At 45.4% G+C, this 42,548-nt stretch carries 29 protein-coding genes (1 of these 29 running past the window's edge); 12 read left to right on the top strand and 17 right to left on the bottom strand.

The window, feature by feature from the left end:
- Nucleotides 1-239: 239 nt before the first annotated feature.
- The 5 genes from ACCI51_RS10175 to ACCI51_RS10155 form a co-directional block, all read right to left on the bottom strand.
- Nucleotides 240-1,229, bottom strand: a complete 990-nt coding sequence (locus ACCI51_RS10175) for a hypothetical protein (protein ID WP_371843491.1) — start codon at nt 1,227-1,229, stop codon at nt 240-242.
- Between the two features lie 98 nt (nt 1,230-1,327).
- A complete protein-coding gene (locus ACCI51_RS10170) occupies nt 1,328-2,029 on the bottom strand; it encodes an OmpA/MotB family protein (RefSeq protein WP_371843490.1) in 702 nt (233 codons plus the stop codon).
- A complete protein-coding gene (locus ACCI51_RS10165; RefSeq protein WP_299587840.1) occupies nt 2,022-3,332 on the bottom strand; it encodes a MotA/TolQ/ExbB proton channel family protein in 1,311 nt (436 codons plus the stop codon). Before ACCI51_RS10165 ends, ACCI51_RS10170 begins: the two co-directional genes overlap by 8 nt.
- 2 nt (nt 3,333-3,334) lie before the next feature.
- Nucleotides 3,335-4,564 carry a hypothetical protein gene (locus ACCI51_RS10160; RefSeq protein WP_371843489.1) on the bottom strand — a complete coding sequence of 410 codons (1,230 nt, stop codon included), beginning with the start codon at nt 4,562-4,564 and terminating at the stop codon, nt 3,335-3,337.
- A 69-nt stretch (nt 4,565-4,633) separates the two neighbouring features.
- Complete coding sequence (locus ACCI51_RS10155) at nt 4,634-5,248, bottom strand: bactofilin family protein (RefSeq protein ID WP_299587835.1); 615 nt, start codon at nt 5,246-5,248, stop codon at nt 4,634-4,636.
- Between the two features lie 717 nt (nt 5,249-5,965).
- Between ACCI51_RS10155 and ACCI51_RS10150 the strand changes: the two genes are divergently transcribed.
- A complete protein-coding gene (locus ACCI51_RS10150) occupies nt 5,966-6,718 on the top strand; it encodes a phytanoyl-CoA dioxygenase family protein (protein WP_371843488.1) in 753 nt (250 codons plus the stop codon).
- Between the two features lie 37 nt (nt 6,719-6,755).
- Here ACCI51_RS10150 and ACCI51_RS10145 read toward each other — a convergent pair whose 3' ends face one another.
- From ACCI51_RS10145 to ACCI51_RS10130, 4 genes are all read right to left on the bottom strand, one after another.
- Complete coding sequence (locus ACCI51_RS10145; RefSeq protein WP_371843487.1) at nt 6,756-7,247, bottom strand: arsinothricin resistance N-acetyltransferase ArsN1 family B; 492 nt, start codon at nt 7,245-7,247, stop codon at nt 6,756-6,758.
- Nucleotides 7,248-7,285: 38 nt separating this feature from the next.
- The gene (locus ACCI51_RS10140; protein WP_371843486.1) at nt 7,286-7,729 is read right to left on the bottom strand and encodes a CopD family protein; all 444 of its coding nucleotides are present in this window, start codon (nt 7,727-7,729) and stop codon (nt 7,286-7,288) included.
- A gap of 337 nt (nt 7,730-8,066) precedes the next feature.
- Nucleotides 8,067-8,360 (bottom strand): hypothetical protein, encoded by a 294-nt coding sequence (locus ACCI51_RS10135; RefSeq protein WP_371843485.1) that lies wholly within the window; start codon nt 8,358-8,360, stop codon nt 8,067-8,069.
- Nucleotides 8,361-8,533: 173 nt separating this feature from the next.
- Complete coding sequence (locus ACCI51_RS10130) at nt 8,534-10,012, bottom strand: ricin-type beta-trefoil lectin domain protein (protein ID WP_371843484.1); 1,479 nt, start codon at nt 10,010-10,012, stop codon at nt 8,534-8,536.
- Between the two features lie 408 nt (nt 10,013-10,420).
- Here ACCI51_RS10130 and ACCI51_RS10125 point away from each other — a divergent pair, with 408 nt between their 5' ends.
- From ACCI51_RS10125 to ACCI51_RS10110, 4 genes are all read left to right on the top strand, one after another.
- On the top strand, nt 10,421-12,604 hold the full coding sequence (locus tag ACCI51_RS10125) for a type I secretion system permease/ATPase (RefSeq protein WP_371843483.1): 2,184 nt from the start codon (nt 10,421-10,423) through the stop codon (nt 12,602-12,604).
- A complete protein-coding gene (locus tag ACCI51_RS10120) occupies nt 12,601-13,971 on the top strand; it encodes an HlyD family type I secretion periplasmic adaptor subunit (protein ID WP_371843482.1) in 1,371 nt (456 codons plus the stop codon). The genes ACCI51_RS10125 and ACCI51_RS10120 overlap by 4 nt, the downstream gene beginning before the upstream one ends.
- A 1,300-nt stretch (nt 13,972-15,271) precedes the next feature.
- Nucleotides 15,272-16,189, top strand: a complete 918-nt coding sequence (locus ACCI51_RS10115) for a hypothetical protein (RefSeq protein WP_371843481.1) — start codon at nt 15,272-15,274, stop codon at nt 16,187-16,189.
- Between the two features lie 33 nt (nt 16,190-16,222).
- A complete protein-coding gene (locus ACCI51_RS10110; protein ID WP_371843480.1) occupies nt 16,223-24,520 on the top strand; it encodes a calcium-binding protein in 8,298 nt (2,765 codons plus the stop codon).
- A 226-nt stretch (nt 24,521-24,746) separates the two neighbouring features.
- Here the strand turns inward: ACCI51_RS10110 and ACCI51_RS10105 are convergent, their stop codons facing one another.
- The 3 genes from ACCI51_RS10105 to ACCI51_RS10095 form a co-directional block, all read right to left on the bottom strand.
- Nucleotides 24,747-25,055 (bottom strand): 2TM domain-containing protein, encoded by a 309-nt coding sequence (locus ACCI51_RS10105; protein ID WP_299587783.1) that lies wholly within the window; start codon nt 25,053-25,055, stop codon nt 24,747-24,749.
- 203 nt (nt 25,056-25,258) lie between these two features.
- A complete protein-coding gene (gene maiA, locus ACCI51_RS10100) occupies nt 25,259-25,888 on the bottom strand; it encodes a maleylacetoacetate isomerase (protein WP_371843479.1) in 630 nt (209 codons plus the stop codon).
- Nucleotides 25,889-25,972: 84 nt separating this feature from the next.
- Nucleotides 25,973-27,103, bottom strand: coding sequence for a homogentisate 1,2-dioxygenase (locus ACCI51_RS10095; protein ID WP_371843478.1), 1,131 nt, complete (start codon nt 27,101-27,103; stop codon nt 25,973-25,975).
- Between the two features lie 273 nt (nt 27,104-27,376).
- On the opposite strand from ACCI51_RS10095, the gene ACCI51_RS10090 reads away from it, so the two are divergent.
- The 3 genes from ACCI51_RS10090 (at nt 27,377) to ACCI51_RS10080 (ending at nt 30,553) form a co-directional block, all read left to right on the top strand.
- Nucleotides 27,377-27,877, top strand: a complete 501-nt coding sequence (locus tag ACCI51_RS10090) for a MarR family winged helix-turn-helix transcriptional regulator (RefSeq protein ID WP_299587777.1) — start codon at nt 27,377-27,379, stop codon at nt 27,875-27,877.
- 24 nt (nt 27,878-27,901) lie between these two features.
- Nucleotides 27,902-29,092, top strand: coding sequence for an amino acid aminotransferase (locus tag ACCI51_RS10085; RefSeq protein WP_371843477.1), 1,191 nt, complete (start codon nt 27,902-27,904; stop codon nt 29,090-29,092).
- Nucleotides 29,093-29,161: 69 nt separating this feature from the next.
- Nucleotides 29,162-30,553, top strand: coding sequence for a class II 3-deoxy-7-phosphoheptulonate synthase (locus ACCI51_RS10080; RefSeq protein WP_371843476.1), 1,392 nt, complete (start codon nt 29,162-29,164; stop codon nt 30,551-30,553).
- Nucleotides 30,554-32,130: 1,577 nt separating this feature from the next.
- Here the strand turns inward: ACCI51_RS10080 and ACCI51_RS10075 are convergent.
- From ACCI51_RS10075 to ACCI51_RS10065, 3 genes are all read right to left on the bottom strand, one after another.
- On the bottom strand, nt 32,131-33,135 hold the full coding sequence (locus tag ACCI51_RS10075) for a hypothetical protein (RefSeq protein WP_371843475.1): 1,005 nt from the start codon (nt 33,133-33,135) through the stop codon (nt 32,131-32,133).
- A 1,035-nt stretch (nt 33,136-34,170) separates the two neighbouring features.
- Nucleotides 34,171-34,779, bottom strand: coding sequence for a hypothetical protein (locus ACCI51_RS10070; RefSeq protein WP_371843474.1), 609 nt, complete (start codon nt 34,777-34,779; stop codon nt 34,171-34,173).
- Nucleotides 34,780-34,795: 16 nt separating this feature from the next.
- On the bottom strand, nt 34,796-36,367 hold the full coding sequence (locus ACCI51_RS10065; RefSeq protein WP_371843473.1) for an FAD-binding oxidoreductase: 1,572 nt from the start codon (nt 36,365-36,367) through the stop codon (nt 34,796-34,798).
- Nucleotides 36,368-38,048: 1,681 nt separating this feature from the next.
- Here ACCI51_RS10065 and ACCI51_RS10060 point away from each other — a divergent pair.
- From ACCI51_RS10060 to ACCI51_RS10045, 4 genes are all read left to right on the top strand, one after another.
- The gene (locus ACCI51_RS10060; protein WP_299587761.1) at nt 38,049-39,026 is read left to right on the top strand and encodes a TIGR00341 family protein; all 978 of its coding nucleotides are present in this window, start codon (nt 38,049-38,051) and stop codon (nt 39,024-39,026) included.
- A gap of 147 nt (nt 39,027-39,173) precedes the next feature.
- Nucleotides 39,174-40,133 (top strand): transcription termination factor Rho, encoded by a 960-nt coding sequence (gene rho, locus ACCI51_RS10055; protein ID WP_371843472.1) that lies wholly within the window; start codon nt 39,174-39,176, stop codon nt 40,131-40,133.
- Between the two features lie 261 nt (nt 40,134-40,394).
- Complete coding sequence (locus ACCI51_RS10050; RefSeq protein WP_299587754.1) at nt 40,395-40,772, top strand: MerR family transcriptional regulator; 378 nt, start codon at nt 40,395-40,397, stop codon at nt 40,770-40,772.
- A 36-nt stretch (nt 40,773-40,808) separates the two neighbouring features.
- Nucleotides 40,809-41,381, top strand: coding sequence for an NAD(P)H-dependent oxidoreductase (locus ACCI51_RS10045; protein ID WP_371843471.1), 573 nt, complete (start codon nt 40,809-40,811; stop codon nt 41,379-41,381).
- A 188-nt stretch (nt 41,382-41,569) separates the two neighbouring features.
- On the opposite strand, the gene ACCI51_RS10040 is transcribed toward ACCI51_RS10045, so the two are convergent.
- Together ACCI51_RS10040 and ACCI51_RS10035 are read right to left on the bottom strand one after the other, a co-directional pair.
- On the bottom strand, nt 41,570-42,031 hold the full coding sequence (locus ACCI51_RS10040; RefSeq protein WP_371843470.1) for a PaaI family thioesterase: 462 nt from the start codon (nt 42,029-42,031) through the stop codon (nt 41,570-41,572).
- Nucleotides 42,032-42,052: 21 nt separating this feature from the next.
- Nucleotides 42,053-42,548, bottom strand: partial view of a DMT family transporter gene (locus ACCI51_RS10035; protein ID WP_371843469.1) — the 3' portion only. It continues 488 nt past the right edge of the window; the window shows 496 of its 984 coding nt (coding positions 489-984); its start codon lies beyond the right edge, outside the window; the stop codon is at nt 42,053-42,055.

Genomic DNA, 42,548 nt, shown 5'->3' with positions numbered 1-42,548 from the left:
CGAATCAATACTCGCCCCAGGAAGGTGTTAAATTACTTGAGCCCACTGGAATTTTTGGTGGGTGAACGTGTGTCACTTATGTTGGCAATCTAGGATGCCGTGATAACTCTTAAAGTTCGGCGGGCGAGTCTAAAGCCCGCCTCTGTTGAGTTGCAACGATTGTAAAGGCCTTAAGGCTATTACAGTGGGCTGCACCTAACATCTGCAGTCTTTATTCCGCTGGGATGTTACGGCGCAATTCAGGGGTTCCTTAGGCCCAACTCCTGCTCAATTTGAGCTTTACGCCATATCGAATAGTTTTGGGGGATTGTTGCCTCTTTAGCGTTATCGGCAATGATCGCCCGCCCCATACTGGGCCAGCATAAAACCGCGAGTACCCTCGGGGAGATTAACTGGAAGACCTTGGGTGGTCCCATTAGGGTTTTTAGCTTCTGTACCAATGGCAGCCAAGCTGCCGGAACTACTTGCTCGGCGATTGCCCAGGATGCTTGTGGTTCGCTGCCTAATTGTTTGGTGAGAGATTCGTAGCGCAGTGTTGCCGCGCGCAGGGCCGCTTGTGGTGGTGCCATTATGACTGCGCGCGCACGTCGTTCGGCACAGAGCAGGCAAATTTCTCTGGGGATTCCACTGCGCTCTGCGAGCTCTGGGTTCAATGCCCAATCGCTAGCTTTTACATGGCACTGGCAAATGGCGCAGGCATATTCAGCCGTGTCAGTGGTGAATAGAGCGCGTACTTTCTGGGGGCGTTCGCCGTTTTTCCAGAATAGTGGGTACTGGTCAAAAATAGAGCTGGAAAAATATCTTGCATAGTTTAGCCAATCAATATCCGTAAGATTTCCAAAGCGGTCTTTGCGCACTAACTCGGCAATATTTAAGCTATACAGGTGGCGTAGGCAATGAGGGCAAGGCTTTAGCGGGTCCTGCGGAAAGGCTTTGCCTGCGGCGCTGTAGTCGCTACTGGCCCAAAGTGAGCCCTGGTAATTACTTGCCACTGGGCATTTTGGTGAGATATGAATTTGCCCGAAAGAGCCTTCTTGTGCTGGCGAAGATTGCTCCAGTCCAAACACAAAGACTGGAATACCCCGATAGCGCCAGCCGCAGGCGAGCTTGTCGAGGTCTGAAGAATCCAGTTGGATACCCGATTGAATAGCCGCGGCCAGGCTGTTTCGGTTTGGTTTGTCGATAGATGATAACGGTTTTTTAGGTCTGCGAATGGGTGACTTGTTCACACTGGTGTGCGGCGGGTGTGAACATGCTGGCACAGCCTTAAGTATAGATTGTGGTACTTGGGGGTTGCGCTTTGGAATCTGTTGGAAGTTGGTGAGCTTCACAACGCCTCCTCAAGAATTTGTAGGATATGGCTTTCCGAATCCCGTACTACCCTGAAAGCGACCCGACGTGAGCGATCCGGATCTTCTATACCGTTGGCATCCACTACGGGGCGGGCGGAAGAGTAGCCAACGGCGGCGACCTTAGCTCGAACGAGCACAGCTTGTGTCGGTGGAAGTAGGGAGTGCGCATATTGCATTACTGCCCGTGAACGCTGCTGTGAAAGACGCAGGTTGTGAAAATAACCTCCTTCTGGAGCAGTTTGATCTCCCCATTCGGAGCTGGTGTGCCCCTCAATCTGGATTGCGGCAATGGAATCCATATAAGGTGTGAGTGCGGTAATGTAGCGGGGTACAAAGGAAGACATAATCGTGCGAGCATTATCACTCAGGGTAAAATTACCTGTGCTGAATAATGCATCACTGTTGTTGAATGAGATAGCAAGGGTTTGCTTATCCAGAGAGGCTCCCCAGCGCTCCAGGTCGTGGGCGAACTCCTGCTGTAGAGTCTGGTAAATGGCCAGTTGGGTATCTCGGTAAGATTCGGCAAGCTCTCGAATTTTGGCGCGCTCATCAATCAAAGAGCGCATCACAAATACGGCGATACAGAGAAACACCATCATCAGGCCGGCCATCATATCGGATAGGCTAATCCACTGACTCTCATTGGATTCGCTGCTGGAGTGAGCGCGATCAAACATGCTCCTCTCCGGTAGCCTGCTTCACTTGAGTGTCAATCCGCTTCATTTGCTGAATCAGCTGGCGGAAATCTCGTGAGAATTCGCCGCTTAAAGTACCCAGAGCATCACCCATCGCGGCCATAACACTCTCCACCTCATTGTGCAGGCGCTGGTCCAGCAGTTCGTACTGTCGTTTGATGCTTACGTCCGCATTCGTCAGATCACGGGTGATCACCTGTGATAGCTCTGTGATCATCTGCTGATGGGTTTTGGCGATTAGTTGTGCGAGCTCAACCATAGAGTCGCGGTGGCTGTTGGCGGTCTCTTGAATGACATTGGAGAATTGATTGGGGTCGATATTAGTTAGAACATCGGCGAGAGCCACCACTTTATTCGTTCTTTGCTCAAAGATCTTGGCCTGGGTTTCACTCAGAGAAATCAGATGTTGAACTTGAGTGCCCAGCTGCTGGTTGGCTCTATCCATACCCAGGGTGAGGGATTCGAATTTTGGTGCTATATCCGGGATCGACTTTTGCAGCACCTCAATCGATGCCTGCTGCTCATTGAGCATAACGGATATCTGCTCTGAGTGTGTGCGCTGTTGTTCTACCAGTGAAGGAATGACGTTAAAAATTTCGGGCAGCTCGGTGATGCGTTGGTGTAGTTGCAGGAGATTTTCCTGGGCATTATTAATCTCGATTAGTAGTGAGGTGGTTTGTTCACGGTAGATTGTGGCTAGTTCCGCATGTTGCTCATGCTGATCTATTAAGGCTTGTAGGGCAGGGGATACGGCTTCCAGTTGTTGAGTAAACTGTTGCAGGCTTGCGCCCATCTGAGTATTCAGGCCTTGGTTAAATTTTTCTACCACAGAATTCAGGGACTGCAGTACTTCCTCACTCACGCTGTGCTGAAATTTTGATAAATCTTGTCGTTGAGCATTAATTGCCAGCAAAATATCATCGGCTGTCGCTTTGGTTGGCAGCTCTTTACTAAATACTTGAAAAATAGTACGCAGTATCAAAGAGAGGAATAAGCCCAGAATGCTGGTCATAAAGGCCGTCTCCAAACCCTGCATAAGCTCAGAGATAGAGGTGTCAATATTGGCGAGATCAAAACCGTAGATGCCAAGGATAATGCCAATAAAGGTGCCGAGTATGCCCAGGCCGGTGAGGAGTGACGGGGTTTCTTTTACAAAGCGTGAAAACTTACCTAGGGGATAGAGGATCAACGCAGCAGCGCCAAGGGCAAGCATAACGATAAGAAAGGTGTCGGTCACCTGCTCTGGAGATAACTTAGTCAACCAGTGGTAGAAGAACTGAGTCATTATTAATCCTTTACAACTTTTTGCATGGTTATTTCGTGATAAAAGGGCCCGCTAGGTATCCGCCCTGTGCTCTGGCTAAGCACTTTCATTTGCGGCAGGGACTTCACCACGTCGGTAACGGTGCGGAATTTTGCTTGCTTATTGCCGTATGGATGAATGTAGGTGCCAACATGCCCCGATGGCTGAATCTCGAATACACCACAATTGATTGGCAGTTGTTCTTGCTTAAACAGCAGAAAATGCATTACGCCGCCATCGCTGAGATAGTTATATAGTGCGTTGGTGATTGATTGTATTTCTTCAGCGGAAAAGAAATTCAGTAGATCCCAAAGCAATATACAGTCTAAATTGTCGGGCAGCGTAGCTTGCCGTAAAGCGGCTTGCACCGCGCCGTCAAACGGCACTTTGCGGCTGCACTGCCAGAGAATGGCAGAATAAAGATCGGAGATGAATAGCTCCCCAACCGAACGTTGGAGTTGTTGCATATTCCGGCCAGCTTTCTGACCAATATCAAAAATCTTGCTCACGGGGGAGCGTGCAACTTGTGCGAGGGCCGTATCGAGGGCGGGAAAGAGAAGCTCTGTTAAGCGAGTTTTCCTAAAGGCAGAGATTGCTCCGGAGGAGCCTCCCGCTCTCACCGTATTTTGAGATTTTGCATTGCCATACTCAAACATCAGCTCGATAAGATCTTTACGCATGCCTTTCCTATGTAAAAGGGAAGAGCGCAGGGAAAAATTCCCCATGGTTTTCATCAGCTTCAGTGATGAGTAGCGATAAGTGGGTAAGGGTTTCTGCAGATCCAGGGGTTCAGTATTAAATGTAAAGCCTGTTAAACGCTTAAAGTCTGCTGGAGCTTTGGGCATTGTGCCGGTATACAACATTGTGAGGAAAATGGTTCCCGGTTTTAAGTGTGGGCGGATTTCCTCGATCAGCCGAGCGATAAGCTCGGGCTCCATAAAATTAAATAGATCCCAGCAGAGTACAATGTCGATCTTTACTCGTTGTGGCTTTTTTGTGAGATGTCCTGATAACTGTACAGCTCTGCTTTGTGTATCGGCGGCATAAATCTCCAATAGGAGGCTGCGTAAATCTTCAATAAAGGTCTGGCAGGATAACTCTAAGAAGGTTTGTGTGGTGCCAAATGACAGGCACCCCAGATCCAAAACTTTACTGCCAGGTTGAATGACCTCATCCACCAGGGCGGCAGTGCCAAACGAGTGATGCTGCAACATATTTTCCACACCAAATAAAACCCCGGCAAAAGCCGGGGCCTAAATTGAGGATTATCTGAAGTTATTAGCTCAGCTTTCCTCAGCTTCCTCTTCGGTCTCCTTGGAGCCGAATAAGTAATCGCTGGTGTCAGATAGGCGCGATGAATCAGTTGCAGAAGTGCTGCTGGAGACGTAGGGAGCGTTATTCTGCGCACGGTTTGCGGGCTTGTCCTCTGTCGCTGGCAGGTCAGGGTGTACCAGGCGATCGGAGAACTCTTTATGGCGCTCCTTCATCTCGGAGTCGGTATCTACCATGTCCATCGAGCCGCGGAACTTACCACCGTCATCCAGCTTGATTCTTGGTGCAATAAGATTTCCATTCACTTGTGCAGTATTGCGAATTTCGATCAGCTCGTCGGCAAGTGCATCGCCATCCAGAGTGCCTTCTACAACAATATTTTTCGCATGAATATTAGCGGTTACTGCACCACCGGTACCTACAGAAAGGTTGTGACCAACCATAATAACGGTGCCGTCGACTGTGCCCTCTACGTGAAGATCTTCGGTGCCAATCAGCTCACCGCGAAAATTGATCCCCTGCCCCAGCACTGATTTTGCGCCTGAATTCGAGAGAGATGATTGCTGTTCACCAGCACTCATGCCTGCTAGAAATGGTGTGGAGTCATTGCTTTTGTCAGTGCTCATTGAAATAAATCTCTTCGTTGTGGAAAAAGTCAGCTCTTGAGTCTGTTGCACCCATGCCCATCGTTGAAGGTATGCTGGTACGTAAGATTATCTTTTAAGTTAAAAATCATCGATAGCCAGGTCACTAGTCTTCTTAGTGCAATGGCTGGCATGGGTCTTCTGAAAAAAATTGAGCACAATTGCGCAAGCCATTTTTCTAACTGGGCCCTTTATATACACTGTCTTGCAGTGCCGCGGGATGAATAGCCCCTTGCAATTTGCGGGCGAGGATAGGGGCCTGTAATCAAATTCCAGGCGCTGAGTAACCTCAATGATAATTGCAATAACGCGGCATCCGAGAAACTTACTACAGCGTGATAGCTGTAAGTAAATATTCACTTTTAAATATGGAGGACATACTGCTAAATTGTCTGCTGATGAGTATAGGGGCCCTATCGGACACATATCATATGAGTTGGGATTTACTACTTTACAGCGCGCTTGCCAGCGTATAAACATCTGACTATCAATCAAGCTGACCTCGACTTGAATGGAGCAAATTTAGCACGCATTGCACGCTAAAAATGTGAACCATGGCACTTTTTTCTTTTTTGGGAGATTTTTACGTAATTTAAGCCTATTTGCCCTATAGCTAAAGGAATGCCGGTAGCGCTTGCGCCTCTCTCTCTGTTAAGCGGAGGGCGTGATCCGGTGGCACTATGCAGAATATGGAGGTAAATGATTTTGAATTTTTCCAAAGCGCCCAACAAGCAGAGAAGCCTGATGGCCAAGTTCTTCTCAGTGGGCTGTGTGAGGTTATTTAAAGTGAGTGAGCTTGAGTGTGGCTATGCCATGATCCGTAATGTTATGTCTGACAATCAATTAGTGGCCCTGCAGACTAATTTAGTAGATTTAACACTTGCTAGTCGAAGAGGTGGTATACGTTCCGCAGAAAAGAAATTTTTGTCCATCGCTTTATTGGCAAAGTCGGGCCCAATTTTAGGCTTGGTACATGCATACTTATCGAAGCCTGCCCAGTTGGTGAGAGCCATTCTATTTGATAAAAGTGAGGAGAATAACTGGTTTGTTCCCTGGTATCAGGATAAGACGGTAGCTGTTTCCTCGCCATTTGATGGCTCTGCGTGGGGACCCTGGAGTTTGAAGGATGGGGTTCACCATGTGCAGCCTCCTTTGCATGTATTAAAGGAAATGATCACTCTAAGGGTGCATCTTGATGATACCGGTATTGACAATGGTTGCCTATGGGTGCTGCCCTATAGTCAACGAGAGGGAGTGATGGGCGCTGAGGCGGTTAGGCAGTTTGTAGCTAAAGGAGGCTCAGTATCGTGTGAGGCAAGAGCAGGAGATGTATTAGTTATGTGCCCTTATATCCTTCACTCCTCGAATAAAGCTCGTTTGCCGGGGCGTCGTCGTGTTATTCATTTGGAATATAGTAGTTTTAAATTGCCCTGCGGGGTCAAGTGGGCTTAAAAAAGGCTGCCTATTTACTTGTTTCAAGTTGGTGGGTTCAAGAATCTAGCTGGGCCTGCCAGTAACCCACGTCGAGCCATTGGCCAAATTTAAATCCAACCTTTTCAAAATGCGCAACCTTCTTCATACCCAATTTCTCATGGAGAGCGACACTTGCAGGGTTGGGTAGTGTGATTCCACCAATTATATTGTGGATATTCCTTTCTTTCAGTTGGGTAAATAGCACAGAATATAGTTCTGTACCCAAGCCTTTCGATTTCATATCGTTCGCAATATAAACCGTTGATTCCACTGAAAATCGATAGGCACTTCTCTCCCTCCATTTTGAAGCGTATGCATAGCCAATGACTTCTCCATGTATTTGTTTCACTAGCCATGGCAGATTGGAATTCCGAATAAATTTTATGCGGTTGATTATTTCATCTTCGCTGACCTCTTGCTCTTCGAAGGTGGCAGAAGTGTTTAAAATAAAATGGTTGTATATCGTAGCTATTGCGTTTGCATCCTTTTGCTCAGCGGGTCTAATCATTGTTTGAATTTCTCAGATAGGTTGTTTATCGTGATTTATTAAAAAAGCCAGCCAGTTCTAAATGAGATGCCCACATAAACAAAAAGAACTGATAACACCGTAACCGGAATAATATGGTAGGCAAGCGACTTAAGGTTATTCTTAGAGAGGTTTGGGATGATTCGAAGTCTTGCATCTATGGCCAGTAGGAAAGTGCAAGCGAGAAAAATAAGTTTGAAGGCGACCAGGCGAGAAACTGGGTGGGAGAAATCAAACCACTGGGACAAGTCTGGCAGTAGGGTGTAAGCGAGATAGAGCCCAGATAGAATCTGAATGATCAGAGCGGGGATGCCTATTTTTTCGTAGTGGCTCTCAAATCGGGAAAGAAATGCGATGTCCTTATCCCGAAAAACATTGGGTAATATTGTGCAAGCCAGTATTAGGTGCCCGCCGGTCCAAACTGTTGCACCAAGCAAGTGAATGAAAAGTACAGCGTTGTACATTCTGCCCCCAGAGAAATTAATTTTGGGGGACTATAGCGTTAAAAATTACGAGTGTCTCTATTCCTTGGGTTCCGTAGGGGGTCAGATCCCATAAGCGCCGCAGCTGATACCGCTGATGGTGAAACTGAGCAAATAGAGGCTACAGATATGGAAAATGGCAAAAGCAAGCGGCGGCACCCCGTAGCTAGCGCATCCAGCCCTTTGCCAATGGCGGCGTGTAGGGCAATGTGCTGTCTTTAGTGGATTCTTTCATTAAGGAGCTCAAAGTTTGGCTCATTACGACATCGCTATATTTGCAGCATGTATATGTGTTCGTTTGGTCAGTTGCTTCAAGGTATCAGCAGGAGGTGTCGCTAGTGGAAATACGGGGGCTCGAGAGTACTGTGCGGTTTGTTAACGTATAAAAACTCGACTGGAACAGCCATGCCCAACGACGAGCTCCGCTTCGGTTACCTTGGTAGCTAGAGAAGCTGTGCTTTACCACTGTATCATCATTGGCATCGTCGGTTGTATCCCCTTGCAGGGCGAGTTTCGGTTGCTCAATAGATTTGGGGGTTTCCTCCACCTCCTCCGCTAGGTGATTCATTAGTACCATCAGCTCCCAGTGCGCTACCGTACTATCGGCGCGCAATAGTATCTGTTGATCGGTGCCAATGTCGCTTGCCCAGAGTGAGGGTGAGCTCTTTTTACAGTGTGAGGTATTTGGGGCTTCCGCGGGTGGTTGTTGAGGCGCTGCAGATAGGCGGTAGGGAAGTACCCTTAAAGGGCATCTTCACAGATGCCCTTTTTTATGGACGGAGAGTTTTAAAAACGGTTTTGTTCCCAGTCAGAAACGGCCTCCAATACAAATTTTTGACTTACATCGTTGCTGTCACACTGGTAAACCTGCAAGTGCTCTCCCTCCTTGGCTAAATTTCCTGGGGCATCCATACAGTAGCCCCAATTCTTGTCGCGATTCTGAATGGTGCCGTCTAGCTGAATTTTCCACTTTTCTGAGTTGCCGCCATCGCAATCCCATAAATGCATTTTATCGCCGTTGTCAGCGCTCCCGGTGTTGTAATCGACACAGTATTTATTATTAGCCTTGGGCCGCAGCTGGCCTTCGGCAGTATAGACAAACTGCTGTTCGTGGCTGGTATCACAGCTACGCATGGTTAGGTTGGAACCATTGCCATAGCCTTGGGATACGGTCATACACAGATCGCTATTCGAGGCGGGGTGAAGGCGCATATAGCCGGGTAAACTGCGTCGAACACCAACAAAAGGAATTGCCTGATTGGTATATTCTGGGGTGTTAGCAACGTTAGAGGGGTCCATACCTATAGCTGTAGCGCCGTGTGCAACTGCGAGGTAAGCATAAGCAAAATCGGTATTGCTAAAGTCGCCAGAGCTGCTCCACAGGTGCATCAACTGCTTGCTACTGGCGGCTTCGTTAGCGGTTATTTGGTGGTGGTCGCCCGCCTTTACATTACCGCAAACTATTCGCCTGGAGCTGTTAGAATCGATTGAATCAATATTTCCAGAAAATTCCTCGGGATCGGCGGTATCAATATCGGGGCACAGGAAAGCATGAAGATTGTAGCCGTCCAGTGCCGACTCCATACGATTGTTGACATTACCGCTCTGGCCACCAGTAAATACTACCAATACTTTTTTATTCTTGGAGTGCAGTTCACTCAATGTCGGCCAGCCGATATTTTTCAGCGTGTTGCGGTAGTCTGTGGAGGGGGAGCTTGCCTGTAAGTGCGTGATGAGTTCCTGATAACTGAATTGCAGATCCCCCAGCTCCTGCTGAATATATTGGTCCAGCAGATAGATCTCATCCGCATGCCAGGCACTCAGCCAATTGCTATTGGGCTTCATATCAATATAAAGCATCAACGGCGCACTAAGTTCGTTGTTCGCGAGCCAGGATTTGATGTCGTCTAGGCAGTGAACCAATCGATCCTCGTTGCCATTACTCCCACACATATGATTACCGATATCATTCTGACCGTGAGCGACATAGGGCCCGTAGCTGCTTCCCTGCCAGGGGCCGTGGTCGACAACATCCAGTTCCAGTGAGCGAAACCCCTTATCCAGCCAGTCTGTGAGGCGATCACTGGCCTCCAGGCGCACGTAGCTGTTGTGGGGCTGGAGGTAGTAGAGCTGGTCTATGCGGTGGTGGCTGTCGGCATGGCTGGCTTGAAATACCGTGTCTGTACTTGCAGATAGACAGATACTGTACAGAGTTACAAATGATAAAGTAAGGTGGATAAGGGAGTTCTTGAATATGTAAGTCATATGTATCAAAGGGCTTAAGTGGGTGAGTCTTGGTTTCAAGTAATAAAGTTGATAATTTATATTTTAAGTATGAAAACGCCGTTACATTTATTTTTAATAGGGTGAGTGGGTAGAGAGCTTTCATGTAAGCGTCAACATACATCTTTTCCGCTGGGTGTTTTTAAGTGCAATCTGAATAAAGTGACTTTTGTGTCAATGTGAATAGTTGTGCATGTCAGGGTTAATATTTTCGGAGTGGCTGCGCATTTTCAGATAAAAATCTATTATTTTCATTATGATTTTTATAGTTTGTGAAGTCTGTAGAAGATTCAAGGTTATCTTTTGGCTCGATTTGTTTTTTTATTGAAAGGTCGAATTTTCTTGTGTAGGTTTGTGCCGCAGTTGTAGACCAAGCGGTAGTTGTAATAGATGGGTTTTTCTCAGTCCAAAAGGAGTGTGGACACAGGTCTGTCTGCCTTCCTATTGGTGGCACGTTTCCACCAAGTACCCGCCGATGCTGATCAGTTACGCCATGAGTTTTGCTCTGGTGAAACATCCTTTTCTGAAGCAGAGATTCTTCGGGCGGCAAAGTATCTTAAATTTAAGGCGCACGCCTTCAAGACTTCATGGGAGAAGCTTTCTAGTCTTGCCTTGCCTGCTATTGTGTCGTTGAAAGATGGTACTTTTGCTGTATTAGCCGGCGTTCAAGAAGGCAAAATTCTTATTCATTTTGGGCGCGGCGGCCAGCCTGAGGAGTTGGAGAAAGAGGCTTTTCTCTCTTTGTGGGACGACCGTGTTATTTTGCTTGCAAAACGATCATTGTTACCGGGGAGTAAAGGAAAATTTGATATTAGCTGGTTTATTCCGGCAATCCTAAAGTATAAGCACTTACTGAGAGATATAATAGTTGCCTCCTTCTTTATCCAGCTTTTTGCTTTGATTACGCCTCTTTTCTTCCAGGTAATGATCGATAAGGTGCTTGTACATAAGGGGGTGACAACACTGGATGTGCTGGCCTTTGGCTTGATTGTCATATCCGTATTTGATGTGTTACTGAATGGCTTGCGTAACTATATATTTACTCATACAACTAACCGAGTAGACGTCACACTTGGGGCAAAGTTGTATCATCACTTGACTCGACTGCCGATTGCTTATTTCTTGGTTCGACAGGTGGGTAATACGGTTGCCCGGGTACGCGAACTGGACACAATTCGTAATTTTATTACGAGTTCTGCACTAACTTTGGTGATCGATCTATTTTTTACCATCGTTTTCTTTGCTGTTATGTATTTCTACAGCCCCACATTGACATGGATAGTATTGGGTTCTATTCCATTTTATGTGGCGCTCTCTGTCTACATTACCCCAATTCTACGAAACCGTTTGGATGAAAAGTTTAAGCGGGGCGCTGAAAACCAGGCATTCTTAACCGAGTCAATAGCCAGTATTGAAACGGTTAAGGCAATGGCGGTAGAGCCGCAGATGCAGAAGCGCTGGGAAGAGAATCTTGCGGCCTATGTTGCTGCATCTTTCAAAGCAAGCAATCTTGGGAATATCTCCGGTCAAGTTGCACAGCTCATCAATAAGATTGTAACCGTGTTGATTCTATGGGTTGGCGCCACTCTGGTGATGAGCAATGAGCTCAGCATTGGGCAGCTGATCGCTTTTAATATGATTGCTGGGCGAGTAAGTGGCCCTATTCTCAAGTTGGTTCAACTTTGGCAGGATTTTCAGCAGGCTGGGATATCCATTGAGCGGCTAGGAGATATTCTCAATACCCCAACGGAGCCGGGCCACAATCCAAATCGAACAACACTACCAAAAGTTAATGGTCAGGTCACATTTGACAATATTTCTTTTCGTTATGCACCGGGTCAGCCACAAATACTTCGTCAGCTTTCTTTGGAGGTAAGGGCGGGGGAGGTTGTTGGTATTGTCGGACGTTCGGGGTCTGGTAAAAGTACGCTCACTAAGCTTGTGCAGCGTTTGTATGTTCCGGAGAGCGGTCGTGTGCTTGTGGATGGTATTGATTTAGCACAGATGGAGCCATCTTGGCTGCGCAGGCAGGTGGGTGTGGTTTTACAGGAAAACCGACTGTTCAACCGGTCCGTAAAAGAAAATATTGCTCTAGTTGACCCGAGTTTATCAATGGAAAGGGTCGTCCAGGCCGCAAAGTTGGCTGGTGCACACGATTTTATTGTGGAGTTACCAGAAGGTTATGACACCCCGGTGGGGGAGCAGGGTGCCTCTCTCTCTGGCGGACAAAGGCAGCGAATTGCGATTGCGCGTGCGCTGATTACCAATCCCAGGATCTTAATTTTTGATGAAGCTACCAGTGCTTTAGATTATGAGTCTGAACGTATTATTCAAGAAAATATGCGGCATATATGTAAGAATCGCACGGTCTTTATCATCGCCCATCGCCTTTCTACCGTTCGCCATGCAGATAGGATTATTGTCGTGGAAAAAGGAGATATTGTTGAAAGTGGATCTCATGACGAACTAATTGAGAAAGAGGGGTATTACGCTCGTTTGCATAGCTATCAAAACCATACCCCCAAGCTTAAGGCGGTGCCGCAAACTGGGCAACTGGAGGAGGGACACCTATGAAATGGTTGCCTGCATCCCCAGTTAAAGAGGCGATTTTAAGTGATAAGGAAATCCATAGCTTTCGTCCTGCGGCGATTGAGGTCGAGCAAACGCCCCCTCCGCCTTTGGGGCGTGCAATTATGTGGTCCATTGTCTTGCTGTTTGTTATCGCGATCCTTTGGGCCTGCTTTGGTCGCATTGATATTGTGGCCACGGCTCAGGGCAAGGTGATTCCCAGTGAAAGAGTAAAGACTATCCAGCCGCTGGAAACGGCCGCGGTAGCGGCCATTCATGTAAAGGAAGGGCAGAAAGTGAAGGCCGGTGACCCATTAATTACTCTAGATACTTCTATAACTGCCGCAGATGTTCGTAGGCTTAATCAGGAATGGCGGGATGCCGCTTTGCATCGCAACCGACTGGAAGCCCTAACGAACTGGTTTTCCTCTGAGCGTCAGTCATTGCCCAGCCTTTCTGTACAGCTTCCAGGGCTCGCTCCCTATAAAGGAAAATATGAAGTGCTATTGCAGCAGGAGGCAGCAGAATTTACTGCAAACCTCACTTCTCTTCAACGAGAGTCGGTACGCATGGCCGCTGAATACAAAATGACAGAGGCGGAGGTTACGAAAAATAAACGCCTGCTAGAGGTGTTGAATGAGCGAGTCAACGCCTATGAAGTTATGCAGAAGAAAAAGCTTGGGGCTCGCATGGAGTATTTAGAGGTAAAGCAGAGCCAAATTGAAGTAGAGCAGGATATCAGTATTCGGCAGGCGAGCCTGCTTCAGTTGCAGGCCTCCATGGCTGCAAATGAAGCCCAGCAAGAAGCGCTTCTACATCAGCAATATAAGTTAGCTCTACAACAATTACACGATATTCGTACTCGAGAGGCTTCTCTCTATGAGGAAAAGCTTAAAGCGGAGCAGCGAAGCAAGCAATACCATTTAGCCGCCCCAATTGATGGCGCAATACAGCAGCTAGCCATACATACGATTGGTGGTGTGGTAACTCCCGCGCAAGAATTAATGCTGGTCGTTCCTGATCAAAGTGATATGGAAGTCGAGGCTTATATTCTTAATAAGGATATAGGGTTTGTTCATGAGGGACAGTCGGCAGAAGTTAAGATCGATACCTTTAACTTTACCAAATATGGGGTAATTGATGCGGAGCTTGTGGATCTTTCTGATGATGCTATTCAAGATGAGCAGCTGGGGTTGGTTTATAAGGCGCGCTTAAGGCTGCAGCAAAAGGGGCTTGCTGTAGATGGTAGATTTGTCAGGCTTTCACCAGGGATGTCGGTAATGGCTGAGGTTAAGACTGGCAAGCGAAGAGTTATTGAGTTCTTTTTGGCGCCGATGCTTAGATATAAAGAAAGTAGTTTAATGGAGAGGTAAGTGTTGAGTTTTGACGTTTTGTTGGGGTGAAATTTTTAATTTTTATGTTTGGGGCGGATTTGTCTAGTATAAAAAACCGTAATTGGATTGCAGGCAACTGTGGGATTCTTGGATTTTCTATTGTTCCCCTTGTGCCGGCTTCGGTCTTTTATTATTGCGTTTTGGGTTTGTGGCTCTAGGTTGAAGCGATTAAATCATGATAGATCTTTTGTTAGTTTTCAAAGTTATATTTAGCTATCTTGTTTTTTGTTGGGGTCTATTGTGCTCTTTGGCTCATTGATGTTGAAATTGATGCTGGTTCGAGCAGAAAGTTGAGGTTATTTGAGGGCCTTAAAGATAGTCTAATTTTTTCATTTTCTTGCTGTATTGCCTGTTCATCTTTTTCTGTGTTTATTTGCATTGGTTTCTAGAGTTTTTTGTTTGTTTTTAAAGGGAGTAGGTGGGTGAGCATTAGTTTCTATGATTTTTCAGGTGATGATCGATTCTGTAAAAGTTTACATTGGAAGAGTGACGTAATTTTTTGGAATGGTTAACCATGTCAATATGGGTGCTAATTATAGTTTTCTAAGGAAATATCAGATGGGAGGATGTTTGGCAGGCTCTACAGTGATTAGTCTGGTTCAAAGCTTATAGTTGAGGAGCTGGAGGGCGCGATGTGTTTCAAAAAACACAAAAGAGCAAATAAGTCAGGCTCATAATGATTTGGTAAAATGTACAAATGTTTGATGTTGCTTAGGAGTGTTTGAGATATTTTGCAGATTGTTGCGCTCTAAAGCCAATGATAAAAAGTAGGTTTCATAATTCCGGACAGTTATGTGTAATGTAGAGATATTTTGTTATCCCAGCAAAAGAGCTAATGTTGGTTATTCCGAAGTAAGGTGAGGTGGGTGTTGAGCTATTTCATTCTTAATGAATAAATAAGATTTGCAAGTGAGAGGTGATCGGCAGAAATTAAGATTGACATATTTAATCTTGCTAAAGCCAGAGTTGTTAACGTAAGGTTTGCAGTTTTCTCGATAGGTGCTATTTAAGAATGGCATCTGTGACCGGTTTACAGGGTGTGCCTAAAATTATAATAAAATAAAGTTCAGCAGATGGTATGTTTGTCAGGCTTTCGTTGAAGATATTGATGGCGGTGGAGGTCATGGCTGGTAGGGGAGGAATTTATGTTTTTTATCTTTCTTTGCTTTGGTGTAAATAAAGTCCATTGATGGAGAGTTAATGTTCTTGGCTTCTGTCTTTTGGCTTGTATTTTGTAATTGATTTTAAGGGGAAGTCTATGAGGGGGGGGGTAGTCAAGTTGTTTTTAGTTTGCATTTTTTTGTTTGTAAGTCCAGTTATTGTGCTGGCGCAGGATTTGGTAAAGTGCAATAAAGCAACGGTAAATGTCGGCATATATGATGATCTTCTATTAGGTGAAATGTATGGGTTTTTATTTCTTCCAGGTTCAAGCTTAAAAAAGAAAGCTTTTAATGATTTTGTCGAAAATATGTTATCCCGGATCTCAGATGAATATTCTAAGGAGGTGTGTTACGTCAAGGGCGAAAGCGACCCTTTGATGACGGTTTCCTTCATTGATAGACCTTTAGCGGTTTGGGATTCAGAATCCTTTAGGCGAAGAATTGCCGCTGCGAATAAAGAAGGGTATGAGAGGAGACTTGCAGAGCTTGGGGGTGCACAGTTTATTGATCCTCCGTCCGAAGTGATGCCAGATGAAGACTATCTGTGTAAGGTTACATCGCCATGGGTGCATGTTGGCTCATTCTACGATAAAAGTGGAGATAAGAGATTGCATGTAATAATAAATAGATCTGAAAGGCAGTATATCTTTGATCAATATACGTTGGCTGCTGGAAGAGATGTAGGTTTAGATCGGTTAATAATTAAATGGCATGAATATAGGTCGTTTTTAAACTATTTCGCTAATGGCTGGCATCGTTTTTCTATAAAAGAGAAAGAGGTCTATTTTTCGAAAATGATACCGCTAGATCTGATTTGGTTGTTTTCTACTTCTCCTAATGCAGGGGCTCATGATTCAAGTTTTCCAGATTTGGGGCAGGTTTTAGAGCACTCGTTAAAAGTTTATCCAAATTTAACTGTTAGTCTAATTAATATTTGCTTGAAGGGAGATGAGTTTATTGATTTAAAGGTCGATAATATTTTGGATGCTAGTGGATATATTAATGTGGGCTCGTTCAAGGTTGATCGAGGGCTTTAATGAATAGTATTTGTGTTAATTAAGGATTTTAACGTGTCATTTCTTGAGTTTAAAGCAAGGCTAAGGTTAAACGATTATTCTGAATCTGATAAATCAATAATTTTAGGTGCCCTTGAAAATATATATAACGGATCAAGCACTTTACGAAGTATGTTTGATGATTACTCTGAGCTTCTCGTTGAAATTGAATATGTGCAAGATGCAGCCAGGGTTCGAAGCGGGGTGGTTCAATTTGATCCTAGTGTAGCAGGCAATGATTTTTCATATATCACCTCCGAAGGTAATGCGGTCGCATTCTCTGTTGAATCGATTCTAGTACATGAGCTTGTACATCTTTTTGGCGAGGTTGTCGATAATTGGGATAGTCAGTCGGATTATCAAGGGGATACTCTAAGAGCGGAGGCTGCCATCTATGATGAGCTTGGAATACCCAAGCGTTTATCTTATTTAGGTGCTGATAACACTGGTTCAATAGTTGCAGGCCAAAACTATACTGATGGGCAGGAAATTGATCGTGCAGTAATTGTTCCTTTTTTTGATCCAGGTACTGATGGGCACTATGTGGGGTGGGACTCTGCTCCTGCCGGCGATTCTAGGGATCTCTTGATTGGCAGGGGCACAGATAGGCAAGTTTTATCATCCGGAGATGGAAATGACTTTTTATATGGTTTAGGTGGGAATGATTTTCTTTACGGTGGAAAGGGCGAAGATAAGCTTTATGGCGGTGATGATAATGATATTTTGTATGCTCAGGATGAATTAGATACGGGCGATACATCAAAAGATGAACTTTTTGGTGGTGCAGGAAACGATAAACTTTATGGAGACAGTGGAGATGATCTTCTTGATGGAGGAGAGGGCGCTGACATCCTAGAGGGCGGAAAAGGTGATGATATTTATAAGGCTGATGATGAGGATGAGATTACTGATGAAGATGGAAATGGAAGTGTTTATTTAAATAATCAGCTTCTTACTGGTGGGTCTCGAAAGGAAGATGATCCTGAAAATGAATATAAAGATAGTCGTGGTAATGTATATGTCTTGAGTGGTAGTACTTTGACTATCAATGGTGGCCTTAAAATTCATAATTATGATAAAGACAACAGTTCTTTGAATATTGTCCTTGAAGATGAGGAGGACGATGATGAGCAAGAAGATGAGACTCCAGATACCGATGATGCGGAAGATACAACATCACCTATCGTTATAGATCTGGATGGTGATGGTATAGAGACTCTTGCCATCGGTTCCAGCTATTTTGATTTAAATGGTGATGGACTGAGTGAATTGTCCGGCTGGATTAGCCCGGATGATGGATTTTTAGTATACGATTTAGACGGTGATGGTCGTATAACAAGTGGCGCGGAGCTATTTGGAAATCACACTATTTTGGATAATGGTGAAAAAGCAGAGCATGGATTCTTAGCTCTTACAGAGTACGATTCCAATGGCGATGGTGTTATTGATGCTTCCGATACCTCATATAGTGCATTGCAAATATGGCGAGATATCAATGGCAACGGTATAAGCGATGCTGGTGAATTATATAGCCTATCTGATAGTGGAGTGCTATCAATAGGTACATCCTATATGGCGTCTGATTTAATAGACTCTCACGGCCATGAGCATAAGCAGATTGCAACCGTTATGCTTAGTGATGGCACTGCTTCAACTGCAGCAGATGTATGGTTTAAAGTCGACTCTACTCGCCGCATAAATAATGGTGTAGTCGAATTGTCATCTGATGTGCTATTTATGGCTAATGCGAAGGGTTTTGGTAATGTACATGACCTTCATCAGGCCATGTCATTAGATCCTGAGTTAAAATCCCTTCTGGAAGAATATATTTCTGCCCCTGATGAAATAAGCAGGGATGCCGCTTTGGATAATTTGATTTATCGTTGGGCTGGCGCAGAAGATGTTGATCCCTACAGTCGAGATCCTAGCAAAATTTATGGTCACGTAATGGATGCTCGCCAGCTTGTGACTTTAGAAAATTTGGTGGGTCGTCCTTACATGGGCACTTGGTGCTGGGGCGAACGTGACCCAAATCCTCATGGGCAGGCTGCTCCCATTCTGATTGCTGAATATCAGGAATTTAAACGATTTACAGCTGCGCAAATCCTTGCACAAACAGAGTACGCCGAGGAGCTTGACATTATTCAGTCTGCCTTTGGTTCAGATGCTCACTCGATCACTGTCGATTGGGATAGCTTGCAAGGTCGCCTAATGACAATGCTTGAGAATGGTGAAAGTGAGCGTATTGCTGGCATTATTGGTGTTCTTACGGACTTGGGCACCTATTCTCCCAGTTACCGAGATAAAAGGGATGCGGCTTTCCAGGCGATCGCAGCTACCAGTGTTGACCTAGCTCCTTTCTTTGACTTTTCATCAATGATTGGTACCTCTAATAATGACTTTCTGAATGGGGTTGGTAGTGGCACTATATTTTATGGCCTTGAAGGAGATGATCGACTTTATGGATATAGTAGCGGTGATAGTTACCATTTTTCCCTTGGGTATGGTGATGATGTAATCCTTGATCGTGGCGGGCTTGATCAAATTGTCTTTGGTGAGGGCATTAGCCAGGAGAACATTGAATTTTCTAGAGACGCTACCTCGGTTTGGATTTCAGTTAAAAATCTAGATGGTAGTGATGCTGGCTCAGTACGTATAGATAATTTCTTTGATTTTGATGGCACCTTAGATTTTGGTGTGATTGAAAAAATATATTTTGCTGACGGAAGTGCATTAGAGCAGTCGGAGATACTAGATCTGTTAATAGCATCCTCTTTGACTGAAGATAGTGATTTAGTATTTGGCTCCACTACCAATGATACGATTGATGCTTTAGGCGGCGATGACAATATTCATGGTTTGGGAGGCGATGATCGTCTGTCTGGTGGTGAAGGTAACGATACTTTGCTGGGAGATGATGGCAATGATCTTCTTATAGGTGGGGCTGGAGATGACAGGCTTGTCGGAGGTCGAGGCAGTGACAACTATATATTCGAGGTGGGCCACGGTAAAGATGTAATTGATAATGCTGCTGAACCGGGAAACAAATTGGACCGGTTGGAGTTTGGTATTGGCATAGATCCAGGTTTGGTGGACGTAAAGCGAAGCGGCGATGATCTACTTCTTATTACCTCAGAGAATGATAGTGTTCTGCTAACTGATTACTTTAGGGGAGAGGCTGGTGATGGGACTGCAATTGATGAAATTGTTTTTAATGATGGAACCCTATGGACAATCGCAGATATAAAATCATTTGTTTTACAAGCTAGCACTGACAATGATTTAGTAGAAGGCTATAGCTCCGACGATGTTCTCAGCGGGTTAGCTGGTGATGATGAACTTTACGGGCATGGAGGTGCAGACACCCTGTCCGGTGGGGAAGGGCAGGACACCTTGTATGGTGGATCAGGTAATGATCAGCTATTTGGCAATGAGGGCAGTGATGTACTGAAAGGTGAGGAAGGTGATGACCTGCTTGAGGGCGGTGGCGAGCGCGATTTTCTCTATGGAGGTGCCGGTAATGATTCTATTAAAGGCGGTTCTGGCAGCGACCAACTAGATGGTGGGGCAGGGAATGACACTTTATACGGTGGGGAAGATAACGATTCTATTACGGCTGGAGCTGGTAATGACTTTTTAGCTGGGGGTAAGGGTAATGATCATCTAAACGGAGGAGCTGGTACAAACAGTTACTTATTTGTTAAGGGTGATGGCCAGGATACTATTGTTGACTCCTATGAAGATGTTGTAACCATCTATGTGTCAGAGCTCTCGCTGGAAAGTTTAGTTTTCCGCCGTAGTGGCACGAGCCTGCAAGTTACATTTGCGGATAGTCCAAATGATAAGTTGAGTTTACAGTCATTCTTTATTGATGAATTTCCAGTTGTCGGTATACGCATAGAATATGGAGCGGGCCAATCACTATCTATAGGTCCGGACCAATTACTATTACTCACCTTGGATGGTACCGAAGCTTCAGATCTTATTTATGCTTACTCTAGTGATGATGTCATTGAAGCGCTAGGGGGAGATGATATTGTTTATGCTGGTGATGGTAATGACACGCTGGCAGGCGGGGCGGGTGATGACCAATTGAGTGGTGGCGAGGGCAACGATATTCTCTCAGGCGATACCGGAAGCGATAATATTTCCGGCGGCGCAGGGGATGATATTTATCGCTTTAAGCGCGGTGATGGAGTCGATACTTTTAGTGAAACCTCCGGTGCAGATCGTGTGGAGTTCACTGATATTGCCTCGAGTGAAGTTTTAGTGCGTCGTCAAGCGGCCAATCTGGTCATTAGTATCCCCGGTTCTTCCGATGCAATTACCCTAAGTAATCAGTTCCTTGGAGAACAATTAACTGCTGCAAGCTCCAGCTTTGAAAGCGTTACTTTTAGTGATGGCGTAACTTGGGACTTTGAGGCATTGGTGGCCCAGGCAATAGCCGGTACTGAGAGCGCTGATACTATCCAAGGGTTTAGTTCAAGCGAGGTGATTCAAACCTTAGGCGGTGATGATTTGGTTAATGCCGGTGACGGAAATGACCAAGTTGAAGGTGGTCGGGGTAGTGATGAGCTACATGGTGAGCTTGGCGATGACACTCTGAAGGGCGGCGACAATAACGATACCCTGTATGGCGGTATTGGAGATGATGAGCTTCACGGTGATGCCGGAGAGGATGTCCTTGTCGGCGATAGCGGTTCCGACACTCTTTACGGTGGAACCGAGAATGACGACCTTTCCGGCGGAAGTGGTGAAGACACTCTGAATGGCGGAGAAGGCGACGATACGTTACGCGGTGGCCAGGATAATGACACCCTGTATGGTGATGCAGGTAATGACACCCTGTATGGCGATAGTGGCACTGATGAGCTTCACGGTGGAGAGGGTAATGATGAGCTATACGGCTCTGGAGAGCTCTATGGCGATGCTGGCTCTGATAAGCTCGAAGGCACAGGGCTGCTGGATGGTGGTGCCGATAACGACGAACTGTACGGGCTGGGTGCAGCAACATTAATTGGGGGCTCAGGAGACGATACCCTGGTTGCTGACACTGATACCTGGTCTGGCACGGCAAGCACTCTTGCGGGCGGGACTGGTAACGATACTCTGTATGGCTCATTCGGGGATGACATCTACCAGTTTAACCTTGGGGATGGTAAAGACACCCTGATCGAACGTCGTGAAGGTGAAAACTTTAGTAATGTTGACCCTTCAATGGATACATTGCAGTTTGGTGCAGGTATTAATTCTGCTGATCTGGAATTTATTCGTCAGGGAGATGACCTGCATATTCGCCATCTTAACGGCACCGATGAGATCGCTATTAGCAATTGGTTCCGCGAACCAAATGATCACTTCAAGATTAACCGCTTCGAATTTGCTGATGGAACCGTCCTTACTGATGCGGATCTTGAAACGCAGATGGTGACATTGGGAACCGATGGCGTCGACTCTTGGACCGGTTATCGTGACCTCAATGAAAAAGTCTTTGCCGGTGGCGGTGATGATAAGGTTTGGGGGCGCACGGGTAATGATGAACTCCATGGTGAAGCCGGAGATGATTACCTGGATGGTGAAGAAGGTGATGATCGACTCTTTGGTGGAGACGGTGTAGATAATCTGGTTGGCCGTGTTGGCAATGACTATCTGGAAGGCGGCCTTAAGGGAGATACTCTTCAAGGTGGCGAAGGTGCTGATCAGTTATTTGGTCAGGATGGTGAAGATAGTTTGTTTGGTGGCGAAGGCGACGATCTATTGGATGGTGGTGCTGATAATGACTACTTTGAAGCCGGAGAAGGTAAAGATACCTTGCTTGGTGGAAGTGGTGATGACCAGCTGAGTGGTGGTGCCGGTGATGATGAGCTGACCGGCGGCACTGGCAATGATACGTATGTATTCGGAGCTGGTGATGGCCATGACGTTATTCACAATAGTGACGGTGGTTCTGATGGTGTGTACTTTGCTAGTGGCCTAACTGAAGATCGCCTGACCTTCACACGCGATGGTGATGATCTGCTAATACTTATCGACGATGGTAGTAGCGATAGCGTCCGAGTTAAGAATCATTTCCTTGGTGGCGAAGCTTCAATTGATTGGGTACAACCATTTGGCACTTCGATGATTAATACCACTAGGATTAATCAGTTGGTAGCTGGGGAGCAAAATGGTGATTTCGATAACGTAATTACTGGTAGCAATAATGGTGAGCAACTGGGCGGCACTAATAATCAAGATCTTATTCAGGGGCTTGATGGTGACGACATTATCTTTGGTGCGGGAGGTAACGACCAAATTGAAGGCGGTGAAGGTGCTGACCAATTATATGGTGGTAATGGCAGTTACACCGGTAGTGGTGATGATGTAATCATTGGTGGTGCTGGTAATGATATTCTCATCGGCGAGGATGGAAATGATCAGTTGGTTGGTGGAGCAGGTGATGACCACTACTACTTTAAGGCTATTCCTGGGGTGAACACCATCGACAATAGTGGCGGTGGTACCGATGGTATCTTCTTCCTAGACGGACTCCAGAGGACACGCCTTAGTTACCACCGTGATGGCGATGATCTGGTGATATTGATTGACGAAGACTTGCAGCAACAAGTGCGAGTGACCAATCACTTCCTGGGTGGGGACTATGCTATCAGTTTTGTGCAGCCAACAGATGGAGGCTCCTCAATAAGTGCCGCAGATATTGACTCCATGTTAACAGCATTGCCCACTGATGCCGGCAATGGAGACGGAGACCAAGGTACTGATCCTGGCACAGGAGATGGTAGTACCGATCCCGATGAGGGCGATACCGGCTCTGGTGATGGCAATGGGAATACCGACCCTGTGCCTCAACCTGGGTTAGGTGGCAATGATGTACTCACCGGTACTGCGGGGGATGAGATACTTGTAGCTGGCTCCGGTGATGACACTCTTACGGGTGGTGCAGGAAATGATGTTCTCCATGGCGGTGAAGGGGATGATGTTTATATCTTCACCGGTGGGCAGGATGTCCTTGAAGAACTGGGAGGCGTTGATACTTTGCGCTTCTCGGGAGGCATTACTTGGAATGATGTCGCTTCAGGTTTAGTTGGGTCTGGTGATGACTTGATTTTGCGAGTTAACGGAGGACCGGATCAGATTACACTTAAGGATTTCTTCTTGGGAGGGGATAACCTAGTTGAAACCATTGAATTTGAAACCGGCGGCCAATTGACTGCGAGTGATATTTTTGGTGCCTTTGGGATGGCGATACCAACGCCTCAGGATATTTTTGACCAGATTATTGATGGCAGCTCTGGAAATGATAGTTCCTTAGATGGGACTGGTAATGTTGATTTAATCCGTGGTTTTAATGGTAATGATCAGCTCAATGGCGATGCAGGGAATGATCAGCTAGAGGGGGGGAATGGTTCAGATCAACTATCTGGTGGAACTGGCAATGACCTGCTAGTTGGTGGCCGTGGAGATGATGTTTACCTATTCAGTGCCGGAGATGGTCAAGACATTATCGATAATACCGGAGGGGGGGTAGATGTCCTTCGCTTTGAAGGTATTAGTTTTAACGATATTGCCAGTGGCTTTTTAAAATCTGGGGATAATTTGATCTTACAAGTGAGCGGTTCTAGCGATCAAATTACGCTGAAGGATTTCTTCAAGGGGGGAGATCATGCTATCGACAAGATCGAATTTTCCTCTGGCCAGGAAATATCTTCCGACCAACTCTTTGGGGTTTTCGGTATTAGCAATCCAGCCTCTCAAGGCTCCCCTGATTATAGTGGGTTACCGGATGAGCGCAGTTTTGGTACCTTGACTACTGGTAGCTCTGCAAATGAAGTTATCGTTGCCTCTTCAGATGCAGACTTTGTCGATGCTGGAGCCGGTGATGACCATCTGTATGGTAGTACTGGTAATGATTATCTAATTGGCGGAGAGGGCGATGATGTCTATCATTTTGCCGCTGGTGATGGCGTTGACACCATAAATAACTTCTCGAATTCTTCTGGTAATGATGAGCTACAATTTGCCGAGGGCGTTGATGAAGCGGATTTGTGGTTTAGTCAACAAGGTGATGACTTGGTTGTAGATCTGCTTGGTAGCCAGGATCAGGTTGTTGTACAAGATTGGTTTGCTAATACTTCAAACCAATTAGATAACGTACGAACTAACGATACCGTGATCTCTAATAGTGATATTGAGCAATTGGTTACAGCCATGGCATCCTTTGGAGCACCCTCTGGTGGTGAAATTACTTTGACCTCAGAGGAACAAGAGCAGGTTAACACTGCAATTGCTTCCAGCTGGCAAGCTAGCGCATAAACCCTAATAAATTTGGTGCTCCACTTCTGGGGAGCACCAAATCTTATTATTTAATTGAAGGGCCTACTCAGACTGCGAGTAGGCTTTTTTTTGTGTGAGTAAGGATGATAGGGGTGGGGATTTTTATTCTGCGAAAAGTGCAGAGATAAATAAGGTGAGGAGTTACCGGCTCTTTATTTTTTCTTAACAAGTAGAGTTTCTATTGCCTTCTTGCTAGTAAATAGCGCTACTTTTTACCCATCCGTTTTTCAACCTGCTTCTTTTCCCACTCGGGCCCAAAAATCGAAAATGGCTTAAAGGTGCGTATTGCATGGGAGGTGATGCCAACACCCCAGCCCAGAGCGGCCCAAAGGGACCATAAATATTCTGGGGCTAGGATTAAGTTGGCGAGAATAAGGCCAGAAACGATCACCAGGTAAGTGATCAGGTGCTGATAAAAGCCTCTGAGCTTTCTGACATGCTCGATGGCTTCTCTCTCTTTTGCCGATGTTTGTTGCTCGGGGTGCATCTTATTGATCTCGTCGGATTGGGTCATTAGAGGCCAAGGCCAATATTGCAATAATTTCTTGTAATTATTGTCAGGGATATTACCCACAGCTTGCCGTGGCAGGCAAGCATAAAGAATGTGATAGGTGTTGGGGTTTGTTAAGAGGAGGATGGATAGAGGCGGTGTAGTATTTGACCGGTTGTTCAGCGTTTGCTCAGGTGTCCGGTCGCCCGAACACCTGAAGCGCTCAGTTATACCGTGCTGTCTGGTTGACTTTGTGGGTGGGCTTCGATAAAGGCCGACAGTTCATTGCAAGTTGCAGCCATTGTTTGAATTTTAGGATATTGATTCATATCTACTCCAAAGCGCTCGGCATTGTATACCTGGGGCAGCAGGCAGCATTCAAATAGCCCAGGTGTGTCACCTGCGGCAAAGGGGGTCGGTTTTAACTGCTTTTCAAGGGCGGCAAAACCTATGTGAATCCACTGTTGGATCCACAGAATTTTTTGCTCTTCCGTGATTTTGAACTCAGAAACTAAATATTTGAGTACACGAAGGTTTTGCAGTGGCTGAATGTCGCTGGCAATACTCTGTGCGAGTGCGCGAATATACGCACGGGCTTCCGCTCCCTTGGGTAGTAATGCGGGCTCTGGGTGTGTTTCATCCAGCCATTCCAAAATGGCTAGTGATTGAGTGAGGCTGGTATCGCCGTCATTGAGGGTTGGCAATAGGCCATGGGGATTTAGTTTGCGATAGTGCTCACCGTGTTGATCGCCTTTTAATAGATTGACCGGGTGGTAGTCATAGCTGAGGCCTTTTAAATTGAGACCTATGCGCACTCGGTAGCTGGCGGAGGAGCGGAAATATCCGTAAAGGTCCATTCTCTTTTTCCCTTTATTTTACGCGTTATTCTGGCGGCAGCAGGGGGAGTTGCCGCTTACTGTATTGTTTCTGTTCTCTGGAGGCTATGGCGTCTTCCAGGAGTTAACATAATCCTCACACTCTATCGCATGGGCATCTGGCAATATATCCCAAGGAGATCGGCTATCGATCATTACGGCTACCTCATCGGTTGCCTTTCTCGCGTGTTTAGCGCCGGCGGCAAAGGCCTTTGGATGGGGACCGTGGGTGAAGCCCGTGGGGTGCAGAGTGAGCATGCCGGGATGGATGTTGTCGCGGCTGAAAAAGTTGCCTCGGTGGTAAAAAATCAGTTCATCATAGTCGTCATTGTTGTGAAAAAACGGCACCTTGAGTGCGCCGGGGTCACTTTCGATCGGGCGGGGTACAAAAGTGGCGACCACAAAGCCGGGGCCGACAAAAGTGGTGTGGGCGGAAGGGGGGAGGTGGTAGCGATGGCTCATAACTGGGCGTATATCACGCCAGTTCACCCTGACCGCTAGATTGTCCCCGGTCCAGCCGACGGCATCCAGCGGATTGAAGGGGTAGGTGATCCTGGATAGCTGTTGGCGGGCTTTAACCACCACCTGCCATGGTGTTTCCTCCTGTTGGGCGAGAAAGGCTTTGTCGATGCATGGAACATCCAAGATGGCCTCGTCAAAAATAGCATTGGGGCCCAAAATGCCTTTCTCCGGCAGCTGGAAATGGCCGCTGGTTGCCTCTATCAACAATAGTTCCAGGGGTTCGTCTCGCGTGGGGGACAGGCGCCACAGGGTACCGCGGGGGAGGAGTATGTAGTCACCATCGCGGATGCTTAAGTGGCCAAAATCACAGAACAGGTCTCCGCTGCCGTTGTGGACAAACAGTAGTTGGTCGCCATCGGCATTGCGAACCAGATGATCCATGGGTTCCCGGCAAGTCCACAGACTTATCAGGCTGTTCTTATTGCACAGGAGTGGTCTTTGATCCCAGGGGCTATTGCCTGAATGCGGGATCTTCGTACCGTCAAATGCGTGGGGCCGCATGGGCCCTGCAAACTCGCTCCAGCCAGTTGGTGGGTGGCTATGGTAGAAGTGCGTGCACGGGCCAAAGAACCCCTCTTTGCCCATCTCTCGCTCGAAGGTGTTGGGGGGGAAGTCCGCATGGGCCTGGCGGCTGGTCTTCCCTTCAACGCGGGGGAAGCGGATCCACTTGTTCATTGGCGGCCTCGCTTCTTGCTAACCGGGCACTTGGGGTGGGGCAGGGAACTGAGCGCCCCGCTGTTTGATCGCACCTGTTTTTTACGTTTAAACGGCATTGGATTAACCAGAATGGCGTAAAAAACCCTATACTGTGCGACCAATTTCGTCCGGTGCCCCAGGAATTCCCAGTTCAAAAAATGCACATACAGTGGTTACAATTGAAACCAATGTTAGTTAAATTGGGCATCTGGTACAACCGGAGTTCGCAGACAGGCAGGTGTGAGAGCAGCCATGACTAATGACCACAATGCACCGCAAACGGTGATAAAGCAGGATGAGTTGCGCCTGGAAAAATTCTTGCCATACCGCCTTTCGGTACTCTCCAATCGTGTGAGTAATGCCATCTCACAAGCGTATGGTGCGCGTTTCCATCTCACCATTCCCGCTTGGCGTGTAATGGCTATTCTCGGGCGATTTCCCGATATTTCTGCCGCAGAGCTGGTAGAGCAGACGGCCATGGACAAAGTGGCGATCAGCCGAGCGGTTTCCTCCCTGCTGAAGAGCGACTACGTCACCCGCAGAGAAGATCCGGCCGACCGCCGCCGCCAAGTACTAAACCTGTCAGAGCAGGGGCGCGAGGTATATGCGCGCATAGTGCCCCTGGCCCAGCAGTATGAGAATGATTTAATCACCTCACTCTCCACAGAGGAGAGGGAACAGTTGGATAGCATTATTGAAAAGCTGATGGTTCGCGCTAAAGAGTGGTCCGAGCGCGGACTGATCGACGAATAAATAGCATAAATAAGGAGTTTTCAGATGTTTCAGCATTTAGGCAGCCTACCGCCCGACCCAATTCTCGGCCTGCTGGCCAGTTACCGAGCGGATGAAAACCCCAGCAAAATCGACCTTGGGGTAGGGGTCTACAAAGATGAGGCCGGCCACACGGCGGTTTTGCAAGCGGTGAAAGAAGCGGAGACCCGCCTCCTGCATAGCGAAGAAACCAAAGCTTATATCGGCCCCGCGGGCACACCGGGTTTCAACTCGGTGATGCAGGAACTGGTCCTGGGCGCAGGACACCCGGCACTGGTTGGCGGTCGTGTGCGTTCCGCACAAACCCCCGGTGGTTGCGGCGCCTTGCGTGTCCTGGCGGAATTGGTTCATCGCGCGAAGAAAGGCGCTACCGTCTGGGTCAGCGATCCCACTTGGGCAAACCATGTGCCTTTGTTGGGTAATGCCGGCCTGCAGATCAAAAGTTATCCCTATTACGATCGCGCCACCAGCTGTCTGCAATTCGACAAGATGGTAGACACCCTGAAGAATGTGGGCGAGGGCGATGTAGTTCTATTCCACGCTTGTTGCCACAACCCCTGCGGTGCAGACCTGTCCCGCGAGCAGTGGAAAGTGCTGGCGGAAATGGCCCAGAAGCAGGGTTTTACCCCGTTTATTGATATGGCGTACCAGGGCTTCGGTGAAAGCTTGGAAGACGACACCTACGGCCTGCGCCTGATGGCGCAGTCTGTACCTGAAATGCTAGTGGCAGCCTCCTGCTCCAAGAACTTTGGTCTCTACCGAGAACGCGTCGGCCTGGCCATGGTGATTTATGCCGATGCTGAGAGCGCCGATAAAGGCCACAGCCAAATGCTAAGTGCGATTCGTGGGAACTATTCCATGCCACCTTCGCACGGTGCAGCGATTGTGGAATCTATCCTTACAGATGCGGGCCTTAAGGCGAACTGGGAAGCGGAGCTCACCGAAATGCGCGAGCGCATCAACGGGCTGCGCGCCGGCTTGGTTGAGGGCCTGGCTGCCGCCGGAGCCGCAGGAGATTTTAGTTTTATCCGCCAGCAGAAGGGCATGTTCTCCTTCCTGGGCATCAGCGCAGAGCAGGTGGAAAAACTACAGAAAGACTATTCCATCTATATGGTGGACTCCAGTCGCATCAGCATTGCCGGCTTGAGTTCCAACAATATGGAATACTTCTGCAAGGCGGTTGCCAGCGTGCTGTAAATTCGGCACATTTGGGGGTGAGCATTGTGCTCACCCTTTAAGAGTTATCCTTAGAAGTAAGAGTGAAAGATGGAAGTTGAGCTAGGAGTCCAAGTGCCTGAATCCCCTAACCAAATCTGGACCCCACAGAGTTGGCGAAACTTCACCGCGCACCAGCAGCCCAAATACACCTCCGCCGAAGACGTCTCCCAGGTAGCCAAGCAGCTCGCAGGCCATCCACCTCTGGTGTTTGCCGCTGAAGCGCGCGAACTGCGCCGCCAGTTGGCCCAGGTGGCAGAGGGAAAGGCATTTCTGTTGCAGGGTGGTGATTGTGCGGAGTCTTTTGCCGATTTTAATGCCAACCGGATTCGGGATACTTTCAAAGTGCTGCTGCAAATGGCCGTAGTGCTGACATTTGCTGGCAATTTGCCCGTAGTCAAAGTGGCGCGTATGGCCGGCCAATATGCCAAGCCACGCTCCGCGGACACTGAAATAGTCGATGGTATTGAACTCCCCAGCTATCGTGGCGATATCATCAATGGTATCGACTTTACAGCGGAATCTCGCCAGCCAGACCCCCAACGCATGGTTACTGCGTATAACCAGTCGGCGGCCACTCTCAACTTGCTGCGCGCTTTCGCCCAGGGCGGCCTCGCCGACCTGCACCAGGTACACGGCTGGAACCTAAGCTTCCTACAAAATAATCCCCAGCGTGAAAAGTACGCGCAATTGGCAGAGCGTTTACAAGAGGCCCTAGAATTTATGGCGGTGTGCGGGGTTACTTCAGAAAATACCCCCGCGATACGTGAGACCGTACTCTATACATCCCACGAAGCGCTGCTGCTGGAATATGAGCAGGCTCTGACGCGCACTGACAGTCTCACCGGCAAATGGTATGACTGTTCTGCACATATGCTCTGGATCGGCGAGCGCACCCGCCAGCTGGACGGCGCTCATGTGGAGTTCCTCTCTGGTGTGTGCAACCCTATCGGCGTAAAAGTGGGCCCAGGCATGAAGCCCGATGAGTTGATGCGTTTGATCGACAAGCTCAACCCAGAGAATGAAGCGGGTCGACTTACGCTGATTACGCGTATGGGGGCGGACACTCTTGCCGATAAACTACCGGGCCTGGTGCGTACCGTCCAAAAAGAGGGTCGCTCGGTTGTCTGGAGCACAGACCCCATGCACGGCAATACGGTTAAAGCCGGCAACGGTTACAAAACCCGTGATTTTGATAAGGTTTTGCGAGAGATTCGTGATTTCTTCTCGGTGCATTGGTCTGAGGGAAGCCACCCCGGCGGTATCCATTTGGAAATGACGGGCGAACACGTCACTGAATGCACTGGGGGTGCCTGGAAAATTTCTGAAGCCGATCTCGCCAGCTGCTACCGCACCCAGTGCGATCCACGACTCAATGCCGATCAGGTTTTGGAGTTGGCCTTCTGTGTGTCTGAATGGTTGCGCGCAGGGCGAATAGCCTAACGGCATAAGTAAAACGCAAAGTAAAAAGTGAAACCCCTTCTTTGAGTTAACGCTTGGATAAGGGGTTTTTTCTTTATATAACTGCAAAGAATCAGGCCCCTTAAAAACCATTAATGGGCATCGTATCCAATGTAAATTTCAGTGCCTATTTATAAGCGTGTTGAGCTTGATTTCCTTACTTGGTGACAAAATAGTTACGGTGGTTTTGGTTATTGTGACGATTGTTTCTGAAAAATATGAAATTCAAGGGAAATATTTCTTAAAATCAACTGGTTGAAGCGTATAGAAATAAATGTGATTGTGAGCATGAAGAACCCTTTTCTAGGGGGGAGGGCAACGGTGGTACCAGTTGACCATATCTAATTGATTCTTTAAAGAAGGTTAGGGGGTGAGGTACAAGTTTACAGCAGTAATAGTAATCACGAGAATAAAGGTTCGGGTGATCACTATTAAGCTGGCGATCCTATCGTTCCGTATAATGTCCAAATCGATATTATTGATGCAAGAAATTTACCCGCTACCGTCTAGGAAGAAAAATACTGAACGGCTTTAAATTTTGGAAGAAATTAGAGTCTAAAGAGGAAATTGCATGGACAATGGATATTTCTAGTCGAGGTGTATTAAATTGGATTAATGCTTATAAGGCAGGCGCTTTCAAAGTATTGGCTGTTAAAGCACGGCCACCTGGAAGGTATGAATCAGAGGCTAACTGCGGAGTAAAAAAAAGCTTTAATACATCACGGATGAACAGCCAGATCAATTCAAACTCAAGGATGTGTTGTGGCCACAATTGGCTGTCATGGAGTTGATCGAATACGAATGTGGAATAACAATACTAATTCGCATCGCTGATGGTTACCTGAAACGTCGGAGTTTTATGCCTCAGAAACCCGCTAAACGGGCCTATGAGTAAAACCCAAAAGCGGTTAAAAAATGGATGGAAGAAGGTATCCAGGTATTTGGCAGCGTGCGAAACCAGTAGGCACAGGGGTTTAATAAGCGCGACTGTGTACCAAAAGGAAAAACGCCTATTGTAAAGCTGAATACAAAACGTACTTAACCCAATAAGCTCTCCGCGATTACAAGTTAAGGAGCCGTGCGCTTTCAATTTTGCAAAGGAAGTATAAATGGTGACAGATAGATTGATATTCTCAAACGATGTATCAGAGCAGAAATCCCGCAAACTTAATCTCATCCTGGATAACCTTAGAGTGCATCATGTTTGATTCGCTAAAGCTTGACTGAAAGAGCTGGAGGCTGAAATAGAAATAGTGTATTTGCTGGCACATTCACCTGAGCTGATCCTAGATGAGTACCTGTATTGCGATCTTAAAGAAGGCGCTCACAGTGGGATGCCAGCGCGATCCAAGGAGAAGCTGAAAGGGAAGTGCTTTACCAGATGAGCATATTTCAAAAGAAGCCTGAGCGTGTAGTATGCTAATTCCGACATGTATCAATTAAATATACAGCATGGGTGAACCATTTATTCTCCGGGTTAATTACAAGGGCCACTACACAGTAGCCCTTGTCCCCGGTTAAACAATCCCAGCTCTAAATGAATATTTCTTGAAGAATAATTAAAAAATATCATCCAAATGTTGTAAAAAAGGTACTACGGTCAGGTCACGTACAGTAGGCGTCATATCTCGATCGATAGTAATATGATTCAAGTCGACCCATTGTTGAGCATACCACCCTAAACTGACATCCGTTGCCGAATAAACAAAAGAGTGGACTCCAGTAAATTCAATCACCTCATCACCTCCTGCCAGTTGCCGGATATATAGGTTGTCTTTATAGGGAAACTGAGCATCCAGATCAGTATAGTAACTCAAATAATTTGAATTCACTGGACTGCGGAAAAATGAAGAGGTTACTCCCATTTCATTTTGGTCCCACTTACAGACACCATCAAAACTGTGAACTATAGTTCGAATCTTACGAAAAGCAGGATCATCACGCAGGGCTTTAGCCAAGCGCATGGCCAGGCATCCACCTCTGGAAGATCCGGCCAGATAGATAGTTTCAAGATTGGACGCATAAGCTTTTGACTTTAGCCAATTTAGGTAAGCCCTCTCCATGCGAGACTTCTCACTGCTACTCACCATATAATTAAATTGGGTATCAAAGGCTACCGCAAAGAAAGTGTCGTCAGCCGGAAAATATTCTGAATCCAGTACCTGCCGAGCAAGGGAGCGGCCATCAACACTTCGGGAACAGGATCCCTTTGAGACTCCACAGTCTTTCTTATAGTTATCTTCCTGACCTGTTACAGAGCTCTCAGAACCGTATCCCGGTGGCTGTTGCCCAGCTGCAATAAACACCAAATTTCGCACATTTTCCCGCATCGGTTGCTGAATTCTGGCAATCTGAGTGTACAACTGATGCGTTTTACTCACACCTTCTTGATCCCAAACCTGATACTCGGGTTGAGTATACTGCTGTGTACACCAAAAATTTTGACAATAACGAACACGCTCCAAGTTCACTGAGAAATTCGATTTAGGTTCAAATGCTTGAGCTTGGATGGCGCCAAAAAAAATTGCCAAGTAGGTTATAAATTTTGTTAATTGAATATTCATTTTTCACCATTTTTATTTGATTATTTTTGTAAAAACTGGAGAAATAGCCCTCCTCTTCAGTCAAATAGAGCGACTCTTCACTTGATCACGTAGGATTCTAGCAACCCTAAAAGCCATTAAGAAGAAAAATCAATAAAAAATGCAATTTTTTAAAATGGATAATGACTCTCCCCCTAGCCCATAAAAAATGAATAATTACGGGATATGTATAATTTTTAAAGGCTGTTATTCAAAATAACTACATTCAACTCCGAGGTGCATCGGCTGATCATCTGGAAAAAGGGGCCAGCGGGGGGGGGTAATATCTGCTAGTTTTTCAAAAAATTTCTGGCTGGTTAGAGCTTGAGAAATACCTGCCCATCAGCGATGAAACTATTTATCTAGTTGTCTGGGGCAATAAGCATCGATAGGGACTTTGTACTAGAGCTCACGCCACAGGTTAGATCTTAAAACAAGTGAACGAATGAGTTACTAACTCGGAGTACATAAGGACCCCATCAGCATGGCGCTGGGGAACAGGCTGTAGATAATAAGTCTTGCATCGAAGACTGTAAAATTGATACCGCTAATGGTTTAGGTGATAGTGATATTCTGATTGCTATTATAGATCGTAAGAGCAAATTCACACTGCTCTCAGCCGGCTGGGTGAAAGAAGGCAGACTTGCTTGGTCGGTCTGCCATGACACATCTTAATCCCTAAAGGTACTTAAACAGCCCCGTCGATAGTGGCAAATAAATTACTCTGCACGAGAAGATTGGTGAGGCTCTGGATATGGAAATCCAATCTACACATTCGTATGCGTCTTGGGAGAGTAGACGGCCGTCGCTGTAGTCTAAAGAGTGATGTGATTTAGAGTTGAATACACTTTTAATTAATGCATTAACGGCCAGGCTTTAGAATTTGAGATTGTATTCTTAGTTGTAATTTTGAACGTTCATGTAGTTTTGGGTTTTTAGTGCTATAGAGTCTCAAAGCGAATTTTTAGGGATTGCGGCTGCGGATGTCTAAAAATTTTGAGTTAAATGGGGGGGTATTTAATTTTTCAGATTGTTTTCTGTATTTTTAATGGGTTTTTTCATGATATTCTTGCAATGAAAGGTTAGGCTTTTGAGTGGTTCTATAATCCAGTATTTACTTATAATTATTAAGGCTTGGGTGGGTAGATATCCCCGTTTTGCATAAAAAATACATGCATATTGTGCGCTCTTTACCGGGCCCTCGTAAAGCTTGTGAGGAAAAACCAATGATTGAATTTTCGCTATTTTGGGGTGTTTGGCCCCGCTTACGATGTATTTCTTTTTACTTTGGTGTATATCCCAAAGTGAGTATAGTAAAATAACTCCCCGATAGAACTGGTTAACTTCACGATTAATCCATAGCCCACCTGTTTCGATTACATTAATTGACTGGGTTACAAAACTGGGTAGGATAGTTGTTTTAGGGATGTCCTCAAAGTATCGTATCGGTAGGCGTGTATTTAAGCTGTAGCCACCGATCATGTCGCCCTGTCTATTTTTGAATACTCGAACAGTTGAAATACGCTCGAAATGCTTGATTGATGTCTCGTTTCCTGATTCAAGTATATAATTTCTGGTAAATGCTTCTAGTTCTTTGCTCTGAGAGATAAGGCATGTATTAATCATCGTAAATACTCTATTTTTACTTTATTTGATAGCGGCCAGGATTGATAAGATTATTTGGGTCAAGCATTATTTTTATTTTATGCTTTAGCGCTAGCGCATCTCTATTGCTTTCCTTGGATAAATCGAAGGGCATTTCATCAATTGAACGCCTGTAACACTGCCAGTTATTGTCTTTAAAGCATTGGCGGAGTTGAGTTATCAACTCTTTTGCCCTTTGCTTTTCTTTATCGCATTTAACGTCGTAATAGAGGCTGATAATGGCCTGACACATATGTGCTGAAATAGAAGTTAGGGTAACGCCAAATTCAAACCCGAACTTTTGAAATAACTGTTCACTTTTCTGCATGCAAGCATTTATTTCGTTACTTAACATCGGCAGTGCAGGCGCTATCCAATAGAAGCCGCAATCGCTATCGATTGGATCATTGCTATTATCGAAGCTCTGTGATTGGTTTCTCCAGTAGCATCCCTTTAATGCCATAGGGCTGGGATTACCCTCAAGCATAAGCATAGCTTGAGTGAATTTAGTTAAATTTTTTTGAAATTTGGTGAGCCGCGATGAATAATTAAATAACGGCTTTAAGCCGTGTAAAAACCAATTCAACCTGTTGAGTTTTTGTAGAGATAGGATCTTTACATCTCCAATATCACTTAGTGCCTGCTTAATACGGTTGGCTTTTGCTTTTGCGACTTTAGATTCACCAGAAACAACAAAAGCAGCAGTCCATGGTGTTATATGATTCTGCATCTCAAGCGTATATAGGTCGTGTATAGGTACGCCGTGACTTGGATTCCATTTGGAAAAGTCAAATTGGGTGATCATGGAGAGCACTCGGTAATTATTACCAATATGCGCTAGGCAGTCTAATGTGTTTTCAGATTTAAGTTGACGCATGATATCTATGTAAGTACCGATACTCTCTGATTCTTTTAACCTAACTATGCAGCGAAGACTCAATTCTTGCCGCATTGTTAATTCAAAGCGGATTTTGGTAATTACGGCTAGGTTGTTTTGTGTGAAGACTTCTGTAAGCCCGGCGCTATGACCGTTGCGCCCAATATAACGTGAAGCAGTATCTAAGGATTTTGTCTTCCCATTTGCCTGGATGTACTCGGTTATGGTGAAGTGTTGGCTACGGTAGCCGCGAGAACCGTGGCCAAACCCTCGTTCAAGTACATTTCCAACGATACTGGTTGCTGGTCCTGCACCTGTGCAATCAAGCATCCAAGGCATACCTTTTAAATAATTCGCCAGTTGCCCTTGGGTTACACCTGGGCCAATTTCAACTACTCCCAAGTCGGAGTCATAATGATAAATCTCATTAAGTTGGCTAAGGTCAATTATTATATTATCGTCCATGACGGGGACGGATTTTCCGTAACCCCAATTTTTTCCTGTACTTATTGCATAAAATGGCTGGTTTATAAGGTGGCAAGTTTGGATTATTTTCTTTAATTCATCTGTGGTTTTTGGTATATAAATACCTTTAATGTCTCTTATGTGGCCAACTAAACCACTGTTTTTGTAATTTTCATGGTTCGAACCCTTATCGCTTAATTTCAATGAGTCCAATTTATCGAGAAGCATATTCCAATCCTTACTGATAGTTATAGGGATTTTAGCTTTCGATAGAGGCTTCTAAATAGATTTTTATCTGAATTTTTTGCCGAATCTCTCTCATTACCAGTGATTTTATTTTGAGTAAGCATCTAGAGGATTTTGCAGGTGATTGCCTGTTGGTGAGTTTTAATTTGATGGTTGTATGAGAGGTTGAGTTAGCAATTAAATTTAATGCATCTTCAGTTTGTTTTGTTAATCCTGCAGTTAACGCTGAAGTACATTAGATGATCATCTAGAAAAGAACATCCCGCAGGTGATAATATCTGCTGATACTCAAAAAAATTGCGACTGGTTAGAACTTGGTAAATAGTTGCCAGTCAGCTATGAAACTACCTACCGGTATGTCTAGTTCGATAAATGCCGTGGAGGATTCTTTGCTCGAAATTACGCTGCAGAAATAGAATTTATAACAAAGGAGGTAGTGATAAATAAACTCTGGGGTGTATCAAGAACACCATCAGCATTGGGCAGCGGCAACAAGTAGTAGAAGATACATCTTGCTTCGGAGAGTGGAAAATTGATACTGTTATAGGTAAATCATCATATTGATGAGCTGGTTGCTATTTTAGATTATAAGAACAAACTCACACTCTCTCAGCAAGTTGAGCACAAAAAGAAACAAGGTTGGTCACTCTAGTTTTTTTACATGATTCCTAAAGGTATTTAGACACCATCGACGATAATGGCTAAGAATTTGCTCTGCACAAGAAGGTTAGTGGGGCTCAAGATATCGATATCTATTTTACACATCCGTATACATCCACAGTAGTAGCTCAAAAGGTGATGCTTTTCAGGGTTTAATGTAGCTAATTTTATATTTTTAGGGGTCGATTAATTATATACTTATCAGGTGAGTAATGGATGTACTCGATATCATTTTGGCCTTATGAGATAGGTGGGCGACTTCAGGTGGTTTAATTCGACAAACATATCAGGCAGGTTATAGTAAGGCCTGCCACTGAAAGGCTATCTGTTAATATTTCTTGGCTGGCTTCATTATGATGCAAGCACTAATTAATGAACCAGAAGAATGATCATATTCCCTATTGCAAGGATTCTTAGTTGATTTCCTATTACTCTGATTTCAGTCGGTGTTTAAATGTTTTCAGTATTATATAGAGGGTTCGATGGTCATATCTTATATGCATATGAAATAATCCGCTATGAAATGATTCAGAATGCATAGCTGAGCGGAGCAAAAAGTTTGAATTTTTAAGGATTAAATCCACCTTTTAGCACCCAAAGGCGATATAATCTCAGGTTTCTCGTGGCGTATTGGACTTGGTGGCTTTTCTGGATACAAGTTTGATCTTGCATTTGGCTTAAGGATCTTAAGAAAGGCAACTAAAGAGTCTTCAGTTATTTTCACAATGTCTCTATGTGACCTGAAACCACGATGATGATAGGTGGAACTTGCCGCGAATGACAATTACATGACAGGTGTTGCTTTTAGAGGTTTATGGCGGGCTACCAGGTAATTGATACTTTACGCTTCCGATTTTTGATAAATCTAGATGCTCCTAATATCTTTTTCTTGACTGCGAATCTCTTTGAATATAGAGGGATTCCAGAGTGATCTGGAAGCTCTTTAGGCTCATCTTTGACTGTTAATGACCGTGAACGATTACACTCATAAAGAGAGTTACCATTGAAATATGTAGAAATAATTGCAAGTGCAGGAAGTAAAAATACCATTTCTGCCATAGCCAAAAAAGTCAAGGCTCTTGACTTTCGGGTTGGAGTCCTCGGGGAGGATGGTATGCAGCAGATGCGCATGCTTGTTGATGATAATAATCTGCAGGAAACCTTAGATACATTGCAGACTGTTCTAGGAGCGCAGCCCACTATTCGTATAGTGGTTTTACCCGTCTATGCCGATCTACCCAAAAAAAAGGATGAGCCAAAAGATGAAAAAGTATCGTCCAGTATAATTCGTGAATCGCTTTATCAAGAAGTCGCCAGGGGGGCGCGATTAGATTCCAATTATATTTTACTCGTGATTTTGGCTACAACCGTAGCTGCCATTGGTCTAATAGAAAATAATGTTGCAGTTGTTATTGGTGCGATGGTCATTGCGCCATTACTCGGGCCGAATCTTGCGCTAAGTCTTGGAACAGCATTAGGCGATGGGAAGTTAATGCTAAATTCCATAAAAACATTGTTTATCGGGATTCTTATTGCCATTGGTATGTCTGTGGTAATCGGGTTGTTATGGCCTGGACAATTCCATAATCATGAAATCATGTCTAGGACTAACGCCAGTCTGGATTCAATTGCCTTAGCGCTTGCTTCCGGAGCTGCAGCTACTCTTTCATTGACCACTGGTTTATCTGGGGTTCTTGTTGGTGTAATGGTTGCTGTGGCGTTGCTGCCACCAGCTGTAACTATGGGCATTATGCTAGGTAACGGGCAGATGCATCTGGCGAGCGGCGCTGGGTTATTACTTGCTATCAATATTGTCTGTGTTAATCTCGCCAGTAAATCAATATTCTTGTTCAAGGGAATTCGTCCCCGAACTTGGATAGAAAAAAAGAAAGCAAATAAAGCCATGATGCGTTATATCCTTGGCTGGATATCTACATTAACAGCCCTGTTGACCTTTATCTTTTTTCGTGGCAGCTCTTAAGGCTGTCGCTAATTGCTTTTTTTGAGATATCTATAGAACAATTTATCTGGTGGGGCAAGGCTATAATCTTGCCTTATTTGCAAGCTTTTATCACGGCATCTGTTTGATGTGTGTCTGCTAACTTATTTAATGTAATCAATGAGAACTATGGCTAGAAAAATACTGTCTCTGAAGGTAAAACGAAATACAGATGTCGAGCTAGATGATAATAAATTGAAAACTGAAAAGATTGAGGATCCCCAGAAACGATTTTTGGATGGTATCGCGGTTAATCCTTCTGAGCCTATACGTCTAGAATCCGGTTCTGAGCAATTCACTATGCGCGCAATGGATTTAATAACACCAATTGGTATGGGGCAAAGAGGATTGATTGTTGCGCCACCGGCCTGTGGAAAAACTACCATTTTAAAACATATTTGTCAGTCGGTCGGAGAAGCTTATCCAGATATAAAGCTCTATGCGTTGCTGATTGATGAGCGACCAGAGGAGGTAACAGATTTTAAGCGCAGTGTTCCTGCACAAGTACATGCCTCATCCTCAGATAACAGTTATGAACAGCATGTTCGTGTGGCCGATGACCTTCTTAAAATTGCCTGTCGCGAAGCAGGAAGCGGCCACGATGTAATGATTGTTATAGATTCACTTACAAGGCTTTCTCGTGTACATAATGCAGAGCGAAAGGGGCGAGGGCGTACCATGTCTGGTGGTATTGATGCTAGAGCTATGGAAATACCCCGTAAAATGTTTGGTGCGGCAAGAAAGATAGAGGGGGGAGGATCGCTTACTATATTAGCAACCGTTCTTGTGGATACAGGCAGCCGGATGGATCAGGTAATATTTGAAGAATTTAAGGGTACAGGTAACATGGAATTGGTTCTGTCAAGAGAGGTTGCGAGACAACGCATTTTTCCTGCGCTGGATATTGCTAAAAGTAGTACACGTCGAGAGGAGCTACTGATAGATTCAAAAGATATTGAAAGTATAAGGGTTCTACGTCGAGCGCTCGGCAGCCTAAAACCTATAGAGGGTGCTGGAAAGCTTGTAGAGCTACTTGAGAAATATCCTGCGAATGCGGAGCTACTAAGTCGTTTTTCCAGAAAAGAATAAACTATATGCCCTGAAATATTATTGATGTCTGCCTGGTTTGAGCATGCAGTGCCTATAATAATACATTTGTTATGTGGTATCGTAATTTTGGAAGGTATGGTAAGGCGATGAATTTGTGTGATTCACCAAGGGTATTTCCCATTTTCAATCCGTCTTGAATTTGGTTTATCCGATTTTGTTCTTGGGTGTTTGTACAATCATTGTATTCTCATCAACTCAGGTTGTTTATAGTTTTATAGTTTCGGAGGTTAAGAGAAGCTTATGTTTATCGGCGAAGCATCTAAAAAGACAGGGCTATCGATAAAAGCTATAAGGCTATATGAAGAAAAGGGTATTATTAAGGCGCCAAAAAGGCAGGGACGTTATCGTGTGTATACCAATGCCGATATCGAAGTTCTTAATCTGATCTCTGAGGCAAAAGAGTTGGGTGTTACGTTGTCTACACTTAAGAACGTTGTAACCTATGAATCTGGAAGAGTTGATTGGGAAAAAATTTCTAGATTTCTCGTTGAGGTCAAAGATCAGCTTATAGGAGAGATGCAAACCATTCGAGACAGAGTTACACGTGTTGAGCGATGTCTTGATGGTATAGAGTCGTGTCCTAAGGGTCTTGACTCTCCCCCTAAGGGGAGACTTTAGAATCATCACTAGAGATGAGATTTAGGACGTAAGGTGATGAAGAAGATATTACTTTTGAACGGAAACCCAAAAATAGGCAGTTTATGTTCTCACTTAAGTGATACTTATGAGATTGAGGCGCGTGAGAGTGCGATTGTTAGGCGCTTTGATTTGGGTGCGATGGATTTTAACCCTAGTTTAGACTGCGGATATGATGAATTTCTGAGGCTAGAGTACTGCTTGTCTGACTTCACGGAGGCATTATTATGGTCTAATCATATCGTAATTGTATTACCAGTGTGGTGGGGTGGGTTGCCAAGCAAGCTGAAAGGGTTAATAGATCGTACATTTCTTCCTGGAGTTACATTTAAGTTTGAAATGGGTTCCGCGGTACCTGTACAACTTTTACAGGGTAAAACTTCCCGATTAATTGTAACGATGGATGCCCCAGTCAATATGCATACTGATCAGTTCAAACCTGTCTTGGAGCAGTTAGACCGGTTCACGTTGCGGTATTGCGGTGTAAAAATGGCGAAGTATAATTTATTTGGTTCGGTAGTATCTGCTTCTGAAGAGCAGATAGGCCAGTGGACTGAAATAGTAAAAGAACTGGGCTCTAATTGTATTTAGATTAAGGTATAGACTCAACTGTGCTCCACCATCAGGTGGGGCATTCTTAATGTAGAGTTAAATTTCACATCGGTTACCAAAATGATATATTGGTTGTCGCTTCTATGCCGAATATGTCGTGTTGTTCAGGGAGCTAACTTATAGTCTAAGTACACTTTTTCCATCTGAGTTTCTGTAGTTCCGAAATTTTATATAGGTACTCGTTTAATATTTTCAGTGAGACTTTCCTCAATAACTTCGCCCTCTAATATTTCACTACCACTGCGATAACGCATTGTCATTTGACCCGTTGCAATTAGGGTCCCTTGGCTATCAAATACCTCAGTGGTGGAATAAAATATTTTATACCCGGCACTGGTTAGTGTACAAATAGCGGTTAAGTGATTAGTTTTGGCTTGGCCGGTAAAATTAGTGGTTAAAGAAAGTGTTAGCGATTTCCGTCGACGGTTTGGGTTGGGACAGTAAAGACCACAATAGGAACCCGCGATATCAATTAAGGTAGTAATAAAGCCCCCATGGGGTGCACCTTGGCTATTTAAGTGCTCGGGTTTCAGGTCAACACTGATGACCACTCGGCCTTCTTGCCATTCTTCAATTTTGACTCCCAAGTGCTCATTGAACGGTGGTTGTTTTTTGTGTTGCCAGTTCATCCGATGGTGCCTTATTGAAAGCTACGAAGAGGTAGGAATTGCTGGTAGAGCTTTTTGAGTGGATAAGTATATGCTGAGTAATCCTGCACCGATCACAATAAATATCCCTATCAGAGCCATTGTGTTGGGTAGGTTTTGCCAAATCAGCCATCCAATCACCCCCGAAATCACTACACTAAAGTAGCTGATTGGAGATACCACGCTAGGTTTTGCATAGCTGTAAGCCTTTGTATAACACCATATTGCCAACAATACGGAAATTCCATTATAAGCCAGGTAGGGTAGGGTCCAGAATGGAATGGGTTGCCAGTAATAAATACCTAGCGGAAAGCTGCAGGTAAGTGAGATCAATATATAGTAAAACAAAATCAGGCTGGGTCTTTCCGTGCGCGAGAGAATTCGTGTGCCTACCATGGAGGTGGCTAAGGCCAGTCCTGAAAGCAGGCCGAAGGCATGGCCGATACTAATGCCATCAATATTGGGCTGTAGGATTAGACTAATACCCATTAGTCCAAAC

Source organism: Microbulbifer echini (genome assembly GCF_041447225.1).
Lineage (GTDB): Bacteria > Pseudomonadota > Gammaproteobacteria > Pseudomonadales > Cellvibrionaceae > Microbulbifer > Microbulbifer echini.
This window is presented reverse-complemented; position numbering and strand designations above follow the sequence as displayed.

Excerpts from the sequence above, each read along its gene's own strand:
- ACCI51_RS10090 (WP_299587777.1), top strand. The coding sequence starts at position 27,377 with ATGACTAATGACCACAATGCACCGCAAACGGTGATAAAGCAGGATGAG.
- ACCI51_RS10095 (WP_371843478.1), bottom strand. The coding sequence starts at position 27,103 with ATGAACAAGTGGATCCGCTTCCCCCGCGTTGAAGGGAAGACCAGCCGC.
- ACCI51_RS10170 (WP_371843490.1), bottom strand. The coding sequence starts at position 2,029 with ATGTTTGATCGCGCTCACTCCAGCAGCGAATCCAATGAGAGTCAGTGG.
- ACCI51_RS10120 (WP_371843482.1), top strand. The coding sequence starts at position 12,601 with ATGAAATGGTTGCCTGCATCCCCAGTTAAAGAGGCGATTTTAAGTGAT.
- ACCI51_RS10150 (WP_371843488.1), top strand. The coding sequence starts at position 5,966 with ATGATTTTGAATTTTTCCAAAGCGCCCAACAAGCAGAGAAGCCTGATG.
- ACCI51_RS10075 (WP_371843475.1), bottom strand. The coding sequence starts at position 33,135 with ATGAATATTCAATTAACAAAATTTATAACCTACTTGGCAATTTTTTTT.
- ACCI51_RS10085 (WP_371843477.1), top strand. The coding sequence starts at position 27,902 with ATGTTTCAGCATTTAGGCAGCCTACCGCCCGACCCAATTCTCGGCCTG.
- rho (WP_371843472.1), top strand. The coding sequence starts at position 39,174 with ATGGCTAGAAAAATACTGTCTCTGAAGGTAAAACGAAATACAGATGTC.
- ACCI51_RS10125 (WP_371843483.1), top strand. The coding sequence starts at position 10,421 with ATGGGTTTTTCTCAGTCCAAAAGGAGTGTGGACACAGGTCTGTCTGCC.
- ACCI51_RS10040 (WP_371843470.1), bottom strand. The coding sequence starts at position 42,031 with ATGAACTGGCAACACAAAAAACAACCACCGTTCAATGAGCACTTGGGA.
- ACCI51_RS10160 (WP_371843489.1), bottom strand. The coding sequence starts at position 4,564 with ATGTTGCAGCATCACTCGTTTGGCACTGCCGCCCTGGTGGATGAGGTC.
- ACCI51_RS10070 (WP_371843474.1), bottom strand. The coding sequence starts at position 34,779 with ATGATTAATACATGCCTTATCTCTCAGAGCAAAGAACTAGAAGCATTT.
- ACCI51_RS10045 (WP_371843471.1), top strand. The coding sequence starts at position 40,809 with ATGAAGAAGATATTACTTTTGAACGGAAACCCAAAAATAGGCAGTTTA.
- ACCI51_RS10140 (WP_371843486.1), bottom strand. The coding sequence starts at position 7,729 with ATGTACAACGCTGTACTTTTCATTCACTTGCTTGGTGCAACAGTTTGG.
- ACCI51_RS10130 (WP_371843484.1), bottom strand. The coding sequence starts at position 10,012 with ATGACTTACATATTCAAGAACTCCCTTATCCACCTTACTTTATCATTT.
- ACCI51_RS10050 (WP_299587754.1), top strand. The coding sequence starts at position 40,395 with ATGTTTATCGGCGAAGCATCTAAAAAGACAGGGCTATCGATAAAAGCT.
- ACCI51_RS10165 (WP_299587840.1), bottom strand. The coding sequence starts at position 3,332 with ATGACTCAGTTCTTCTACCACTGGTTGACTAAGTTATCTCCAGAGCAG.
- ACCI51_RS10065 (WP_371843473.1), bottom strand. The coding sequence starts at position 36,367 with ATGCTTCTCGATAAATTGGACTCATTGAAATTAAGCGATAAGGGTTCG.
- maiA (WP_371843479.1), bottom strand. The coding sequence starts at position 25,888 with ATGGACCTTTACGGATATTTCCGCTCCTCCGCCAGCTACCGAGTGCGC.
- ACCI51_RS10155 (WP_299587835.1), bottom strand. The coding sequence starts at position 5,248 with ATGAGCACTGACAAAAGCAATGACTCCACACCATTTCTAGCAGGCATG.
- ACCI51_RS10145 (WP_371843487.1), bottom strand. The coding sequence starts at position 7,247 with ATGATTAGACCCGCTGAGCAAAAGGATGCAAACGCAATAGCTACGATA.
- ACCI51_RS10105 (WP_299587783.1), bottom strand. The coding sequence starts at position 25,055 with ATGACCCAATCCGACGAGATCAATAAGATGCACCCCGAGCAACAAACA.
- ACCI51_RS10080 (WP_371843476.1), top strand. The coding sequence starts at position 29,162 with ATGGAAGTTGAGCTAGGAGTCCAAGTGCCTGAATCCCCTAACCAAATC.